The following is a 57,671-nucleotide window of genomic DNA, read 5'->3' as shown; positions in this document are numbered from 1 at the left end:
TGGTAAAGCCGTTGATGGACAAGCCAGGGAAGGCAACTGCGCTTTCCACACCCGGTTCTTTCAAGGCAATAGCCGACATGTCGCGTATGACTTTTTCAGTACGGTCAAGCGTCGCACCGTTTGGCAATTGCGTGAAGCTGATCAGGTATTGCTTGTCTTGCCCAGGCACAAAACCACCCGGCACGATATAGGAAATACCCACGGCCGCTGCCAGCAATACTACATACACCACCATGCTGGATGCCTTGCGCGAGATAACACCAGCCACACCCTTGGAATACTTTTCTGAACCGCGATTAAACATGCGGTTGAATGCATCGAAAAAGCGGCCAAACAGGCGGTTCATGACTTTGGTCAGCCAGTCCGGTTTTTCATCATGGCCTTTGAGCAAAATCGCAGCCAGTGCTGGTGACAGGGTCAACGAGTTGAAAGCCGAGATCACAGTCGAAATCGCAATCGTCATCGCAAACTGTTTGTAGAACTGCCCGGTCAGACCTGTCATGAAGGCCAGTGGTACGAATACCGCAACCAGCGTCAGGGCAATCGCAATGATAGGGCCGCTGACTTCACGCATGGCGCGGTAAGTCGCTTCTTTCGGTGACAGGCCAGCCGAGATATTTCTTTCGACATTCTCTACCACTACAATCGCATCATCGACGACGATACCGATGGCCAGCACCATGCCAAACAGTGACAAGGCATTGATGGAATAGCCAAAGCCCAGCATCAGCGAAAAAGTACCAACGATGGAGACCGGCACGGCCAACAGCGGGATCAGCGAAGCACGCCAGGTTTGCAAAAACACGATGACCACCAGCACCACCAGCGCAATCGCTTCCAGCAAAGTCTCGACGACTGCATGGATGCTTGAACGCACGAATTGCGTTGGGTCATACACGATCTTGTATTGGACTGAGCTAGGGAAGTCTGCCGACAATTCTTTCATCGCTGCACGCACCTGGTCAGACACGTCCAGCGCATTCGCGCCAGGTGCCTGGAAGATAGGTATCGCGACGGCTGGTTTATTGTCGAGCAGGGAACGCAAGCCATATTCAGAAGCATCCAGTTCTATGCGCGCCACGTCCGCCAGGCGGGTGACTGCACCATCGGCAGAAGTCTTGAGTATGATCTCGGCAAATTCTGCTTCTGATTTCAAACGGCCTTGCGCATTCACATTGAATTGCAAAGGCGTGCCCGGCACATTCGGTGATGCACCGATGACACCCGCTGCCACCTGCACGTTTTGCTCGCGTATGGAGTTCACGACATCAGATGCAGTCAAGCCACGCTGTGCGACTTTTTGCGGGTCCAGCCAGACTCGCATGGCGTAATTGCCCGAGCCAAACAAGCCCACTTCACCGACACCCTTGATACGCGCCAGGCGGTCTTTGACATTCAACACTGCATAGTTGCGCAGGTAAGTCATGTCATAGCGGTCATCTGGTGAAATCAAATGCACGACCATGGTCAGCGCAGGTGAACTCTTGATCGTCGTCACACCCAGGCGTTGCACATCAGCAGGCAGGCGTGGCAAGGCTTGCGAGACACGGTTTTGCACCAGTTGCTGCGCCTTGTCGGGATCGACACCCAGCTTGAAGTTGACGGTCACCGTCAGGTTGCCGTCACTGTTTGCCTGTGACTGCATGTACAGCATGTTTTCCACGCCATTGATGGATTCTTCCAGAGGAGAAGCCACGGTTTCCGCAATCACCTTGGGGTTGGCACCGGGATATTGCGCCCGCACCACGACGGAAGGTGGAACTACCTCGGGATATTCCGAGATAGGTAACTGGAACATGGATAGCGCACCGGCCAGCAAGATAATTACCGACAGCACCCCGGCGAAGATGGGGCGGTCGATAAAGAATTTTGAGATATTCATGATATTTTTCTATCTGAGTCTATATTTGTGTACGCGATGATCAAGACTTGTTAGCAGCAGTTTTTTCTGCGGCAGCACTAGTATCAGGAGTTGCGGGAACAGCCGCGACTTTACTCATGGGCACCATGTTTGGTGTGATGGCATCACCTGGGCGTGTACGTTGCAGGCCATTGACGACGATGCGTTCACCGGCTTTCAAGCCAGATTCCACGATCAGCAAATCTTCCTGCCTGTTACCGAGGCGTACTTCGCGGTAAGCAGTGTGATTGTCCTTGTCGACTGCCAGCACGAAACGCTTGCTTTGATCGGTGCCTACGGCTTTTTCATCTATCATCAATGCCGCATGCGGTGCACCGCCACCGAGGCGTACACGGGCATACAGGCCGGGCAAGAGCAAGCCATCCTGGTTTTCAAACACGGCGCGTACACGTACGGTTCCTGAAGAAGTATCCACACGGTTATCGATGGAAACCACCTTGCCCTGACGCGAATAACCATCTTCATTCGCCAGACCCAGGAAGACTGGTACCTGGGTATTTTTGGCCTGCGCCGGGTTCACGTATTTCAGGAAACTTTGTTCATCCACATCAAACGATGCATACACTTGCGAGACGGATACCAGCGTACTCAAAGGCGGCGAGCTGGCACCGACTGCAATGACGTTGCCTACAGTGACCTCGGCACGCGAGATGCGGCCAGCAACCGGTGCGGTGATCTGGGTATATTCAAGATTGAGCCTGGCTGTTTTCAATGCTGCCTGCGCCGCCAGTACATTGGCCGCTGCTTCACGCGATGCATTTTGTTTTTCTTCAAAGTCACGGCGGGCAATGGCGTTTTCACCCAACAGTCTTTCACCGCGTGCCACGTCAGAACCGGTATAGGCTGCGCGTGCTTCGGCTGCTGCCAGTTGCGCCTGGAAGCGTGCTACTTCAGCCGCATACGGGCGCGGGTCTATGGTGAACAGCAAATCACCCTTTTTGACCAGGCTGCCATCCTTGAAATGCACTGCAGTCAGCGTGCCGCCAACCAGCGGGCGTATCTCAACTCTATCGACGGCTTCGAGCTTGCCTGAATAATTTTGCCAATCGACGATATTGCGGCTGACGACTTCTGCCACGTCGACACTAGTTGCCGGTGGAGCACCTTTGGGTGCAGCGTCACTGGCTTCGACTTTGATGGCGCCTATGGTGCCTGCAGCAGCGATCAACAGGACAATGGCAGTGCTGATGGCGATGGATTTACGGCTTGGTGTAGTGGATGTAGTGGATGTAGTGGAGCTAGTAGATTCAGACATGATATTCCTCGTGGATGTAGTATGTAAATTACTGAGTTCTTGAGAGTCTTTTGTTTTGTCAGACATTTTGTTTTTCCTCCAGGGATACGAAAGCAGATGTGTTCAAATCAGTAGGTGCACTCAAACGGCGGCGCAGGAAATCTGCCACTTCCACCAGCACGGGCTGATGCTCAGGCAGTGATGCATGCTTGATCCCGGCAAAGCGGGCGACCTGTACTGGCACGCCAACGGTGATCAGGGCTGCAGCATATTTTTCTGCTTCCACATGCAGGACATCATGTTCAGCAGTGGCGATAAAGGCGGGTGACAAACCACCGAGGCGGCTGGATTCCAGCGGCGCAGCATAGGGGTGCAGGCGCTGCAATGAGCGTGGCAAGTATTGGCCATAACAATGCGCACATTCTTGCGGAGTCAGGTCAGACTCCAATTTCTTGGCGTCACCCAGACGTGTCATGCTGGGGTCCAGCATCGGGCCTATCAATGCTTGCGCCAGTATCGGCGGGGCATTGCGGTCGCGTGCTATCAGCGTCAGGCAAGTTGCCAGATTGCCACCGGCATCGTCACCTGCTACTGCCAGACGGCTGGCGTCCGCCTTGATACTGACAGCGTTTTTGATGGCCCACAGCATGGCGGTGTAAGCATCTTCCGGCGCTGCCGGGAAAGGCTTGGCCGGTGCCAGTGAATAACCCACGGACAAGACAATGACATTGCTGTTGCGCGCAATGAAGCGTGCCGGTACATCGGCGTCATTCAAAGAGCCGCTGATGAAACCGCCACCGTGGAAATACAGCACCACCGGCAAAACCGCATTGCCCTGAGGACGATACAGGCGCACAGGAATGACGCCCAGCGGGCCAGGGATAAGGAAATTATCTATCTGCAAAGATAGCTCAGCCGTCTTTGTGGTCTTTTTTCTTTTCTTGACGGTGTTGCTGGGGTCGCCAGAAATATCGGAAATTGTTGCTGTTTCGTCCATCATATTGTCGCCAATCGCGCCAGAGCTTAGTGAATGGAGCGAATAGTAGGCGCGATGCGCTTCCGGATAAACGCCTATAATCGAACATGACTATTCCGCCAGGCCGACTAATCGAGCATCAAATTAGGTTTATACTTCGTTCAGACGAATAGTCCTTGACTATGCCAACCAGTTATTCAGGAGTACCGCGATGGACCGTTTCCAGGCAATGCAAGTCTTTACCCGCGTGGTAGACAGCAATAGTTTTACCCGCGCCGCCGACAACCTCGGCTTGCCGCGTACCACCGTCACGACCATCATCCAGAACCTGGAAAGCCTGTTACAGGTGCGCTTGCTGAACCGCACCACCCGCCGCCTGAGCCTGACGCCAGACGGCGCGGCCTACTATGAGCGCTGTGTGCGTATCCTGGCTGACGTGGACGAAACTGAATCCTCATTCCAGAACGTGGCGCGCGGCCCCAAGGGGCAACTTCGCATAGACGTGCCAACCTCGATAGGCAGGCTGATCCTGTTGCCGCAGGTCTGTGAGTTTTATTCGCGCTACCCTGACATCAAACTGGTCATGGGCATGGGTGACCGCATGGTCGACATGGTGCAGGAAGCGGTTGACTGCGTGATACGGGTTGGCGAGTTGCAGGATTCCAGCATGGTGGCCCGCCGCATAGGCACTTTCCAGAGCATCACTTGCGCTGCGCCAGATTATCTCGACACCCATGGTGAACCACAGACACTGGAAGACTTGCAGCACCACCAGGCTGTGCATTATTTTTCCAGCCGCACGGGCCGCAACCTTGACTGGGATTTTGTTGTCGATGGCAAGACCGTGGATGTCACGGTCAATGGCAAGATATCTGTCAATGATTCTGAAGCTTATATCGATTGCGCCGTCAAGGGTTTTGGTCTGATACAGGCGCCGCGCTTCATGCTGATGCCGCATCTGCAATCCGGCGCATTGCGTGAAGTATTGCCGCAATGGACACCGGCCCCCATGCCCATCTCGGTTGTCTACCTGGCCAACCGGCATTTGTCACCCAAGGTGCGCGCCTTTGTTGACTGGGTGGCAGAGCTGTTCCCGCGCTGCCCCTTGTTCAGCGGGCGCGATGCAGAATTACTCAACGGTATGGGTGAATGTATTTTCGCAGGCAAGCCAGACCAGCGCCCTGTCCACAATACGCTGCGCTCTGTCATCGAGCAAAAGAATATTGCTGAAAGTGTGTTTTAAACGCCAGCTTGCCTACACTAGTTGATTTCAAGCAATAGCAATTTAACAAAATTAAATTTACAACAAATAGTGTATTTCAATTAAATCATTTTCCGTTTGCCCGCTAAAGTCGTTAATAATTCATTACTAGCGAGCGTGCAAGATGATAGGCAACATTAAAGCTGATAATTATTCCCTCAGAAGCTTTGAGAATAATGAGCCTGCTTCTTCACCTACTACAGCGCCCGCAGACACGGTGAATATGAATGTCTCACGCTTAAGCGGCACGACCTACTCGCAACGTAATCATTACCTGCATATGAAGTTGCAAAACGATTTGAAAAAATCGGGTGCACCAGAATTGCAACTGAACTTGCCCAAAGGCTCATTGATCGCCTCTTGGAATGGCTACCTGAAAGAGCAGGCGGCGGGAAATCCTGTCAAAGCAACTGAGGCAGCAGCGTCTCCGCAGCGCAGTTCAGAGTCACTGAACGATATATTCAAGCAAGGCATGAAGGCAGGACGCAGTCATTCTCCTGTTGGTTCGATCCACAACTCGCTACACAAAGCGGATACAGACAAGCTGACACCCAGCCTAGAGCAAAAAACCCGTTCTGAAAGCAAGCGACCTGCAAGCAGCAATTCCATGCAACAGCAATTGCTCTCGCAGCTCAAGAGCAAAGAGCATGACTCTGTCTCAAGCACACAAAAAGCCCAGGCTGTTCCGGGACCTGTAATTGATCCGGTGACAGGTGCAATCAACCGGGAGAACCTGGCAAAAACAGTGCGCGCCCTGATACAGGAATTACCGCCGGTGCCCACCAGCCCGCTAGACTTGCGCGAAAAAAGAAGAACAAAGATAGTTGAGCAGCTTCATGCCGTCCTGGCTTTGGCCACCAGCAAAAATGGCTTGCCTGAAGATGAGCTGGGTTTAAAAATCCGCGAGAGCTTTTCGCAGGCAGCAAGCGACTCAAGAAAACTGGCGCGCAATCTGGCAGGCTCGACCATACAGCGCGCCCTGTTCAAACCTGAGCCTGAACTGGCATTGACTTATAGCTGCATGGGTGCCCTGCTCACCGAATTGAAGCGCATACACCTGACTGCAGCAGCCCCGGCAATTTTGGACAAGTATGCAGCGGTTGAAGCTAAAAACATGGAAAGCGCAGCACCGACGATAGATAAAGGCATTCCCGGTGCCAGCCTGGTAGTATCAAAAAGCATAGGAACCAAACATTCCTTCTTTGGCCTTGGTAATCTTGGTGGCAGCCTGCAAAAAACCAATGTCCTGAGCATTGATGAAGATGGTGATGCCAATTACTGGGAAATGCTGGGTGGGCATATCAAAGGTGGCTACGGTAATAAAATAAATGGCTGGGGTTACGATGCTAGCGGCAAAGTAAAAGCAGAATTTGGTACAAAATTCTTTGAAACAGCAAGCGCCGCCGAGATGGCAAAATTGATCGCGAACATGCACGCGAATCAATTGCTGAGCCAGCGCTCAGCTGGGCAAAGCGCTGAAGTACTGACCAAGGTCAAAGAAACCTACAATAAAATTGCCAAATTCGTGGTTGGCAGACGTTATGAAAGTGACGCCACAGAACCAACTTATCTGAATGATGCCAAGCTCGCCAAAGGTTACAACACCGCAAAATTGATGCACATTGCCGACGCGGCAGACTCTATGCTGGGACAAAAAAAGATAGCTGCATTGCTTGCAGCAGCCTATCCAAGTGCGACTCAACTGCTGAATAAAAGCCAGGCTGCCGGGGCTGTCGGGACTACTGATAAATTGCGCTCCCCCATCAACGCGTCTATCCCTGATTCAGTTGGGTATGCCAACAATAAAACCATGAGACCGGCAATCAATAGTGTGACTGCCACCCTGGCCGCAGGAATTGGAAAAAATCACAATGATGGCAAGTGGTCTGCAGTTGGTGGCAAGGCAGGGGGCGAGCTGACGGTCAAAAATCTGGCAATGCACATCAAGACAGCTGAGCCAGCGCACCGCTTGCTCGATCCAGTGCATCTGCATGATATGGCACAGACCATGGAAGTGCATCAGCGGCTTGAGAAACTGAACAGTCCACGACTGCATTTATATCATTCCCTGCGCGACATCATGGAACAGGGTGCGCCGGGTGCTACGAATAAATTACCAACGGAAGCCCAGCATTTTTATGGCAACACTGGCCAGGTTCCCAAACAATTCAAAACCACCATTACCACTCCTGATATTGAGAAATTGGCGGGATTGACGTCTGCACTTGAAGAAATGCACAAGATGTATGGCAACTACCTTGAAAATGCCAATCTTGTTTTAGCCAAGCCAGACCGTTTCCTGCCGCCTGAGCTAAGAAATGAATTCCAGGCAAAGAGAGAAAAAGCGTACAACGCAATAAATACGGAAATCTGGCAAAGTAAAAATCCGCAAGGCGTGCAAGGGGCGTTGAAAGATCCAGAGAAATTTGTCGCCGAGAGCTATGATGGGATTTCCCTGGCACTGGCATCTGCCGGTACACACCTGAGCTTGCTCAAGAGAGAAATCGCCAGGGAAGAGGCAAGCAATCCAAGCGCAGATCCGGCTGCAAGAGAGCGGAAAATTGCCGTGATCAGAGCTGCTGATCATGAGTACACAAAAATACGTGAACTCATGGATACCACCTTGCTACCTATCAAGCATGAGACCTTGTCAGAGCACATGCTGCTGAAAGAGCGTGCGCTTTGGCAAAGGCAGGACTACTCGGCAAAACTGACGGGATCTGGTGGTTCGAATTTCAATGTTTCAGATACCCTGCCCGCGCAAACCGACCAGACAAAAGAAGACGGCGCACATAATCCCAGTTTCACGACACAGGTAGGGAATATGTCCGTCTCGGTTGAAGCGAGAGTACAAAATGCTTCTTCGCAAATCAATTCCGGGCGACTGGGGCAATTCATCGTCCTGACGATCAGCGCCAATGCAGGCCAGCCTGTCACAGGCAAGCTGGCAGAAAAGGGCTTGATGCTGGCGCTGGAGAAGATGTATCCCGGCACATCATCCCAGGATTTAAGGTCCATGACAGACGAAGCCTGCCAACAATTGCGTGGCGTGCAAGGGGTAGTCGCAGATCAGGGGGCCGGTGCATCCATAGAATTGAAGCTGCACAGAATGCCAGAGGTAGGGTCCAGGGCGCGCTTTGAAATGCAGCGTATCCGTGGTCTGTCAAATACAGATAGCGGCATGAGCATTTCCGTTCCATTGATTGTGAGCAAGGCGGGTGTGACTTCTTTAAGCCTGAGCAATAAAGATTCAACTACCTCGGTAGTGAATGAAATTATTGGCCCGGACCTGAGTTACCTGATGCTGCGTTTTTCTGACTTGAAACAAATGCTGGACCTGGGGAAGAAGGACGATGCATCGCTGTCAGAGATGTTTGGTGCTAACCCACGGATCAAGAACCAGTATTTCGGCAACCCGGATTTATTCATCAAACTGATAGACAAACATCAGGAATATCAGTCTATCAGCAAGGCTGGGTATGATATTTCCACCATGGCCATGCCGAATGAATTCTTTTGGTATTTTGAACAGGAACCCTATAAGCGTGCGGCGACCATGGCAAACGAAGTGGCGCATTTTGCACCAGGGTCAAGCAAGAACAATAGCGACCCCTTTGCCAAGGCCCCTGAAAATCTGTTGACCCAGATACGCAACATGAACCTGCCTGACGGCGTCGATTGGGAAAAGGAAAAAGCTGTAATCAGCAAATTGTCTTCTGTAGAACAACGCCTGGCTTATTTTGAGAGCCCCAATGGACGCCATGTATTCAATCATTTCGTCAACATCATTGATGTCACCAAGCAAGTTAATAGCGCAGCAATGGTACATGCAGAACATCGCAAGGACGGCTTCAGTATCAAGATACCTCACGCTGAAATAGCAAAAGAAGTGACCGACACAATCACGCGCATGGATGCCAGGCGCTCAAGCGAGACAGGCCTGTTTGGCACGTTAAAGTCAACTGTCGCAGATATCAAACGGCCCGAGAGAAAGACCCTGCGCGAACTCAAGCCCGTCGAACTTGAAATCATTTCAAAGTACATGACAGTCTCTGACCGCGTCAGGGTTGAGGCATTCAAGGAACTGGCTAAACGCTCTGCCCTGATCAAAGCCGCTCCTTTGCAGAAAAAATCGGAAGTGCCAGGCTCATTTAAAACCATTGAAACCAGCAAGAACATTTCCAGTTTGCAGAAAAGCTTTATCAACGGCACACAGCAGGCGGAAACTGAAAAAGGTGCCAGCACTAGCGAAGCTTTGAAATCCCCATTTGATGCAAAAGGGGCGACGATAGCAGCGAAGAAAATCACTGCGATGCAGGGAACTGCTTTTGGCAATCCGGGTAATGACGCCAATAAACTGGTCGCTGGCAGTATTTTACCGACACCCAGATCACAGGCAGGTACAACATCAGACAACAGAGCCACGCAGGCAATCGCTGAAGAACGTGAGCGCATGGCAAAACTGATGCCCAAAGTCGAAAGCTGGATGAAGGCCAGGAATATAGCGATAGTGCCAAATAATGGTGATAGCCTGAATTGCCTGATCATTTCTTTACTGCAGCATGCCACCAGGGACTACACCTCACAACATACAGAGATGGCGACAAAATTACGCACTGCGTTACAGCAAAAATTCCCTGAAGTAGGTAGCCAGATGCTGTATTCAGACGACGTGCCTTTCCGGGCGCTGGTGAACCATATCAATAAAAAATTTGATGTCAGTATGAATGTCTTGATAGTCCAACCGCATGAAAGTGGCACACCGGTTGTATTACCCACTAATAAGACAGGGACAAACGATGTCGTTATCATCCAAAAAGCCGCACATTATGAAGCAATCACCATGGCATCTGGTGCAAACCTGCAAAGCAAATCTGATCTTTTGAATATTCCCAATGTGCCTAGTTCGAGGTTGAGCCAGATTTCTGACAGATTGACGGCAAAGACTGATTTGTCTCGCAAACTTTAGCAAAACGGGTTTCATTTACCCCCCCCAAAATCACTTGCTTTAGTACGCAACGCTAATCCGTCCATATTTTTGGCAGGATTAGCGTTGCGGGTATTTGCATTTTATCGATTCCCAATCAAATTTTTGCGCAAATCAGCTGGCGTCCCTTCTTCGGGCGCTACGCTCGCTTTCTTACCGCTACAATCTTTTACCATCTGCAAAACATCTTTCCTGAAAAAATACCTGGCCTATCATGTTCAAGCTTTGTCAGTTCATCGTTATGGTATTGACTGCATCCTTCAGTGGCCTGGCAGTGGCTGGTGTGGGAGCCCCCGTATCGATAGAAGCGATAGACAGTGTCTGGTCGGGGCACACTGTGCCGTTTGCTATCAGCACTGGCAAAGACAAGCTGTATCTGGCCTACTACGATGCCAACCGCCAATTGACAGTTGCGCAGCGCCCGCTGAATGCGCCCAGTCACTGGGTGTATCACAAGCTTGATACCTGGCTGGGTTGGGATAGCCATAATCTGATTGCGATGGCATTGGATTCCTCAGGTGCGCTGCATATTGCAGCCAATATGCATGTTGATCCTTTGACGATGTTTCGCTCGGATGCTGGTGGCGATGTCCGTAACTTGCGGCGGGTGCCGCTGATGGTCAACGCTGCACGTGAAAAAGCGATGACTTATCCTGTCTTCCTGAAGAACCAGCAGGGGCAATTGATATTCAAATACCGTGACGGCAGCAGTGGCCGGGGTAATGAGATTTATACGGTGTATGATGAAAAGTCACAAACCTGGGCAGCCTTGACGGACAGCCCGCTGGTCGATGGTGAAGGAAAACGTAATGCCTATTTCATGGGGCCAGTCAAAGGACAGGACGGCTATTTTCATATAGCCTGGGTATGGCGTGACTCACCAAGCGCAGAGAGCAACCATGATCTGTCGTATGCAAAAAGCCGTGACCTTGTGCATTGGGAACGTGCCGATGGCAGCGCCCTGAGCTTGCCTATACGCCTGAAACAGGCTGAGATTGTTGACCCTGTTCCCGCAGGTGGTGGCATGATCAATAATAATACTGTCATAGGTTTTGATGAAGATGGCCGGGTTATCATCACTTATCATAAATATGATGCTGCAGGAAATACGCAAATCTGGCTGGCGCGCTATGAAGACAAGCGCTGGAAGCTGCGGCAAATCAGTGCCTGGAGTAACTACCGCTGGGACTTCAAGGGTACGGGTTCACTGAATTCAGAAATCTTTGTGGAAGGAGCGCGACCTGGCAAACCCGGGCAATTGCAAGTTGCAGTGACACGTCTTGGACAAAGACTGGAATTAAGTGTGGATGCCAGCACACTGGAAGGCGTGACAGAAAAGCCTGTACCTGGCGTGGCAGACATGTTTTCCAGCTATCTGAAGCTCGCCCCTGGAATGCAGATCAATACAGTTGAAGCCAGCGATAGCAAAGGAAAGATATACAGGCTGGCATGGACAGCGCAGGCACCACACCGTGACCTGCCATTGACAGAGATACTACCGGCCACAGATTTAAAATTATTCGTTTTCAACCCTGAAAAACCCTGATGCAGAGAAAGCAAGCGATGAGAAAAAACATGGCGATGGCATTATTGATGCTGGCATATCTGATACCTCTGAATTTAGCCAGGGCACAAACCACTACGGCAACTGCAGCAATACCGGCCAGAACTGGCGCTATCGCCAGATCAGAAGTGCTGGCGCTGGCTGAGAAGGTGGCGGACTATCAACTGGTCACCATGGCAGCCGGATATTATCCAGCCAACGCCTCATCCGATACTCCAGATCCCAGGGGCTGGGTGCAGGCCGCGCTATTCATAGGTCTGTCTGACCTGGCAGAACGTAGTGACAAGCCTCGTTACCAGCAAGTCATATTCAGCAGGGCAGAAGCCAATAAATGGGAACTGGGCAAACGGCTCTATCATGCCGACGACCATGCGATAGGACAAGCTTATCTGTGGGCTGCGCGCCATGGCGCAGGTGACGCAGCATTGAAAAACATGCGCAGCAGCTTCGATAAAATACTGGCGAACCAGTCGGAAGTGAGCTTGCAATTTCAAAAAGACCCGGGTATCAATTGCCAGGTGCGCTGGTGCTGGTGTGACGCCCTGTTCATGGCACCTGCAGCCTGGCTGGAAATGTCTAAAGTAACAGGTGATGAACGTTATGCGACATTTGCAAAAAAAGAGTTTTGGGCAACGACTGAGTATTTGTATGACCAAAGCGAACACCTGTATTTTCGTGATTCGCGTTTCTTTGATCAGCGTGGCCCCAAAGGCGAAAAGATATTCTGGAGCCGTGGTAATGGCTGGGTATTTGGCGGGCTGGCACGCATAATACCTTTACTGTCACCGGCAGATCCAGATCGCCCAAAATTGGTGGCATTATTCAAAGACATGGCCGCCAGGCTAAAAGCCATACAAAAACCAGACGGCTACTGGGCACCTTCGCTACTGTCTGATCCGGCTACGGCCCTGCCTGAATCCAGTGGCACAGGCTTTTATGTGTATGGCCTGGCCTGGGGCGTCAAGGCTGGCATACTGGATCGTGCCAGCTATGAGCCTGCCATACGACGTGGCTGGAATGCGCTGACACAGGCTGTGCACCCCAGTGGCAAGCTGGGCTGGGTACAGCCAGTATCCGACAGACCAGACACTGGCAATTTTGAAGATACCCAGTTTTATGGCGTAGGTGCTTTCTTGCTGGCTGCAACGGCGGTTGCAGACTTGAATCTCAAGCCTGCACCTTGATTTTTGAAACTACCGTTTTGAAACTACCTTCTCGAAGCTACCTCTTCGGCTCCGCAATAATATTTCCTTCAAGCCCGGCTTTTTTGCCGGGTCCGCCTTCCACCAACACCGTCACTTGCGCTAGCCCTTCGAAGGCAGGCAAATCCACGCTAAGATCACTTGTGCTCACAGAGGTTTTTGATCCCAGCAATTTGCCATTCAACCATATCTCTGCCTTGCCGTTGATGCGTGAGAAAAGCAGGCGGGCTTTGCCGTTGCCGAGTTTTTTATCCAGCGTAAAATTGCTGCGGAACAGGTGAAAGTGATTGCCCTTGCCATCGCCACTTTTAGCTTCTACTTCTAGCATGGGTGGCTGGCCCCAGCTCCAGGTATTCATGTCATTGTCGGCCAATATCTGATTGGGATCAGGTCGAGTAGTAAATGCTGGTGAGATACGCCAGTTTTGCAGATATAGCATGGGCGCTTCACTAACTGCAGCGAAGGGAGTGCCCGCAGTTTTATGTACCGGTATGCGCACACTGGCTGCTGTCAAACCAGGTGCTGTAGCGGTAACCAGCAGTTCACCACTGCTGTCAAAGTGACTTTGTACGATGAGTTGTGCCAGGCCATTAAACAGCTTGCGTGTCTTGCCTTTTTCATCTTCGTGAGAATTCGGGTCACCATTGCCATGGCCTATGGACCGCCCTGCACCGGACACTTCAAAGCTGATCTGGCTGTTATCGACAGGGACGGCACGGCCCTGCGCATCCAGCGCACGCACGGTAATGGGCATGGCATCACGGCCATCACCTGCCAGTGATGCACGGTCAGGCAAGAGTTCCAATGCGACGGCCTTGCCTGTGGTTTCTACGCTGGTGCGTACGACTTCCTTGCCGCCTTTGTAGCCCAATGCTTCCAGCTTGCCAGCTTCATACGCGACCTGGAAAGTATTCATGCGGTAAGGATCAACTTGCTGTTCGCCCAGCTCACGGCCATTCAGTGTGAGTTTGACGCGCTCTACATTGGCCATGACCATGACGCGAATTTCCTTGCCTTCCTGGCCTTGCCAGTTCCAGTGGGGTGCGATGTGGATCAACGGTCTGTCCTTGATCCACTGTACCTGGTGCATGTAGTAAGCAGTTTTTGGGAAACCATTCATATCCATGATACCGAATACTGAACTCACCGATGGCCATTCATGTGGTGTCGGTTCACCACGATAATCAAAACCTGTCCAGACAAAGCCACCTGCCACATAGGGACGGCTGTCTATGGCTTGCCAGGCATCGCGGTGACTATTACCCCATTTGGCAAAGTCGTCGTCATAACTGGCGACGATATTCCTGCTTTTATCGGTCGTGAATTCACCACGTGTCATGAAGGCCGAGGTATCTTCTGCACTAGTGAATGGCTTGCCGGGATTAGCCTTGTGATAGCGGTCATAATCAGGCACCTGGTAATTGGCACCCAGTACGTCGACGGCATGTGAGACATTCAAGGCGGTAAAAAAGCCGCCATTCATCGCGGCAGTGACAGGGCGGGTATCATCCAGCGCCTTGACTGCCGCCGTCATGCGGCGTGCCATTTCATAACCGACTTCTGTGCCCTGTACCGGTTCTTCATTAAACACTGACCACAGGATGACACCAGGGTGATGTCGGTCACGCCGCACCATCCATTCCAGTTGCTTCATATAATCTGGTGAAGGATTGAAATTGCGGTTTTCATCCATCACCAGGAAGCCCATGCGGTCTACCATATCCAGCACTTCAGGTGCCGGTGCATTGTGGGAAAAACGTATGGCATTCACACCCAGTTCTTTCAGACGGCGCAGGCGGTATTCCCAGATGGAATCAGGCACGGCCACGCCGACACCGGCATGATCCTGATGCAGGCATACCCCCTGCAATTTCACATGCTGATCATTGAGGAAAAAACCTTGTCGGGCATCAAAGCGTATGCTGCGAAAGCCGGTTTTGAGGTTCACCTCATCGATTGCCTTGCCATCTTGCAGTATGGCCGTTTTAACACGGTACAGTGCTGGTTTATCCAGCGTCCAGCGTTGTGGCTGATTGATAGTTATGGGCAATTTGGCGATAGCCTGGCCAAGCACAGGCACACTGACAGACTGGGTCTTGCTGGCAACCACTTTGTCATCGGGACTAAAGACCGTGACTTCGACTTTGACATTAGCTGTCTGCTTGCCGCTGTTGTCCAGCGTCACCGCTACCGGTATTTGCCATTGCCTGTCATTGATTTGCTTTGGTGTAGCGTGCACACCGTCAGTCATGATGTGGACGGAATCGGATTTAAGTAACCATGCGTGGCGGTAGATGCCTGCGCCTTCATACCACCAGCCTTCCATCTGCTCTGCATCGACACGAATGGCAATGGTATTGCTGGCATCGCCATAACGCAGATAGGGAGTGATATCGATATTGCTGGCATTGTAGCCAGACCAGTTACGATGCACGATATTGCCATTCACCCAGATGCTGGCATGGGTGGCAATGCCATCAAACTGTAATTCAAAATAGCGGCCACGCTCACTTTCATCCACCCGCAGATAACGACGATACCAGGAAATGCCACGTGGCCTGTAGCCTTGCGAGATATTCGCCTTGGGATCGAATGGGCCTTCCACTGCCCAGTCATGCGGCAAGTTCAACTTGCGCCAGTCGTTGTCATTGTATTTTGTAGCCGCCGCACCCTGGGCATTGCCAGCCTTGGCATTACCATAGCTTGCGCTATGACCGATGATGTCTGGCATGGGAATATCACCCAGATGGAATAACCAGCCTCTGTCCAGTGACAGGCGTTCACGCCCTGATTCAGCAAAGGCTGAAGTCGTCGATAAAAGTGAGATCAGGACCAGGCAGTTGATGACACACACCCGCCATCCCTGCCTGAGTGATTTGATGATAGTTAGCATATGCCCGCACCCTTGATTAGTGCAGGATATTTTATGAGAGTATGCTCACCGCCAACGCCAGGCGGAGAAAGAATCAAGACATTGACTGATCTTCAATGAAAGTTGGGGCTGGCAGGCTTACAAATCACCTCCACGCTGTGCGGCTGCTGGCAAGGTGAACCAGAACACGGTACGCACGCCGGGTTCAGACTCAAAGCCTATGCTGCCACCCATGGTTTCCACCAGGTTCTTGGTGATATTCAAGCCCAGGCCAGCGCCACCAAGATTCTTTTCGCCATGCTCTTCTGCCTGGGCGAATTTGCCAAAAATGCGGGGACGGAATTCTTCAGGTATGCCGGCACCATGGTCTTCTACTTCTATCTTGAAAATGTCATCGCGGTACTTGAGACGAATTTCTATTTGTTCATGTTCGGGTGAATATTTAGCGGCATTCGACAAGAGGTTGGCAAACACTTGCATGATGCGGTCAGTGTCGCCCATGACCCAGGCCGACTTGGGGTATTCCGTCAAGATATAGGAAGTCTGGCGCTCTTGCGCATAGCCAGTATTTGCCTCGATAGCCTGTAGTGCCAGGGCAGTAAGATCAACGCGCTGGATTTCGAAACGCATATGGCCGGAAGTAATTTTCTCCATATCGAGAATATCATTGACCAGGCCAGTCAGGCGCTTGCTATTGTTGTGGGCTATGCGCACCAGTTGCAGAGCCTTGGGTGAGAGTTCGGTCAGCGCGCCAGATTCCAGCAAACCCAGCGCCCCTCTGATGGACGTAATTGGCGTGCGCAATTCATGGCTGACAGTGGAAATGAAAGCGGCCTTCATGTTATCCATTTGCTTGCGCTCCGTAATATCACGCGCAATAGTTGATGCTGCAATGACATTTTGGTCGCCATCATGTACTGGCGACATGGCAACCGAGAGCTGAATTTTCTCACCATTTTTGCGCAAGCCCGTGACTTCAAAATGGTTGACACGTTCGCCTTTGACGATGCTGCTTAAACGTGCAGAGCTGGCGATAACATCACCGTCAGCATATAGCCGCTTGGAAGACCGGTCCAGTACTTCGTCTGCACGATACCCAAACAGTTTTTCTGCACCGGCATTCCAGCTGGTGATGATGCCATCCAGCGATTCACCTATGATGGCATCTTCAGAACTGTCTATGATCGCTGATAACTGTGAGAGTTTTGCTGCCGCTTGCAGTTGCCTCTCAAACTGCCTGACGATGACGCCACCAAAGATCAGCAAAATGATGATTAACACGGCATTACCGATAATTTGCACGATGACACTGGAGCGCCATCCTTCCAGTACCTCTTCCCTGGACAAGGCGGCAACGGCAATCAGCGGAAATTGTTCCAGACGGCTATAGCCGACAATACGTTCGATGCGGTCTATCTTGGACACCGTTGTGAACGTGCCTGAACTGGTGGCCGCAATTTGCTCGCGGAAGATGGGGCTGTTAATGTACTTCTTGCCCAGCGCACCAACGATCAGCGGCCTGCGTAATACCAGGGTGCCATCATCTGCCAGCATGGCGATGGAACCCTTTTTACCCAGATTGATACTGTTGAAATATTTGAGTAAATAATCGACATCGATATGCGCCAGGACGATGCCAGCGTAATCGCCATTTTTTTGATTCAGGCGGCGTGACATCAAAAAAACCCAACTGCCATCCTGTATCACCTTGGCTGATTTGCTGATATACCATTTGCCCTCTGTATGAGTCTGATGGTAGGTGAAATTATCGCGTTCCAGTTCACTGATCTGCGTAAAGTCCGGGCTGCTTGATGCCATGACCTTGCCATCACCGTCTATGGCAGTCATGAATTTTAACTGAGGCAGGTTATCCATTTCGCGCTTCAGGGATAGCGTGAGTTTTTCGCGCTGCTGCATGTAGCTGGCATCCTGCTCCAGCCTGTCCATGACAGAAATGATGGCTGCGTCAACTGCCTTGAGCGTATCTCCAGAATGCTGCGCCATCGCCTGCGCCAGATTACCGGCAGCAACATCGCCAGCGCGCATCGCCATGTCATGGGTTTTCCACATTTGCCAGATGCTATTCCCTATCAATACTGTGCAAACCAGCGCAATGAACATATACATGGCTAACTTGATAGAAGTTCGCTTTACTGGCATTAGGGTATTCATTCAAGATTGATAAGAAAGGACATCTGGCTTGCAGGCAATATCATGACGCACGCGTATTGTAAGTTGTCTGACCTGAATAGGCGAATGTATCACCCACCGCACTTGCTACCCGGAAATAAAGTGTTGGCTCGTGTGACAGAAATTGTTTCCTTAATAAAACCAATTAAGAATATCTGCTGAAACCTCTTTGCCAAACAAAACATTTCCATTATTATCGAAATATGGAATCAATTAAAATAACTGAAGAGAAATGATGGAAACCAAAAAAGTACTATTAGCCCTGGCGGCCCTGGCACAAGAATCACGTCTGGCCCTGTTTCGTCTGCTGGTGCAGGTGGGGCCTGCGGGGCTAGCGGCTAGCAAGATCAGTGAACAACTGAACATCCCTCCTTCGTCCCTGTCTTTCCATTTGAAAGAGTTATTGCATGCTGATCTGGTGCTATCCCGCCAGGCAGGGCGTTTTATTTTTTATTCGGCAAACATGGCTACCATGAACCAAATGCTGGGCTTTTTGACGGAGAACTGTTGCGGTGGTAACCCTTGCTCGCCAGTAAGCGTGCAGGCATGTGTGGCGACTGAATAACTTATCTGCGCTCTGCATCAGAAATTTTATGAACTCAGTACCAATTCCGGACAAAATGAATCTCGCATGCGCATATCTGAAGGTGAACTTGTCATGACTATGGCACGACGCCTGGTTTCTGAAGGCCTGGGTACTGCGCTCTTGCTGGCGGTGGTGGTGGGTTCTGGCATCATGGCTGAGCGACTGGCGGGTGGCAATGTCGCTATCGCCTTGCTGGCGAATGCGCTTGCCACTGGCGCTGGCCTGATCGCCCTGATCCTGATGTTTGGCACGATATCGGGTGCGCATTTTAATCCCGTCGTGACGCTGTCTGAAGCTTTCCAGAGGAATATGCCCGGCAAGGAAGTGCTGCCGTATATTGTGGTGCAAGTGCTGGGTGCATTTGCCGGTGTCGCTGCTGCGCATGGCATGTTTGAACACCCGCTGTTCTTTGCATCCGAGCATGTGCGTACTGGCATGGCGCAATGGTGGAGTGAGTTCCTTGCGACCTTTGGCTTGATCGCCGTCATCATATCTTGCACCCGCAGTCGCCCTGCAGTCACGCCGTTTGCGGTGGCTGCGTATATCACTGCTGCGTACTGGTTCACTGCATCGACTTCATTTGCCAACCCCGCAGTCACTTTGGCGCGGGCCGCCAGTAATACTTTTGCGGGTATACGTCTGGCAGATGCGCCGGGTTTTATTATTGCCCAGCTACTGGGCGCTGCGGTAGCGACGGCGGTATTTTGCTGGCTATATCCGTTGAAACAAAAAGACTCTGCAAGCGATTAATTTTTTCTGGATAACACTATGACGATTACCATCTACCATAACCCTGATTGCGGCACATCACGCAATACCCTGGCCCTGATACGCAATAGCGGCACCGAGCCGGAAGTGATTGAATACCTGAAGCAGCCGCCAGATAAAACAAAACTGCAAGAACTGATCGCCGCGATGAACATGCCGGTACGCGAACTCTTGCGCAAAAAAGGCACACCTTATGAAGAACTGGGGCTGGACGATGACAAATGGACTGATGATGAACTCATCAACTTCATGGTCGCACATCCGATATTGATGAACCGTCCAGTAGTAGTCACGCCTCTTGCTACCAGATTATGCCGTCCTTCAGAAGCAGTGCTAGACATTTTACCTTCCCCACAGCAAAGCGAATTCATCAAGGAAGATGGCGAGAAAGTGATAGACGTGGAGGGCAATCGTGTTCACAACAAATGACTTGCCCAGCCTGCGCCAGGATTTATTCCGGCTGCCGGAAGCTGAACAATTATTTGCACCAGCACGTGCCAGCCATGCGCCGCGCATCCTGCTGCTTTACGGCTCTTTGCGCGAACGTTCGTATAGCAAATTGCTGACGCTGGAAGCAGCTCGTCTGTTACAAGCCATGGGTGCTGAAACACGCATCTTTGATCCGCATGGCTTGCCCTTGCCAGATGAAGTACCGGACAGTCATCACAAGGTACAGGAATTGCGTGAACTGGCACTATGGGCAGAGGGCATGGTATGGACTTCTCCTGAACGCCACGGTGCGATGACGGGCATCATGAAAGCGCAGATAGACTGGATACCCTTGTCTGCTGGTGCCGTGCGCCCAACTCAGGGCAAGACACTGGCTGTGATGGAAGTTTCTGGTGGATCGCAATCATTTAATGCAGTCAATCAAATGCGGATACTGGGTCGCTGGATGCGCATGATCACGATACCGAATCAATCATCAGTAGCGAAAGCTTTTCTGGAATTTGATGAAGCTGGGCGCATGAAACCATCTTCCTATTACGACCGCGTGGTTGATGTGATGGAAGAGTTGATGAAGTTCACCCTGCTGACACGCGATGTTGCCCCGTATCTGGTGGACAGATATAGCGAACGCAAGGAATCCGCAGAGGAATTGGCCAGACGGGTGAACCAGAGAGCCATTTAATCGTTAAGCACCATTTGCATTGATGCGGGGAAAACCAGATTGACGGCGCTACCCTGCGAAGTAAATTCCAGGCCCAGCTTACCACCCAGTTGCCTGGCTCTGGTCTGCATGGAAAGCACGCCATGGCCAGCTCCTTTCCTGTCCGCAGGCAAATACATGTCATCCACTTTGCCATTGTCGATAATGCGCAATTGCATGTGTTTATCAGCATGGTCACGGGCACTCCAGAAGAAATGCTGCCCCCCATGCGTCGTTCAATTCCAGGCCCAGCTTCTTTGAATTTCATGATGGCAGATGCGAGCCTGCCCCACGCCAATATTTCCCAATTTCTCGCAATTGCTCAGGACGAAAGCCCCTGCGCACGATGCTCTCCTTGCTGGTCAATGTGAAAGTTAATTTTCATATTTATAATATTTCAAATAAGCAACATTAAACCTCATGACTGCTATAGCTCATTGCTTTGACAGTGTGGCCATCAATAGCGAATTGTTTGGGCTTAGCGTTAAATCAGGCTTCAGGTGAGAGCACAAATAGAATGACATAGATGGGAAAGCAATAAGTCAAAAAGGCTTTTTCATGCTTGGTCCATCCAAGTATTAAGTTTCCATAAAAATAAGATAGTAATAAATTGTTACGTATTTCACCCTTGACAAATATTAATAATAAATTAACCTTAAGCGCTTGACATGCAAATAAAGTAATAAGTATATGCAATAAATTCTTTCCTCTGCAAATCCCCTTTCTTAAGCATCTTTTGAGTTTTTGAGCCAGCGTCCAGCAAGCTCAGGGTGGATTGTTGTCACCGTTTTTTTGCACACTTATTTTTGCACGCTGGTTCAGGTTTGCTTTATCACCTCGGTTTTGTTTTATCTGCGTCATCTTGCTGTAACAGAGGCGCATGTTGTGGCTGCAAGGCAGGGGCCTGGCTTCTGTCTGTTGAGTTTGTATTGTTATCCAAAATTTTCTGAATCCACCATCAGGTATCTGAAAAAGCCCGATACCTGACCTGCGTTTCAGCTTCAACCGAATGGAGAACTGTGATGGCGAAAGACAAGTATTTTGTAGAAGTATTAGCTGCTGATCCGGCAAATATTCCCGAGGTGGTGTTGCTCAATGGCTTTGTGGGTAATTCTGCACTGGAGGGCTATACGCGCCTGTATCTGAATGCGGTACTGAATGAGTATTATGAAATCCCCAGTGAGGCGATTTTGCACACGGCAGCGGCATCTGCCAACAGCAATAATCCACTGGAAACAGCCTATGTCTGGGTCAAGGCCGATGCCGAACTGATACGCAAAGGCAAGAGCATTGCTGATACCAAGATCAGCTTCTTCAGCGGTCCCATACAAAGTGGGCAAGCGGCCGACGCTGCTGCTGCCAATGCGGCCCAAGCCGCAGTTGCCGGTGGCCCTACCGGTGTCCAGAACTGCACGCAAGCCCCGGCCCTATGCGGTAACACTGCATGGCCAGGTTGCCCGGCTACGCCCAATAAATCAAATTGAGAATACCGGATTGAAATATTCGTGATGTGAAGGGTCGCTGACTGACCTTTTTCTCATGCGAATGTGTGAAGAATGGCGCATTACACCACCTCACTGTCTCATCGCAGGCTTGCAGTGTTGCCATTAATTTGTTGCTTGGTTTTCCCTTGGTGTTTCTTTTTCGTTCATGAAATGTAGTGCCACTCTTAGGAGAGTTTGCTATGACTACTCAATTACCGATTTGTCACATAAACACATTGCTCCCCCAATGTCTGCCAGTGACTATTCCAGCTGCATGTCACCATCTGACACAACCACCACTATGCATCCCCCCAACCTCACCTGTCATCTGCCACGTGACGCAACCGCCTCAATGCATCCCTCACACCTCGCCCGTCATCTGCCATCTGACACAACCGCCGCAATGCTTCCCGCAGACGCTGGCTGGGCCGATTTGCCAGCATGTCACCAGTCCAGTGATATGCCAGATCACCCATAATCAACCTCAATGTGGCTTGCAATGCCAGGGCAATACACACGTCCCGTTCGATCCGACCATATTCCAAAACCAGACACCAGTACTTCATGGTGGCGTGGGCGGCGTAGGTGGTGGCCTGGCCGCACCAGCGCAAGCACAAAATTTTGCAGGTGCAGCAGCTCCAGCCCAGCAATTTGCGGCACAGGCCAATGTGGGTCCGACTGGTGTACAGCATTGCACAGCCGCGCCACAATTTTGCGGCAATACTGCGTGGCAGGGTTGCCCACCTGTCATTGGCCCAACTGGCGTCCAGCATTGCACCGCTGCACCTCAATTTTGCGGCAATACGGCATGGCAGGGTTGTCAGCCACCACAAGCACAACAGGCACAATTCCCTTTCCATCCAACCACGAATCCTACAGCCAATACCCATTGCTTCATTTGCCCACCGTTCACCATTGAGGCGCAGCAGGCTGCACCGCAACAAGCTCAGGCAATGAATCCAACCGCTGCTACGCATTGCTTTGTTTGCCCTCCACATACTTTAGAGGCACAACAGCAACCGCAACAACAAGTTGGCCCGACCGGCGTTCACTTTTGCACAGCCGCGCCGCAATTTTGTGGTCATACCGCGTGGCATGGTTGCCAGCCACCGCTGTCGGCACCACCACATTGCCCAACCGTGGTTGCCGCTGTTTGCCATACTGCCGTACCGGTGTGCCACACCGCTGCCACAGTTTGCACACAAACGGTAGCACCTACACATCTGCTGGGTTGCACTTGCCTGCCAATGACGGTAGGGCCTGTGATTCCTACGCATAACATGCCAATTTGCGGCAATGTCACTGCACCTGGCTTTTGCTAAGCAAGGAGCAAGTAAAGTAAAGCAGTACAAAGCAGTTTGATCAGTCTTGGTAAAAACGGTCGGGATACATTCCCGACCGCGGGCTGACTCATTCTTTGCAAACCCCAGGTGCAATTATTTGCACCTGGGGTTTCGGCATAAAAGCTGGCAAGCCATCTTGCTTGCACAATCGAAGGAGTATCAGGGATGTTTTTAACCGCTTCCAATATGGCCCACTATCTGCTGGCGCGAGGCACGATCCCACCGGCTGTGGTCGTCGATGGTGATTTCATGGTGGTAGAGGCTGGCCGCCGCAATCGCAATTACAAAATTATCAGGCGAGATGGATCTGGCTTGTTCGTCAAGCAGATCAAGGAAATCGAGCCAATGGCGATCTCAACCATGCAACGCGAAGCCGCTTGCTATCGCATGGCGCAAAAAAGTGGTTATGAAGCATTGGCAGGGCTCATGCCCAGCTTTGTTGATCATGATACAGCCCGTCATTGCCTCACCATCAGCCTCTTGCCCGGCGGTGAAAACCTGACAGAATTTCATGCCCGCAAAAAAACCTTCCCTGCCGAAGTTGGCAAGTTGCTCGGTGCTGCACTGGGAAGCTATCACCAGACCCTGCGTGGCAAAAATTTGCAGGCCGAAGACCTGAGCAGCTTCCCGCGGATGGCACCGTGGATTTTAAGTTTTCATCAAAACAGCATGCAGGCAGGTAATACCCTGAGTGGCGGTGTGCAACAGCTTGGCGCACTGATCAGGCAATACCCTGACCTGCAACAAAACCTGGCACGGCTGGCACAGGGCTGGCGTTACGACAGCATTATTCATGGTGATATGAAATGGGATAATTGCGTCGTGTATCCTAGCCCCAATGGTGAAATGGCATTGCGTATCATAGACTGGGAACTGGTTGATTATGGTGATGCCAGCTGGGATATAGGTGCAGTACTGCAAGCCTATCTGACCTCGTGGATTTATTCCATGCCGCTATATCATGATCTCAATCCCACCAGCTTTGTTGATAAAGCAGTCTACCCGCTGGAAGGCATGTATCCGTCCATCCATGCTTTCTGGCGCAGCTATGTGCAAACGGCGGGCATAGATAAATCGCAGGCTTATGCCTACCTGCTGCGCTGCATAGAATATGGTGCTGCACGCATGGTGCAGACTGCCTTTGAGTCACTCTACTACGCACCCACCATGAGCAATCATGCGGCGACCTTGTTGCAAGTCAGTCAGAATATTTTACGCAATCCACGCCAGGCAGCATCTGCCCTGTATGGATTTGGCGGGGAGTTGCAATCATGAGCGATGAATCCATGAAAAATACAGCCATGAAAAATACGGCCATGAACGAAGAATTAAAAAGCATCTATGCTGCCTTGCAAATCCACAACCAGAATAGCTATGCATTAGGTAGTAGCACGCCAATTCCGGTAGTCATGACGAATGGCCAGGCCAATCCTGCGCAAGCCCTGATTGCCGCAATCAATACCAGCCTGTATGGCATGTACTATGTGCGCGATACTGCAGGCGAACCTGTACTGCCATCACAAAGCCTGGTACCCAATCTGAGCCAGGCCAACCAGACGCCGGATCGCTGGGACCCTGGCTGGAAAATTTATCAGCAAAGCCCGGATGGCCGCGTCATGATACAAAAAGGTGAGCGTAGCCGCACCGCTGTCGTTGGCGAATATGCTGCCAACAAATGGCCGGGCATGGCACCGGTGGCGGGCGAACTGGTGAACTTGCGCGTCTATCCCGGCAGTGCCGATATGCAGCAGGGCTTTTACTATGCCTTCGGCAGCAATCTGTCTGACCAGTTTGATGACTATGAACTCATCCGTTTTTACTTCAATGTCCCAGCCCATGCTGCGGCAGAATTGCTATACGGCCTGACTACGCAACTGAACCGTTATGCCCTGCCCTTCCGCTATAAAACCCTGGTTGACGCCAGCGCCTACCGTCGTGCTGATGCGGCAGTACTGTATATCGCCAAGCGCCATTACTCCATGGTGGCAGCACTGATACAGGATTTGCATGCCAGCCTGGGCAGCAAACTACGCCCAGTCACACCGATGTTTTGCAAAACCCTGGTCGATGGCATAGGCGTGGCAGAAGAACCAGGTACTGGTGAGAGCTTTGGCATGCACAGATGCAGACTGGTAGCAGAAGGCATGGTCGATGCCTGGCTGGCGGGTTCACAAAGCATGGATGCGCGCGCCGATGCCGTACAAAAACGTTTTGCTTCCAATGGCATCGATATGCGTACTCCCTACCTGAATCGCAATTCAGTCAATTTATTTGAAACACCAGTATTTAACGGAGGCTTGCAGCTATGAATGCACCAATGAACGCACCTATAAATGCCGCGATGAATTCGTACAAAGAAGTTTATCTAGATGTTGCCGACCGCATAGGCCGCAATTTATGTCGCGATGCCGTCTGGGATGGCGCACGTTGCAACTGGCTGGGCTGGTCGATGGAAGCAGTGAATCAAGCCTGGGTACCAGCTTACCGCTCCTTTGCCGGTGACTTGTATGGCGGTACCAGCGGCATCGCATTGTTCCTGGCAGAGCTGCATCAGTTCAGCGCCGACAAACAACAAAAGCGTGTACTGGAAGGAGCATTGAACCAGGCTTTATCACTATCAGACAAAATGCAGGGTGCAGCGCGCAGCGGTTTTTATGCAGGCAGCAGCGGCTTTGCCTATGTGCTGGTACGCATAGGTACATTACTGAAAAACGAGGCCTTGATAGCGCGCGGCTTGCGTGAGATGGCCAGCCTTGCAGAACAGGCACCAGATGCCATGTTCGTCGATGTCATCGGCGGCAGTGCCGGTGCCATACCTGCCATGTTGAAACTGGGGCTGGAACATCAGCGCCCTGACTTCATCAGCCTGGCACAAACCCATGGTGATTATTTGCTGGCACATGCGAGCAAGAGCGACGCTGGCTGGTCATGGGAAACCATGCATGTGCCAGGACAAAAACATCTGACCGGGCATTCACATGGTGTGGCGGGTATCGTCACCGCTTTGCTGGAACTGTATCGCGCCACGGGCGAAACGCGCTACCTGGATGGTGCAAACGAAGGCCTGCGCTATGAGCGCGGCCTGTTCAGCGCCCAGCATAATAACTGGCCAGATTTGCGCATCATGGATGCCAGCCAGACTGACGCAGCACCAGTCTACAATATGGCCTGGTGTCACGGTGCACCTGGCATAGGTTTATCGCGTTTGCGCAATGTTGCCCTGATGCCGGATGATGCCATGCTGGTGCAGGAATTGAATGCCGCCATACAAACCACCGCCAGTTCGCTGATGCCAGCCTGGGTACATGGGGTTGGTAATTTTTCGCTATGCCATGGCGCATGTGGCAATGCAGAGTTGATGATCATGGCGGGCCAATATCTGAAGCGCCCTGACCTGACACAGATCGCTGAAAAAATAGGACAGGAAGGCTGGCAGCATTACGGGCAGTCCGACATGCCCTGGCCCTGCGGTGTGGCGGGTACAGGTGAGACGCCGAACCTGATGCTGGGGACAGCGGGGATAGGGCATTTTTATTTGCGTCTATATAATCCCGAGGCTGTGCCTTCGGTGTTGATTGTGACGCCGCCGGAGAAGGTGGTGGGTTGAGGTGTCACAAATCATGCTAATTTTGTAGGTTGGGCTACGGGGTATCAGCCCAACACTCGGCGTTTAAATAACGTATACGTTTGTTTAGGCCAAGTGTTGGGCTGATGAAGCGTAGCCTAGCGAGGCCCGGCCCAACCTACGAGATAAACTGACGTTTGTCTTTTTAAACCTTAAAACAAGCGACTGTAATAAGCCACTTGTGCTTTCAAACGCGCAATTTCAGCCTGGTCACCGCGAGTCACTGCATCTTGTATGGATACACCATACAAGGCTTGCGGTGGCAAGCCCTTGGCTTTCATGGCAGCTTCCAGGGATGGCAAGAGGCGTTCTATTTCTGATGCTGCAGCCAGATAATCAAGTGCCTGATCACGGATGGCAACGATCTTGCTGAGATCACCACCTGCGATAGCTTCATGGATGGGTACGCCGTACAAGGCGGCCATGGGTGCTGCGTGAGTTGGGGAAACCATATCTACTCCTTCAAGAAATGCAGGCAATTAATGGACAATTAATGGGCAATGAGTGAGCAATGAATGCGGACCGTTAACTGCCTTGCGGATTAAGTAAAATATACTTCAACACCAAAACTATCCCGGCGCAAAGACCATTGCCGGGCTTTGATCATCAGGCAGTGCTGGTCAGCACTTGCAGACGATCAAGTACGCTCTTGAGTTCTGTCATGACGGCTTGCCGTCTGGCTTCTTCAATGGCATATTTTTTTGCTGCTGCAGCGACATCGGCATGGCAATGCGGGCACTCGGTTTCATCTGGCCAGATGTATTCATTGCAGCCACGGCACAGATCCAGTTCAGGCAAAGGATTGCTGCTAGTACGTTCTGCCACCCTTGGTGCTGGCGCAGGTTCTTCTGGCAGCACTTGCCTTCCTGGAATCGCTTCTTCATACAATTCAAACCTGCCTATAGCAAAAGGCTTGTCAGGCGCTGGTGCCACTTTGCGGATTTTTTCATGTATGCCGCGTTTTTCCAGCTTCAATGCGCGGTAGTGGCAATAGGGATTATTGCCAGGCTTGCCGAACAAGGAATCTGAAGTCCAGGTACAACCACCACGACAGACATCGGCGTAGTAGCAGGTGCGGCAGTGCCCCCACAATGAATCGATATTACGCATGCGGCCAAAGTGCAGGGCTTCCGACGTGTTCCACAATTCTGCCACTGCAGTGTCACGGACATTGCCGCCGCCATAGGTTTCCGTTGCCAATGATGGGCAACCCTTGATGGTGCCATCGGCTTCGAGGCCGATGACATTCTGACCGGCAGCACAACCTGTCCAGTGCAGGGTTTCATCACCCAGGCCACGCCAGTGATGCTCGAAGGGGCCGAAGTAACCAAGATTGTTGCCAAAGGTCAGCAACAGGCCGCGTTGCTGGCCTTCATGGTACAGACGGTTTAACAAGGGCATGAGTTCCAGCACGCGGTGCGGTTGCAGCAACAAGTGATCATTCTCTACCGCATTGCCCATGGCCACGGTGATCTGCAATTGCCAGTGGCTGGCACCTGCTTCGATGATGCGGTTGAACAGCGGCTCCAGTTGGTCTATGGTTTCTGCACCTATCTGGGTATTGCAACTGACACCCAGACCCAGGGATTTGGCGGTTTCCATGGCACGCAGGGCATCATTCCAGGAGCCTACGACACCACGCACCCTGTCGTGATAATCCTTCATGCCATCGATGGACACACCTATGCCAAACAAACCAGCCTGCTTGCCTGCTTCCAGCCTCGCCGTATTGAGGTTGCGCGCACCGGTTTGCATGCCTACCCGTATGCCGTGACCGGCGATACGTTCCACCATTTGCAGCCAGTCCTTGCGCAAGAAGGCTTCGCCACCTATCAGGGTGATTTCACGCGTGCCGAGGGCGGCCAGTTGATCAATCACGGAGAAGGCTTCTTCGGTGGAGAGTTCACCCACCCTGCGCTTGCCTGCACGAGAACCGCAGTGGCTGCATTTCAAATTACAGGCCAGGGTAATTTCCCACACTACATGCACAGGAGTATGGCCGTTGAGGTCGGACAAGGTGCGCGCCCTGGCAGGTTGAGATACGAGAGTTTGTTCCATACTTGGCTCCGGTGGCAAATGCCAGCAAGCTGGCATCCTGGATAATGAGACGGCTGCTTATTTACCGGCGTTGAGTTGTGCCAGCAAGCTTTGGGCGAGTTCTTTCAGTCTATCCACTTCGGCCTGATCACCGCGCGCCTGCGCGTCCTGAATCGCGACGCCATAAGGTGTGACAGGGTGAAATGCGGCGGCAGTATTGCTGACTCCTCCTAGCAGATTGCCGTAGGAAGCCAGCTCGGATTTGATACGGGCAATTTCAACCTGATCGCCACGGGCGACGGCATCTTGTATGGTCACGGCATACAAGGGGCGGATAATACCGCCCTTGCTTTTGATCGCGCTTTCCAGCTCAGGCAAAAGACGGGCAACGTCGGCTGCTGCAGCCAGATGGCTGAAGGCTGCATCACGTGCAGCGCTCATTTTGGCTGCATCGCCGCTGGCAATTGCATCGCTCATTGCCACTGCATACAGGGGAATAAAACCGCCATAAGATTCTTTACTGGTAGTCATAAAATTACTCCTTGAGGTGAGTACGGGTTATGAAACTGGGGTGGGTATCTATGAAATTCTGGAAACCTGCCTGCTATCAATATGGCAAGCTTACTTAGTATATTTTCAATTATCGAAAAGTCAATGTCATTATTCTTTTTTTAATTAAACCAGCCGAATAAGGAATAGTTGATGCCGTGCTTTACAATCTTCATTCCCGGCAAAACACACTAGCCAGAACATGCATATTGATAAAATTAGCGGCACCGAAGGTTATGCGGAAATAGCCGATTACCTGGTGCAGCAGTGGCAGGAAATTTCTTTTGAAGAACACCACGCCATGGTCTTGCACTTGTTACCGGCAGCGCCCAGTCACGTACTTGATATAGGCTCGGGCATAGGCAAGGATGCAGCGGCGTTTGCTGCCATGGGACATAGCGTAGTCGCGGTAGAGCCAACGCAGGAGTTGCGCTTGCCGGGCATAGCTCTGCATGATGCGCCCAACATCTGCTGGCTGGATGACAGCCTGCCAGACTTGTCCGTAGTCCTCGCCAAGAATGAGACTTTTGACCTCATCATGCTGAGCGCCGTATGGATGCATCTTGACGCGACACAACGCCAGCGCGCCATGCCCAGACTGGCAAGCTTGATGAAAGCATCTGCGACCCTGATACTGTCGCTGCGCCATGGCCCTGTCCCTGCGGGGCGACGGATGTTTGATGTCAGCGCAGAAGAAACCATGGAACTAGCCGCCACGCAGAACCTGTTACCCGTCTTGAATGTACAGACCGCATCCATACAAAAACTGAACCGGCAAAGCGGGGTGACATGGACACGCCTGGCTTTTCGCCACTCCTTGCCATAGTACGCAAGGCACATATCACATTGACCACAATTATCTTTTGTGAAACACTGTCCTGCATTGATAAGCACCATTCAAATTCATTCCATGGCAAACCCGCCCCCCATCGTTCTACCGCAGCTCATGATCCAGCAACGCTGCGTATCCCGCGTGATCTTGCGCGGCCTGGATAATCCTCGCGGCATCAAGCTGAAACAGGATGGCAGCCTGCTGCTGGTGGAAGCAGGCAGCGGCAATGCTGAGCAAGTCTATTCTGGTCGTCTATTGCAGTTCAAACAGGATGGAGAAGCTGAGTATGTAAAACGGGAAATACTCGCTGATGGTTTTCGCTCCATGAATATGCAGGCACGCATGTGCAGGGATGAAATATTTGGACTGGCGGATATAGCTTATGGTGGTGGTCGCTGGTTGCTGAGTCAAACTGACTATGTAGCCGGTTCACGCATCCTTGATTTGACTACCCTGCCACCGCGAGTTGCATTCCAAAGTCGCGGTAATTTGAATGCACTGTGCTATCACCCGCAAAGACAAAGCTGGCTGACAGTGAAGCCTGATACCAATCAGGCCATCGAGTTTATTGAAGGCCAGCCAGAAGCTGTAGTCGGTGTGTTGCCGGATTTGTCTGGCGGCCAGCATGCGGTGCCGGTGACCGTGATTCTTGATCACAGTTGGCAACCAAAGAGTGGCAGCCAGCCAGTATTGATTTCCCTGTTCTCTGGCGAGTTGCAGGACGAGGCTGGCAAGATGGGCATCAACTTTGAGAAGGGCGTCAGTAAAATCGTCAGGCTGGATCTTGATACAGGTGAAGTCAGCACGGTAATAACAGGCCTGACACTGGCCACTGGCATGGCTTTTACTGAACAAGGGCAATTGCTGGTTCTGGAATTATGCGATGATTTTTTAGAACCCATGCCAGTCTATGAAGTACCGCAAACCGCCTGGCATGGCGGCTTCAAACGTTATTCTGGCCGCCTGCTCAGTTTTGACTTGAGCAAGCGGACTGTGACTTGTCTGGCCAGATATCTGGACACTCCATCCAACTTGTGCGTGGCAGGCAATACCGTCTTCATCAGCGAAGGCATGGGCCTGCCCGGTCGCCCCATCGCCAATGCAGATGGAGAAACCGTGGCACTGGAAGGCTATGTGCGTAAATTAATCCTGCCCGAGAACTGAGCCAAGCTCAGGCTGCTTGCAGGCGCGCAGTCAGTTCAGCCAGCTTGGCCGGGAAAGGTGCTTGCGCCACCCACTCAGCCGGGTCACCTTCTTTTTGCCAGGCAAAACCAACCACCGCCATCACATCGCCTGCCTTGCTGAGCAAGGGAATGGCAATCGCCGCCTGGGCACCGACGGCCTTGGCACCTGGGCGTATATTGCCGCTTTTATCGTCTTGCAGATTACAGGTCTGCACAGGTGCCTTGCTCAACTGCGCTGCACCCGCCATGCCCTTGCCATGACTGACATGGGCGACGATGGCGAGCACTGGCTCTGGTATGCGCAAGGCAGCACTCAGGTATAAATCTTCACCTCGTTGTATATGGATAGTGCCTGCAGCCGCATCCAGATTGGCGATGCTGTCTTCCAGCCATTGCTGGTGTTCGGTATTTTTTTCATACATGGTGATACTCCTGTCCTTGGTTGATCGTTATCTTTAATGAGGCTCTTGCAGCAATTGCTGCCAACTCATATTTGCCGCTGCTGCTATCAAATCCTGTTGCTGGCACAGGCTGTGAATTTTGCTGTCATGGACAGGCAGGCTTTTGGCAATAGCCAGTTTTTCTGCCATGCTGCCTTGCTCCAGCACGCGCAATAATTCAGCCTCACCGACAGCATCAAGTTGCGGTGTCACGCAACGCCACAGCTCTGGACTAATGGCGCGCCCTGCGGCCCAGCGCTCATGCGCCAGGTCGATCAGGATGCGTGCCAGGGCAGGATTATTTCTTTGCTCCAGACCTTGCACTGGCCACAAGGGACTATCGAGAAAAAAGCATTTGACGACCATCTGGTTCCAGGCTGCTTCATCAAATGCCTGCATGGGATAAGGATTGCGGTGCGCCATCGCTTCAAAGATGGGGCGCATGCTGGAACGTATCGCTTCACGGGCACGGTGCTCTATCACACTGGCTGCGGGATATAAGGGAAAGCCGGAATACAGGGCAATCAGTTCATTGATTTCAGCACTGTCGGCGATACTGTCAAGCTGGCTGGCAAATTGTGTTTCGTCACCGGCATAGCTGGCGAGTATGAAGGCTACCCTGGCGGCAATATCGACACTCCAGCCTGAGGGATCAAAACCGGGACGTAGCGAATTCGCAGTTGCCAGTTCATCGCTGCTCAAATTCAAATCCAGCTTGCCCAGTTTGCGCGAAGCCATGCCCATGGCACGATAAACATCACGCTCCTGTTTAGCCGTACTGATTTGCTGGCATTGCAAACGGAACCACAGCAAGGCTTCAGGTGTGCTGCGCGCCGCTATCCAGATATCAAGTTGCGACAGGGCTGAGGCGGTTGGAGTAAGTGCCTGCATTTCTTCTAACGATGGATGTCTCATGATAACTATCCTATGCTTCCACACAGCTGTCCGGAATACTATGCTTGTCAAAATTGACGGTATATTCCCTCCCATTCAAGGGGAGGGCCAGGGTGGGGATGGGTTTCGGCCGATCAACAGAAAATAGATTTTCGCCAGAAACCCATCCCCATCCCAACCTTCCCCTTGAAGGGGAAGGAGCTTCAATTGCAGTACTCAAAAATTATTGTATTAAGCTCACAATTATCTCGCCTTGCTATCTAAAAAAAACCAGAATACTTAATCCAGACAACAGTTTCAGGTACCTGCTCAGGTTCCTGGAATTACACGCTGCAAGACCCTGGTCATGACAAAAGCACACAGGCAAAACGCCACGGCGGCTATACCACCACCAGCGATGGCAATCACCAGTGCATCCAGCAGCGAAGTTGCAGCAATCAATTGCGCCACGGCCTTGGGTACTGCACCTGCGATATGGCGGGTGATCAATAAGCGCACAGCGATAACGTCAGCCACGATCAGGGCCAGCAACATCAATAAAGCCAAACCACCATCGGCCCAACTGGTGATAGAGCTGCTGCCATATAAAAGCACAGGCAAAGCCAGGATCAGCAAGGGCCACAGGCTGCCCAGGCGATTCAGGCTCTCTTGTTTTGCCGCATAAGTCAGCCCTACCACATGCGCCCAGATAGCCAGTGCTGCCAGCACCACCGTGGTATTCACCAGCACGGTATTTGTCAAAGGCAGGCTGGCGCCAGCATTAAGCAGATTGTCATCGGCCACATTGCCGGTAATGACCATGGCACTGGCCGCAGCTGCAAAGTAAACGAGAGCACGGCACAGACCCATGATCAGCGGACTCAGCGGATTACCCTTGTGCCAGACGTTGTACAGCAAGATGGTGGCTGCCAGCGCGCAACCGCAAACGATCGCCCAGGTGCCGTAATAACTGAGTATGGCAATGCCAGCAACTTGCAAGACAAAGCCGATGGCAAACACCGCCCTTGCACTGATCTGGCCCGAGGGAATGGGTCGCCCCGGTCTTTCACGGGCATCGATTTCGCGGTCAAAGGCATCATTCAGATACATGCCCGCGCAGTAAAAAAGAGAAATCGCCAGCATGACCAGCAGCGTATGCATCAGAGACAAGGGGCGGCCAGTAATACTGCCAGCAACAATGGCCCCTGCCAGCACATTGGTCCATACCGTAGGCAGGTTGGACACCCTGCCCAGTCGCAAATAAATACCCATGCGGCTGTTATTCATCACTAAAGTATTCATGTCAGCAGTTCTTTCATGATAAAGCTCAACTCACGCGCAATTGCGTGGGCTTTGGAATCAGTCTTCAAATGTGCGGGCAAGACATCCCAGGTGTAGGTTTCCACTTCCAGATGGCTGGACAGCCCCTGCTTGCGCAAGGCTTGCAGGGTCGCCAGCAAATCTGCCCTGGTTGAACCCAGTTTTGAACTCGATTGCTCTTCAATGTCCCAGAAGATCGGTACATGGCAATGCACGCGCCATTCGCCATCAGCCTGACCAAGCTGATAAGCAGCCAGCGCGGCAGGCAGGTCGATATAGCGCTGCAAGCTATCCTGATTCTGGACCACGACCTGGTGCAGATATACGCCGTCATCAAAGCGCCGCAGTTCATTCAACATGCCAGCATGCATGACAGGGATGCGCAAAGCACAGGACAACTGTATCTTGGGTATGCGTATACCCAGATCGGTCAAAGTTTGCATGGCACTGACAGGGTCTTCAAATTCAACAGCGGCATGGCAAACGTCATAGCAGACACCCAGATGACGGCGCATCAGGCGAGTAGCTTGTGCTTCTGTGCAGTCACACAATTCTGCCAACCTGCTTATGCTGCCTTGCGCCCACAACTGGCCGCAAAAAAAGGCTGTGGTCTCAGCCATGGTTTCCAGAAAACAGCAGGGTTCTGGTTCCAGTGCCAGAGCGATACATTTTTCACTTTGTTGTTCCAGTTGAGCCAGCATGGCAACAGCCTCTATGAGCTGACTGACAATTTGCTGCTGCGCATACTCTGTTTGCGTTTCAGATTTGAATGCACCGGGGACAGTGGAAATACTGCCCTCAATACCCTCAGGCAAGAGCTGGCTCAAAATCAACGCGCATTGCCTGGTATAGCGCAAGCGTTCTTCATCGCGCCAGTCAGGCAGATAGACTTGTTCTTTCACCCTGACTGTATGAAATGGTCCATAAGGAAAGGCATTGATGGTGAATACATAGGCATCCAGTCTTTGCAATTGCGCCTTGAATTCTTGCAGGACTGCGGGTTGCGCCAGACTGTCTGCAGCGACTGCAGACAGGCGCAAACCTATGCCAAAGGCCTGGCCATCAACAAGCTCCAATTTTTTCCTGAGCACTGGAATAGTTTCATCCAGGCTGGCGACTACTTCATCCCAGCTTTCACCCGCATGTATATTCGTGCAGTAAGTCAAATGCACGTTTTGCGGTGGCAGGGATAATTGCATGTCAGCCTCTTCTTCAACTCAGCATGCCAGCCATGGCAGGCTGTAAATTTGCGGGCGCATTTACATGCAGATTTTGTAGCCAGTCTATCGCTGCACGTACCAGTTCGGCATCCATTTCATGCACTTCTACGCCACTGCCTATGGCGGCCAGCAGCGTGATGGTTAACTCCCCCCCAAGATGTTCACGGAATTCTTTCAAACCCTGTAGCACCAGCAATTCACTTTGCGCGTCTTGCGCCAATAATTGCGGATGCCATAAATCAAAACCCAGTTGCGTCAGCAAGTGATGGATGCGCGCATCTTCACCGGCAGGCAACAAGCCTGCCAGACAGGAATAACGGGCATCCAGCGCCAGGCCTATGGCAACCGCCTCGCCATGCGATAAAGCATGTGCAGTCAGGCGTTCGAGTTTGTGGGCGACCCAGTGGCCATAATCGAGTGGCCGCGCCGAGCCGCTTTCAAAGGGATCGCCACCATGCGCAATCTGGTGCATGTGCAGACTGGCGGATCGGGTGATGACGGTATTCAAAATCGTGCTATCAAATGCCGCCAGCGCGGGTAACTGTTTTTCCATCATGAGGAAGAAGGCATGGTCACGTATCAGGGCCACCTTGACGGCTTCTGCCAGCCCTGCCCGTTTTTCACGGACAGGCAAGATATCAATGAAGCGTGCATCATTGACGACGGCCCAGGGTGGAGCAAAAGTGCCGATGAGGTTTTTTTGCCCTTGCCAGTTGACAGCATTTTTAACACCGACCCCGCTATCATCTTGCGCCAGCACAGTGGTGGGAAAGCGTATATGCCGCACCCCGCGATGGAAGATGGCCGAGGCATAGCCCACCGCATCCAGCACTGCCCCGCCACCGATGGCGATGGAGTAGGAATGCCGGTCTATAGATCTGTCTGACAGCGCCTGTAACAATTTTTCTACCAGGGCAGGATCATTCTTGCAGGCTTCGCCACCAGGCATCATGAAGATATCGTCTATCAATTCCATGGATTCATGATGGAAGCGTATGTAAGTCCTGATCTGTTCGGCAAGACCAGGCATGGCCCTGGCGACACCTTCATCCAGGAAAATGGCAATACGATGGCGGCGCTGCGGTTCACGCAAAGTGACAACTGCACGAAAATCAGGATTGGCAATATCAAAGGCATCGCGGGTGGATACCACTGGGAAAGAATAATCGACGCGCACCTGTTGCTGTTGCCAGGTGCCACGCAAGGCTGCTGGTGCTGTCACCTCCAGATCGGGCAAGCTGTTGAGTTCAGCCAATTTCACGATAAGTCCTCTCCGTGGGTATCCATGTCCAGTTTGCTGCCGTGCCTGCATGTGTCACGGCGGTCTTGCTGGAAATGATTATAAAACTGATATGCATTTATTTGCAAATTTACAAATCCTCCAAACAACAAACCTGGTTTGGGGGCAGCCTGTATTACCCTACTAGCCCGGGAAAGGTAACTGGAAGCTGGGGCCAGCCGTCGTGCCATCATTCAGACCTGAGGGTGTTTCCATCAATTGCTGTGCTGCCAGACCCAGTGAAAACATCAGACCAACTGCCTGCCCCAGTTTTTCAGGTTCTCCATTGAAGGCGATGTGCAAGCCATTCAACAGGGCTTGGTAAGTGCTGGCAAATTGCTCCTGCAAAATGCGAGCGCGCGAACCTTTGGGATAAACCGCCAGATTAGGATCATCCATCATCGGCCAGACACCCTCAGGGTCGAAGGGGATTTTTTCACCGCTATAGGCAAAGCCATGTTCGCTCTTCACAAGACGATGACCGTTGACGATTTCAGCGTATTTGTAATAGTGCGACAATTCACCATCGCCATCACCTGGATGACGTGCGCTTGCACCCTCGCCCTGACGTTTGATTTCGTCAATCGCCCGGCAAGCATCGGCCAGTGAAGTAATCGCAAATAATTTGCCGGTGCCATGCCATTCCGTGACCTGCTTCCCGGCATTGCCAAAACTGATTTGTCCGGCATTGCTCAAGTCCGTCAGGGCTTGTTTGATTTCATCATAGAACCAGCCTATGGTGTACTTGGAGGTATCGACAGGATCCCCTTTCTTGGCACGGTAATGCACAGGCTCTATGGTTTTTTCAGGCTGCTCTATCGACATGAAGGCACGTAACTGATCGATAGAACATTTGCGCAAACGCACATTCAAGTCGGCACGCAAACCACCAGGCAAAGAACCAGGATAGACAGGCACAAACTTGGGACGATTGAAGCAAGGCTGACCACCGATGGAGATGAAGAGATTCGCTACCAGCGCCATGTGCAGCATTTCTTCCATGACGACACTGCGTATCAGTTGTGCCACTTCCATATTGGCATTCGGTTTGATACTGTACAGCGCGGTCAGGTAAGGCGGTATCGTCGCATGTTCCAGCTCTATCGCCTGTTGCAGGGCGCGGTGCAAGTCAGGGACTGAATCCAGTTCCATGTACAGTGGATTATCCAGCCACTTTTGCAGCATCTCACGCTTTTTGGTGGAAAGGTCACGTGTCACCGGCATGTAATTGGGATCAGATACCGGGGCTCTGAAGACATTTTTTAGCGCGAATATCTTGCCCGTCAGGCTGGCGTAATTCGACAGATCAACGATCTTGTGCATGATGGGATACAGGTCAGCATATTGCTGGAAAATGGGCCGTACATCACACATCCAGTCTGGCTTGTCAGGTATGGTGTACCCACTGAAGACCAGTGCATTCAGACTCAATGCGCCATTACCCACACTGCCTATGGCGGGTTGGGCGCTACCTATCTGGTAAGTGATGCCATATACCTGGCCATCGATATAGCCGCGTGGGTTGCCAGGGTCAGAAGCCTTCAATATTAACTCCGCGATACCAGCACTATCGGTAGTGATGCTGGTATCGAAAGTCAACGCTTCTGTCGGCGTGCCGACTTTTTGCGGGCCGGACACTGGCCCCTGCTTGACCTGCCCCTCCATCGCGCTGGCGTCATAGCCCAGGCTGATTTGGGTATTCGCCAGCGGCTGCCCAAAGCTGGTGGCATAAAATTTTACGCCAGTGTTTTCTGGTGGATTAAACCTGAACACGAAATTGTCGGCTCTTACCCATTGTCCATTGGGTGCTTCTGCCAGCAAGGGCTGGGTAGCATTGGCGACCAGGCCCAGCGGTGTATTGGCCGCTGCCGCCAGTTGCGTACTATTGAGCGGAATAGTGACTATGCCCGCCGTGTTTTCATACCAGTGCGGTCCCTGGTAATTGACTTCAGCCAGCAATTGCGGCGCGCCTTCATTTGGTAGCAGAGCCACCGTCAGGCTGCCAGAATCTGCGCGGGCACCACCAAGTTCCTTAATAGGCAAGCTATTACCCAAATCCAGGGTCAACACATTGCCGACGATTTGTCCGATGGCATCATTGGCAGTTTGCCCCGGCACTGCCCACAGGCGACGGCCGGGAACGAAGTGTTTGGGCTCACCATCCTGATACAAGCCTATGCTGCCCACCACCCGGCCAAACGTGAAATTGGGCGAAGACATGGTGTCATCGAAACTATCGACATTGAACTTGATACTGAAATTATCAGGATTTTTATTCTCTGCCAGCAACTCTTGCAAGAAACGCGAAGGCCCGGCACCCGTGACCTTGATTTGCTCCAGTACTGATTGATAGTAAGCGCAGAAAAAAGAATCGGGCTCACCTGGCGGATAATTGACCCAGATGTCAGCAAAAGGAGCAACCGCAAAACGACTCTGAAAGCCCATGCCCGAAGCTTCACTCCCCAGGTTGACCGAAAAGCCCCAGATTTCTGACACCATTTGCTGCTCAGTATCGAGATCAACCAGCTTGCCTTCTACCCTGTTGTCCGAGCCATTCACGGCAAGCCCTATGATGGGGTCCAGACTAGGATCGCTACAAGTGCTGCCATCCCGGTACACCACACTGGTCACCGCGCAATTACGGAAACGCCATGAACCTGTGCCATTCGGATTCCACCAGCCATTTGTGGCACCTGGCCCCGGCATCTGGTAATTGGAACGAAAACGCGCCGTATCGAAATGTTCAGGATCATTATTGATCGTCGATACGTCGGCTTGAAACTGTCCGGCAAATACTAAACGGGGAAGGCTGAGGTAACTCATCGTGTCTCCTGGGTGTATGGACCAATTGAATTGATCGGGGGATACCTGGGCTTGCATCGTGAAATTGAAAGCAGGCTGTAGCCATTTCCCAATAGCAGATGTCACAGATTTAATTGCAGAATACGCAAACAAATATTGAAACATTATTGCAAATTAATCAATGCTTATTTTGAAACAAATGTTTAAATACTCATGTCCAGTGAAATTAATTAAAAAGAAACATTTATTCATTAAACTGTGGTTGCAATTAACTGCCGGTTAAGATGATAATCAGGCAACAAGCTATTCTGGCTCCCACGGCTTCACGTATGCGCATTTGCGCAAATCATGTTTTTCACTTTAGCAAATGACAAAAGACAGCTCCATGCAAGCCTTGCTGATATTGAATATAGTTGGACTGACACCGCGTCTGATAGGGGCATACACCCCCAGGCTTAAAGCCTTTGTTGAGCAGGGCAAACTGCTGCCTTTGCAAACCGTGACACCGGCTGTCACCTGCACCGTACAAGCCACCATCATGACGGGACTGGCACCACAGCAACATGGCATAGTCGGCAATGGCTGGTTATTCCGCGACCTGGCAGAAATCTGGTTCTGGCGGCAATCCAACAAGCTCGTGGCTGGAGAAAAAATCTGGGAGGCAGGCAAGGCGCGGGACCCCAAGTTCACTTGCGCAAATTTGTGCTGGTGGTACAACATGGCATCCAGTCATGATTACGGCATCACTCCCCGCCCCATCTACAAGGCCGATGGCCGCAAGCTGCCGGACTGTTATACGACACCGCCAGACTGGCGGGCAGAGCTGACACAAAAACTAGGCGCTTTCCCTTTATTCCAGTTCTGGGGGCCTGCCACCACGATCAAGTCAAGCCGCTGGATAGCCGATGCCGCCAAACTGGCGATCACAGAAAAAAATCCTACCCTTACCATGGTCTACCTGCCGCATCTGGACTATGACTTGCAAAGACATGGGCCAGACCTGACTAACCAGTTAGTACAACAGTCCCTGCGTGAAATTGATGAAGTGGCTGGCGATCTCATCGCCCATGCGCAGCAGGCTGGCCGCCGTGTCATGGTCTTGTCCGAATATGGCATTACTGCCGTTGACCAGCCAGTGCACCTTAACCGCATCTTGCGTGAAGCAGGCTACCTGGTGGTGCGTGAAGAAGATGGCGCTGAACTGCTGGACCCCATCGCTTCGAGCGCTTATGCCGTGGCTGATCATCAATTTGCCCATGTGTATATTTCCAGACCGGAACTGATCGCCCCGGTACGCAGATTGCTCAGCAATGTCGCTGGCGTAGAAACGATCTGGGCTGGCAGTGAGCGCGCAGAGATAGGGCTGGATCATCCGCGCGCTGGTGAACTGTTGGTCATGGCAGACAAGCGCTCCTGGTTCACTTACTATTACTGGCAAGATGATGCGCTCGCGCCCGATTTTGCCCGCACGGTAGAAATCCACCGCAAACCCGGTTATGACCCGGCGGAGTTGTTTGTCGATAAAAATATCCGCTTCCCCAAACTGGCAGTAGCATGGCGGCTGGGCAAGCGCCTGCTTGGTTTCCGCAGCCTCATGAATGTCATTGGCCTTGATGCCAGCCTGGTCAAGGGTTCGCATGGCAGGCCAGTGGATGATGTGGCTGATGGCCCTTTGCTTATTCTTGACCGCGCACTGGCAAATGTGGCCGATGGCAGGGATGAAGTCCACGCGGCAGACATCAAGGATATCGCTTTGAAAATCATGTTTGAAGATCATGTTTGAAAATACGACTCAGGAGCAGACAAATGAACGAGAATGGAACGAACCCAGGTAATTACCCAGGCAACTTCGTCGCCGACAGCACGATAGTCGATGAAATGTTTTCCGACCGTGCCGTCACCTGCCCCTGCTGCAATGGCACGATCACACCGCAGATGCTGCAAAACCTGCTTGCCCAGGCCGGTCAATTGCAACAGGGCCAGGCAGCATTCCGGCAATTGCCCAGCGGCGGCAATGGCATGATGATAGACCCGCATGCGCACATGATCGCCCGCACTACCGATGATTATGAAGCCATGGCCAAGGCCGGTATTGTCGCCGTGATAGAGCCGGCATTCTGGCTGGGGCAGTTGCGCACCAATGTAGGCAGTTTCATCGATTATTTTTCCACCATCACGGGCTTTGAGCGCTTCCGCGCCGGGCAGTTTGGCATACGTCATTACTGCGCCATCGGCCTCAATCCCAAGGAAGCAAATAACCCGGCACTGGCAGAAGCGGTGCTGGATATCATGCCGCGTTATCTGGGCAAGGAAGGTGTGGTGGCCCTCGGCGAGATTGGCTACGATGAACAAACCGATCTTGAAGACAAGGCCCTGCGTGCGCAAATCGCCATGGCGATAGAATTTGAACTGCCCATCATGATACACACGCCGCACCGTGACAAGAAACGCGGCACCACCCGCACCATGGATGTTCTGGAAGAATGTGGCTTTGATCCGGCACGCTGTGTCATTGATCACAATAATGAAGAAACTGTACAAGAGGTGCTGGACCGTGGTTACTGGTGTGCCTTTACAATTTACCCATCCACCAAGATGGGTAATGAAAGACTGGCTGACATCGTCAAGCAGTATGGCCCTGAGCGCATCATCGTCAATTCTGCCTGTGACTGGGGCGTATCTGATCCATTGGCCGTGCCCAAATCTGCCCGCCTGATGGCCAGCCGCGGTATCTCTGCTGAAGTCATCCACAAAGTGGTGTATGCCAATGCCTTGTCTGTCTATGGCCTGAACCAGGAAATGCAAGAAGCCCACTGGTGCCAGCCAGCCAAGATAGACCAGCGCACCTTATATAGCGGCAATTCTGTACTACGTGGACAAACGCCGAGGGTAGATGAAGAGGTCTTGAATCCAGATATTATTCGCTGAGCTATTCGGGAGCTGTCATCTGGCGTATCGATATCATCGATTTGCAGCCAGCAAAGCTGATTACTGGGTAAAATACCTGGAATTGAGACCAACCAGATGACCAGCTCCCATGTTGAAATGGCTTAAAAACACTTTTTCAAAGTCAGCAGACACTCCCCAACAAGATCATGACAGCAAGGCTGCTGACCAGCATAGTCCGGCAGCGGTGTCTGTACCAGTGCCAACGCCTGCCCCGGAACAAACAAGCCCTGCTGCATCAACAACTACCGTAATGGTAGAAGGCGACCAGAATGCCCTGGCCATTGCCTATCAAAAGCTGGAGCTGGACCCATCAGAAAATCTGCCCGCCAATATCCTGGCTGACAAATTGTATGAAAAAATGTTATTGCCAGAAGCCGAAGCGATTTACCGTCTGGTTTTACAGGCCAGGCCAGAATCGCTGGAAACCTGGATCAACCTGGGTCTGACTCTGGATGGTCAGTCGCGCTCTGCAGAAGCCATACAATGCTACCAGCACGTCATCACATTAGAGCCTGCCAATACCATTGCCCACTTCAATCTTGCAGTGAGTCTGTCACTGCTGGGAAAAAATCCAGAGGCCGAGCAGGCTTATCTGCGGGCGCTGGAAATCAACCCGCAGATGACGCATGCGCATTTCAATCTCGGCATACTTTTCCAGCAGCGCGACCATTTTAGTGGGGCTATCCATCACTACGAAGAACTGCTAAAACTTGAGCCACAGCATTACTATGCCTATTGCAATCTGGGCATGATACTCGCCAGCCAGGGCCGCATGGCTGAGGCAGAATCCTGCTTCCTGAAAGCAATAGCCGCGCAACCTGAATTAGTGAATGCCGACTTTTTCCTGATCAATCTGTATCAACAGCAAGGCAGGCAAGCAGATGCAGAAGTCTTGCTACAGAATCTCTACCAGCGCCAACCAGATAATGTCACCGCGCGTGACAGCTTGCTGAATCTGTATATGCAGCAAAGGCGTTTTGCTGATGCGGCAAACATCTACAGGCAAATGATCAGCCAGGCACCGGCAGAACCGGTTCATCATTACAATCTGGCGGTAGTACTCAAGGAGCAAGGCCTGGTTGAGGATGCGCTACGACATTATCAGCAGGCAGTGCAACTCAAATCTGATTTCACAGAAGCCCATGCCAATCTTGGTGTGATCTTGCAGGAGCAAGGTAAATTGAAAGAGGCGCAAGCCAGCTATCAGCGCAGCCTCGAATGCAATCCTTGCTTTAGTATCGCCTTGAGCAATCTTGCCCATATCTACAGTAGTACTGGACAGATCGCGCAGGCAGAAGCATATTACCGTAAAGCGCTCACGCGTGAACCTGGCAATGCCGATCATCATGGTAATCTGGGGCGTTTGCTATCTGAGCAAAAACGTTATGCGGAAGCTGAGGCCAGTTATCAGCAGGCACTCAAACTCAATCCCGATTCCTTCACTGCGCTGCATGACTATGGCAAGCTGCATATGTTGTTTAGCCGATTCACAGCGGCACATCAGTGCTTTCAACAGGCCATCAAGCTCAAGCCTGATTTTGCCGATGTATACAACAGCCTGGGTGCTCTGTTTGACGATCAGGGCATGATCACCGAAGCAGTGGATGCTTATCGCCTTGCACTGGAATATCGCCCGAATTTTTCTGAAGCCTATGGCAATTTGCTGTTCGCCCTGAACTATCACCCTGACCTGAGTGCAGAAGAAATTTTTGCTGCCTACCGCGAATATGAACAGCGTTTCGCTGCACAACTGTATCAATTACAGCGCCCTCATACGAATAGCAAGGTAGCTGAACGTCGGCTGAAAATAGGCTATGTATCACCTGATTTGCGCCAGCATCCAGTACAGTATTTTCTTGAGCCGCTACTCGCCCATCACGACAAGAGCACATTCGAGATTTACGCCTATTCTGAACTCCTGACCGAAGATGCCGTCTCTGCACGCTATCGTGGCTATGCCGATCATTGGGTACCGACTTCACATCTGAGCGATGATGCACTGGCCGACAAAATCCGTGCCGACGGCATAGATATCCTGATAGACCTGGCCGGGCACACTGGCAATAACCGCCTGCGCGTATTTGCCCGCAAACCGGCGCCGGTATCCTTGTCCTGGCTGGGTTATGGCTACACTACAGGTTTGCAGGCGATTGATTACTTTCTGGCAGATTCATCCACCGCACCGCACCGCACAGAAGCCCTGTTTGCTGAAAAAGTCTGGCGCGTGGATAGTCCCGTATTTGCCTACCGGCCCAAGGATGGCATGGGTGCAGTCTCTACCCTGCCTGCCCTGAAAAATGGCTATATCACGCTGGGCACACTAAGTCGCGCGGTGCGCATCAATCACAAAGTGATACGGACCTGGGCAAAGATATTGCAGCGACTCGACAATGCCAGGCTGGTGATAGACAGCAGCAATTTCAGTGATGCTGCAATGCGCGCAGCCTTTGAAGACAAATTTGCGGCGCTGGGCATCAGCAAAAACCGACTGCAGATAGGTGTGCATAGCCCGCCATGGGATGTACTCAGAGGCCTGGATATAGGCCTGGATTGCTTCCCACATAATTCTGGCACGACCTTGTTTGAAACCCTGTATATGGGCGTGCCCTTTGTGACCCTGCTGGGCCGCCCCGGCGTTGGTGGCATAGGCAGTAGCATACTCGAAGGTTTGGGACGACCAGAATGGATAGCCCGCAGCGAAGATGAATATATAGAAAAAGTCGTCAGCCTGGCATCCAATCCAGACCACCTCAACACCCTGCGCCTGAGCCAGCGCAGCCAGATGCAAAACAGCAAGCTCATGGATGAAACCGGTTTTTGCCGCAAGCTGGAAGCAGCTTACCGCGCCATGTGGCAAACCTGGTGTGAAAAATAAGGACAAGCGTCAAGCTTTGATGATGAAATCCATCGCAATATCGTGCGGCTCTGAGGCAAATTCAGCCTCAGTGCGGGCGTAAGCGATACCTATCGCTGCAGGACGCGGGCTGGCAGCCAGGGTACGGTCATAAAAGCCGCCACCATAACCCAGCCGATAGCCTGCTTTATTCCAGCCCAGGCAAGGGATGATCAACACCTCAGGCTGGCTTACCAGCCTGCCATGTGCAGGGATGGCAATGCCATAGCTATCGACCGCCATGACATCCCCCATCTGCCAGTCCAGAAAACTTAAAGCCTGGTCCCTGGCTACCACCAGTGGCAAGGCCAGATGGACACCGTTCTCCTGCAATTGCTGATAGTGGGGACGCAAATCCGGTTCGGCCTGTATTGGCCAATATACCCCCAGGCTGGCTGGCTTGTTTTGCCTGCACCATGCAAGTAATTGTCTTCCGATCTCAGTATCCAGCGCCAGTTTTTGATCTGCCGTCATATCAAGGCGTTTTTTGCGCAAAAGCTTGCGCAATTCAGGGCGACTTTGCACTGTTTCAATGCTGAGTTTGTGTTCGCTATTCTTGGGCTGTGTCATACTGTCAGAAATGTAATCTCAAACTGTCAAAAGATGTCTGTGAAAAAAAGTTTAGCTGGTCTTAGCCTGATGATCTTAGCAGGTTTCGCAACAAGTCCTTTCGCCTATGCAGCGCCAGCGAAAAGGAGCCTGATTGCCAATGACGATGACCGTTTCATGGCGCTGCGCGATGCCGCCATGCATGACGATGCCGCCAATGTCGAGCAATATGCTGCGACGCTGAAGAATTATGACATTCCTTCCTACATCGATTATTACCGCATACGTTCGCGCCTGGTAAAAACCAGCAATAGTGAATTCCGTGAATTTATTAGCAAGTATGAAGGCAGCGCCATCGCGGACCGCCTCCGTAATGACTGGTTGTTACTGCTGGGCAGGCGCGGTGAATGGGACTTATTCGATCAGCAATATCCGCAATTTGTCGTTGCTGACGACAATCAGTTGCGCTGCTATTCCCTGCTATCGAAAGCCATGAAGCAACAGAAAGTCGCGACCGAAGCACGCAACTTGCTCAATAGCCCACGCGATTATGGCGAAGGCTGTTATGCCCTGGTGACTTATCTGGCCACGACCGGGCAATTCAACCAGTATGATTTGTGGGCACAAATGCGCATGGCGGCAGAAAACGGTGCCACGCCATTGGCGCAACGTCTGGGCAAGCTGTTGAACGTGCCAGAAAAACAAATTGCAGAAGTCATCGACAAACCTGCTGGCCTGTTGAAAAAAGCACCGGATGCCGGACATGCTGCGCATGAACTCTACCTGATCGCCCTTGGTCGCCTGGCAAAAACTGACCATGAGCAGGCTGCTGCCACACTGAGTCGTCATGCAAGTTTATTCACTGATAATGAACGCGCTTTAGGCTGGGCCCAGATCGCCATGCAGGCGGCCTTGAAGCTGGAGCCAGAAGCTTTAGGCTACTGGCAAAAAAGCGAAGGCGCGCCACTAACGCTGGAAGGCTACCAATGGCGAACCCGCACTGCCTTGCGTGAACTCGACTGGAAACTGGTGAAATCCAGCATTACTGCCATGCCTGCCAGCCTGAAAAGCGAGCCAACCTGGGTCTACTGGTATGGCCGCGCTCTGAAGGCAGAAGGCAAGAACGAAGAAGCGCGTCAGCAGTTTGCCAGCATCGCCGATCAACTGCATTTCTATGGACAACTCGCACTTGAAGAGCAGGGTCAAAAAATAGGCCTGCCAGCAACAGTCAAGCCATTGACGCCAGAAGAACTGGCACCGATGGAAAAAAATCCCAACCTGCAAAGAGCGCTGAAGTTCTATGCCATGAATTTGCGCTTTGAAGGCACGCGTGAATGGAATTGGGAATTGCGCAAGATGAGCGAGCGCCAGCATCTGGCAGCGGCTGAGCTGGCAAGACAAAACAATTTGCTCGACCGCATGGTCAATACTTCTGACCGCACCAAGGGTGAACTGGATTTCAGCCAGCGCTACCCTACCCCATTCAATGACAGCATGTACAAGACTACCCAGGCACTGGGCATGGACATGGCCTGGGTATATGGCTTGATACGCCAGGAATCACGCTTCATCATGAATGCCAAGTCGCATGTGGGGGCATCTGGTCTCATGCAATTGATGCCAGCAACAGCGCGTTATGTGGCCAAGAAAATTGGCCTGGGTAACTTTGTTCCCAACCAGGTCAATGATGTGGAAACCAATATCGCCCTGGGCACAAATTACCTCAACATGGTCTTGACTGACCTGGGTGGCTCGCAAGCACTGGCGTCAGCTGCTTATAATGCTGGCCCTGGTCGCCCGCGCGCATGGCGTTCCAAGCTCAGCAAACCGGTGGAAGGGGCAATTTTTGCCGAGACTATTCCCTTCAATGAAACCCGTGGCTATGTCAAAAACGTCTTGTCGAATGCGACTTACTACGCCGCCCTGTTCGAGAAAAAACCGCAGTCACTGAAGACACGTCTCGGTATCGTCGTGCCCAAGGGCATGACTGCTGGCGACCCTGATCTTCCTTAATTTTCAAGTGTAGACATCATGCAAGATACAGAAATGCAACCCGCCCTGGCCGCCATGCTGGACCAGCACCGTGCCGGTTTGCGCCTGGTGATAGGCAATAAAAATTATTCGTCCTGGTCCATGCGCCCATGGGTGTTGATGAAGGCATTTGGCATCCCGTTTGAAGAAATTCGCATACTGCTGCACCAGCCAGATACCACCAACCGCATCGCCGAATATTCAGCCGCTGGCCGCGTACCTGTCTTGCTGGCGGGTGAAATCACGATCTGGGATTCACTGGCAATTTGCGAATACCTGGCCGAGCAATTCTCCATCCTCAATCTGTGGCCGGAAGATGTCGCAGCAAGAGCGACGGCACGCAGCATTTGCGCCGAAATGCATTCCGGTTTTTCTTCCCTGCGCTTTGACATGCCCATGAACATCCGCGCCGATCTGTTTGGCAAGGGCCGTACCATAGGCTCGCAGGCAGACATAGGCCGTATCAGTGAAATCTGGGAAGATTGCCTGTCATCTTACGGTGCACATGAATTTCTGTTCGGTGCATTCTCTATTGCTGATGCATTTTATGCGCCGGTGGTCATGCGTTTCCGCACTTATGGGGTCTCTCTGGCACCAGCCCTGCAAGCCTATGCCGACCGTGTCATCGCTCACCCAGCGGTAGCCCTGTGGATCAGGGAGGCCTTGCTGGAAACCGAAAACATGCCCGGCCATGACAACCGCCACGGCGATTGAGCCATAGCTGCATGAAGACATAGATGAAAACATACATCGTAGGCGGTGCCGTGCGCGATGCCTTGCTGGGCTTCCCGGTACAAGACCGTGATTTTGTCGTGGTTGGTGCCACACCGGAAGACATGCTGGCAAAAGGCTTTTTGCCAGTGGGCAAGGACTTTCCGGTATTCCTGCATCCCAAGACCCATGAAGAATATGCCCTGGCCCGCACCGAACGCAAGACCGCTGCCGGTTACAAGGGTTTTGTATTTCATACCGATGCGGAAGTCACGCTGGAACAGGACTTGATACGACGTGACCTCAGCATCAATGCCATGGCCCAGGATGATGACGGCAATATCATTGACCCTTATGGCGGATTGCAAGACCTGGAAAACCGCATCTTCCGCCATGTATCAATGGCATTTTGCGAAGACCCGGTACGCATACTGCGCCTGGCCCGCTTTGCAGCACGCTTCGCCACACCTCCCAAGGATTTCAGCGTGGCAGCAGAAACCACGGCGCTGATGCAATCCATGGTGACTGCCGGTGAAGTCGATGCACTGGTGGCAGAACGGGTATGGCAAGAAATTTCACGTGGTTTGATGGAAGCACGTCCTTCACGCATGTTTGAGGTCTTGCGCAGTTGTGGCGCACTGCAACGCTTGTTGCCTGAGCTTGATATCTTATGGACTATCCCCGCAGCAAATCACGCCAGCAAGGCGGAACAATTGATGTCCTTGCTGGATGCCGCCGCACAGACAGGCCAGCCCTTGACGACACGTTATGCCGTGTTACTGCATGATCTTGTTGCTGTTAAAACTGATGGACAAGTTGCAGCAGCCCAGGAAAAACAGCGCATGCCCCTGGCAGATGCCATCAGCCAGCGTTTGAAAGTGCCTGCAGAATGCCGCGACCTCGCTGTCATGCTGGCACGTGAGCATTTGCGCATCAAAGATGCCGGTTCGCTGTCTGCCGCTGAAGTGATAGATTTACTGGGGCGCTGCGACGCTTACCGCAAACCCCAGCGCTTCCATGAATTATTAAATGCTACAGCTTGCCTGTATGCGCAGGCGGACACTGCATATGCGCCACAAACCCGGCTCAGCAAGGCGCTGGAAGTGGCGCTGCAAGTCAATGGTGGCGAGATAGCCAGTCTGCATGTCGATAGTCCTGCACAAATTCCTGTCGCAATACGGGCAGCCAGGATTGCGGCGCTAGAAGCCAAAAACAGTTAAATTCAGTTAAATTTAGTTAAAATGAAGAGAATAGAAGTTTTATTCTCAAAATCCGGGCTTTTCTGGAATAATCCGGACAGATCATCTACAATGCATTGTGCACTGCACAAAAGGCTACCCATAAGGAGCTGCTATGAATGCGTCAGATATTTTTCCAGAAGATCCCAAGCACTTGTTAGATTCCCAAAAAAAACCCTCCAAATCCACAGTTTTCGTCAAGGAATTGTCAGAGAAGGATAGGCACCGCATCATGAAACACTTCCTCGGCCTTGAGGAAAGTGACCGCCTGCTGCGCTTTGGCACCTATCTGCCCGATGCCATGGTAGAAAAATATGTAGAAGGCATCGACTTCTCCCGCGACAAGGTATTCGGCGTCATCAGCCACCATTTCCGCATCGTCGGCGTCGGCCACCTGGCCTATGCCCCGCGCGCAGAAGATGATGAAGCTACAGACAAAGACAAAGTCGCCGAATTTGGCGTCTCCGTCTCCAGCTCCGCCCGCGGCAAAGGCATAGGTTCAAAACTGTTTGAACGTGGAGCCATCCACTGCCGAAATGACGATGTCGATACCCTGTACATGCATTGCCTGTCATCGAATCAAACCATGATACATATCGCCAAAAAAGCTGGCATGGAAATTCACCGCGCCTACGGCGAAGCCGACGCCTACCTCAAACTCATGCCAGCCGACGCCGCCAGCATGCTCAAGGAAGCCATGCAGGAACAGGTCGCAGCGATTGACTACAGCATCAAGGCAAATACCCGGGCTGCTGCCAAATGGCTGAGTAATTTGCCGGGGATGAAGGATAGTTCGAAGTAATTACTGTACAGTTCAGACGTTTCGACTTAGAGACACGATACGGGAGAGAAGGTAAAACCTTGGTTTCCTCTGCATCTCAATCGTTGATTAACTGAATATTAAGAGATCTTAGTACAAGTCGTATTGACGTTGATTTTGACTTTGGGTGTTGTTGTTGAATTTTGCAGTTCCCATGTGTCGACGCCGTTTGTGCGGTACAGAAAATGGATTAAGAAATGCCCGTGTTTGAGGTGTAGCTGGGGTTTCGAGATGCATGCATCTCGCCAGCGTAACGGCAATCGCTTGCAAGCGATTGTGCGCCCTGCAAGGGAAGCGAGTTTCGGGCATTTCCCATTTTTTGTACTGCACAAACGGGAACCCCGCAGGGGCGACGACGCCTGGGTCGCCTTTCTTTGAATACTTACTTTGGCGACGCAAAGAAAGTATTTCGGCTGCCGGGCCGAGACCCGGCTTGCATCCACGAAGGGTAATCGTTTTACATACGACAAAAGTATGCAACGAACGCCGCTAGACTCCTGCCTTCGCAGGAGCGACGATGTAAAGGCCAGCCATATTAAAACGACCGGCTAAAACGGCCCAGTCAGCAAACTCTCCCCAAACACACTACCTTTACACCCCCACCACAACCGGCAAGGCCGTCGTATCCTTAATCTGCTGCAAGGCAAAACTAGACTTCACATCCAGCACCGCCGGATGCCGCAACAGCGTCTCCATCATGAAACGCGAAAAGTGGTTCATGTCTTCCACATGCACACGCAAGAGATAATCCATTTCCCCCGTCATCGCATAACAGGCCACCACCTCTGGCCACTGCCCCACCGAGGCAGAGAAGTCATCACGTGGTGAGCGTGAAGCCCCCTTGCCGGGATTATCGCTATGTTTTTCCAGCCGCACGTTGACGTAGGCCAGCAAGCCCAGGCCTATCTTGGCCGGTTCCAGCAAGGCCACGTATTTACGGATGACACCGCTGTCTTCCAGCCGCTTGATGCGACGCAGGCAGGGCGAGGGCGAGAGATTGACGCGCTCAGCCACTTCCTGATTGGTCAGCCTGCCATCTGCCTGCAAAATCGCCAGTATTTTGCGGTCTATCTTGTCCAGTTCAACTTCAAGCATAATCTGCCCCATACCAAATAAATTAAGCAATATTATTGCTCAAATCGATGAATCATTGGGTTATTTTGCAATTATATGGCGCGTTTTGCGGACTATACTGAGAGCTTGAGCTACATCAAAGCCAGCCTTGAAAGCGGTAGATGCAGCAAACACTGATGATCACACTGAGGAGACAGGCATGACTTTCCAAACTTGGGAAAACCCAATGGGTACCGATGGTTTTGAGTTTATCGAGTATGCAGCACCCGATCCAAAAGCACTCGGCGAATTATTCGTCACCATGGGTTTTACCGCGATAGCCAAACATCGCACCAAGGATGTGACCCTGTTCCGTCAAGGCGGTGTGAACTTCATCATCAATGCCGAACCAGATTCTTTCGCACAAAAATTTGCCCGCAAACATGGCCAGTCCGTTTGCGCTTTCGCTTTCCGCGTCAAGGATGCCAACGCCGCCTACAAGCGCGCACTGGAACTGGGTGCCTGGGGTTTCGACAATAAAACCGGCCCTATGGAACTGAACATACCTGCCATCAAAGGCATCGGTGATTCCCTGATTTATTTTGTTGACCGCTGGCATGGTAAAGATGGTGCAGATGCAGGCGCCATCGGCAATATCAGCATCTATGATGCTGACTTCGTGGCACTGCCAGGCGTGGATTCCAATCCTGTCGGCAAGGGCCTGACCTATATCGACCATCTGACCCACAATGTACATCGTGGTCGTATGAAGGAATGGGCAGATTTCTATGAAACCCTGTTCAACTTCCGCGAAATCCGTTATTTCGATATCGCTGGTAAGCACACAGGTCTGAAGTCAAAAGCCATGACTTCACCTTGCGGCAAAATCCGTATTCCTATCAATGAATCTTCTGATGATAAATCCCAGATCGCTGAATACCTGGACCTGTACCACGGTGAAGGCGTGCAGCATATAGCCATGGGCACAGACAATATCTATGACACCGTTGGCGGCATGAAAGCCAATGGCGTGGTGTTCCAGGACACGATAGAAACTTACTACGACCTGGTCGATCGTCGCCTGCCTGGCCATGGTGAAAACCTGGAAGAATTGCGCAAGCTGCGCATCCTGGTGGATGGCAAGAGCACAGAAACATCGCGTGAATTGCTGTTGCAGATTTTCACGACGACAGTCATCGGCCCTATCTTCTTTGAAATCATCCAGCGCAAGGGCGACCAGGGTTTTGGTGAAGGTAATTTCCGTGCCCTGTTTGAATCTATTGAGCTTGATCAGATCCGTCGTGGCGTCATCAAAGACGAAACAACTGCCTGATGCATTAAAACTTTGTTTCGCCAATAGCTAATGGAGATATGAAAGAGGCTGGTCATCATCTTGATGCCGGCCTTTTTCACTGAAAAATATGGATACTATCGCTACTTCCGCTACTGCTGACACGATTGTCAGCAACGACGATTTTCTGGCCACTGTTGCCGAAAAATCCAATGGTGCAGCCCTGCGCGGCAATTATGAAAAAGCCGACGCGCAATATGTCGTCGAGCAAGACTGGGATGCCTATACCGAAGCAGAGCATGAACTGTGGCGCAAGCTGTATCAGCGCCAGATGGAACTCTTGCCTGGCCGTGCCTGCGACGAGTTCATAGAAGCACTGCAAAAGATGAATGCCGCCGATGGCATACCCAGGTTTGAACGCACTTCTGCCGAACTATTTGCCGCAACCGGCTGGCGCATTGTCGCCGTCCCTGGCCTGATCCCGGAACTGACTTTCTTCGAGCACCTGGCAAACCGCCGCTTCCCGATCACGGTCTGGTTGCGCACGCCTGAGGAATTCAACTACATCGTCGAACCCGATGTATTCCACGATTATTTTGGCCATGTGCCCATGCTGTTCAATCCGATTTTTGCCGACTATATGCAGTTGTATGGCAAGGGTGGTTTGAAGGCGATGAAGCTGGGCGGCCTGGATTATCTGGCACGCCTGTACTGGTACACGGTGGAGTTTGGCCTGATCAAGACGGACAAGGGTTTGCGCATCTATGGCGCGGGCATCTTGTCATCGGGTGGCGAAGTCGAATATTGCCTGAAGCCGGGTACTCCTTCACGCCATATCCATCTTGACATAGAACGTTGCCTGCAAACCCTGTACAAGATAGACAGCTTCCAGGAAACCTATTTTGTCATCGACAATTTCCAGCAATTGTTTGATGGCACGGCACCGGATTTCACGCCTTATTATGAGCGCCTGAAACAACTCGATGCCTTGCCAGCCAATACTTTATTGCCGGGTGAAGTTGAATTGCTGCCGTAAGTCTGGATTGATATTGAAAAATGAAATGGGAGCATCAAGCGATGCTCCCATTTTTATTTTTGCGCAGTAACGGTATTTGAGACGCGCGTCCACACCTGTGTCCGGCCATTTTCTGGCTTGTCCTTGTATGCCGTAACTTCCAGTTCGGTCGGACTCAGCATGCGCATCTGGCAAGCATAGGTCTGGCCATCGGCACGATTGAAAATCTTGCCAGACCAGGTGTCGGCCTTGCCTGGAGTAAAACCTTCCATGATAGTCTTGCCCAGCACAGGTATTGCAGACACTGGAGCAGCAGTGCTACCCATGGCACTCATATTACTCATATTGGCCGCATCGTTGACCTTGCTGACTTTGCCGCACAAGGCCTGACCACAATTACTGATTTGTACTTCCAGACTGCCACTTTGCGTGAGCCAGGTACCGGCGACTGCGCCAGCCTTGCTGCTGGCAAGATTGTTCGCCTGGATTTGAGCTTCCACAGGTGCCAGGTAGTAATCAGACAAACCAGCCTGCTGCGCCTGAGCAGACCAGGCACTCATCAATAGTGTGGCGAAAGTGGTGATAACGATCATTTGCTTTTTCATGTCAGTTCTCCTTGAAGTTGTCGAGGTGATGAAGTCATCACGGCAAACTCATTAGACAGGTGCAAGGTATCTGGCAGATGTCAGGAAATGCCATATTTGCATCTGACTATGTGTCAACGGCACTCAGATACACTGGGATACAAAAGATTTTGTCTCTGCCGCGATTTAAGCTATAAAGCACTATGGAATGAATCATCAAAAATGCGCATCAAAAATGTGCATCAAGAATGCGCAACTAGTACACAACCAGCTCAGCACATGGAAAACACAGAATCCCCGGATCACATCCTCATCGTTGATGATGATGCAGAAATACGCGAACTGACTGCCCTGTACCTGCGCAAGAATGGCAACAAGGTCAGTACGGCGGCAGGCGGCAAGCAAATGCGCGCCTTGCTGGAAGGCAATGCCATTGACCTCATCGTGCTCGATATAATGATGCCGGGTGAAGATGGTCTGAGCCTGTGCCGTGAATTGCGCTCAGGCCCGCACAAAGTCATTCCCCTGTTTTTTCTGACTGCACGAGCAGAAGAAACTGACCGCATAGTAGGTCTGGAAATGGGTGCCGACGATTACCTGACCAAGCCTTTCGCTGCACGGGAATTGTTGGCCCGTATCAAAGCCGTCTTGCGCCGTACGCGCATGCTGCCGCCCAAGCTGCGCGAACAAAAACCGCCCGCCATGCTGCAGTTTGGTGACTGGCAACTCGATACCCTGGCGCGCCATCTGCTCGATAAAGACGGTGTCATGGTCGCACTCAGCGGGGCTGAATACCGCTTGTTGCAAGTCTTTGTCGAGCATCCGCAAAGAGTGCTGAATCGCGACCAGTTACTGAACCTGACCCAGGGTCGCGATGCCGACTTGTTCGAGCGCTCCATAGACTTGCTGGTCAGCCGCCTGCGCCAGCATTTGCGTGACGATGCCCGCGAGCCACGCTATATCAAAACCGTGCGCAGCGAAGGCTATGTATTTTGTGCACCGGTCACGGCACCTGAGGAGGCTTGATGCATATCACAGAAAGCCCGCACTGGCCGCATACCCTGTTTGGCCGCCTGTGCCTGATTTTGCTCAGTGCCCTGCTGATGGCCTATGCACTCTCGTTTGCCTCGTCGCAATGGGACAAGATGCAGGTCAGGAAAAATCATATGGTCTATTCGGTAGGCAAGGATGTCGCCAATGCCATCTCATTTCTCGACCGCCTGCCAGTCAGTGAACGTCAGGCCTGGCTGGACAAACTGGCCCGCAACAATTATGAATATACTTTGCAGGCAGCCCCCGCTGATGCCAAGGACAGCATAGACCTGGACATTGCCAACGAGGCGATAGAGGCCATCAAAAACAATCTGGAGCATCCGGCAAAAATCAGGATCAGTGTGCGCATGGAAGGTGATAAAAAAATCCTGCAATTGCATCTGACTTTGAGTGATGGCGCGCCGATCACCGTCCGCCTGACTGCAACACCTTACACCATACAATGGAGCATGTTCTCGCTGCTCTGCGTACAGCTTGCCATCGTCATGCTGGCAGCCTGGCTGGCAGTCAGGACAGCGACACGCCCGCTGGCGATGCTGGCTGAAGCAGCCGACGCCATGGTAAAACCAGGTGCCAGGCCGCAGTTCCCTGCCCGCGCCCCGCGCGAAGTATTTCGTGCCGCAACCGCCTTCCAGAACATGCAGGAACGCATAGATACGTATCTCGCAGAACGCATGCAAATCCTGGCATCCATCACCCACGACCTGCAAACCCCCATCACCCGCCTGCGCCTGCGCACCGAACTCATGGACGACGACAGCCAACGCGACAAAATGCAGGCCGACCTGCACGCCATGCAAAAACTGGTAGAGCAAGGTCTGGCCTATGCCAAAGTACAAAATCAACTACAAGCCGACCAGGAAGCCAGCAGCAAGATCAATCTCGACGCCCTCGCAGGCAGCCTGGTACAGGACTATTGCGACACCGGCCAGCAAGTCAGCCTGCATGGCAATAGCAACCAGATCATACAAACCCGGCCCTTGGCCCTGTCTCGCCTGCTTGGCAACCTGATTGACAATGCCCTGAAGTTTGGCAGTGAAGTAGAAGCCATCCTGGGCAGTGATCAGCAGTGTGCAGTCATCACGGTACAAGACAGAGGTCCAGGTATCCCCCAGGACCAGTGGGACGCCGTCATGCAACCCTTCGTACGACTTGAATCATCCCGCAACCGTGATACTGGCGGTGCTGGCCTGGGCCTGGCGATCGTGGCGCAACTGGCGTTGCAACTGCATGCCGAGATACGGTTTGCCAATCGTGAGGGTGGAGGTTTGGCGGTGATTGTCAGGTTGCCTTTGCAGGCTGGGGTGGAGTAGGTTTAATCGGTGAGCAATTGATCGCGAAGAATGTGAGTGGCGGTTGCAGTTGCAGTTGCAGTTGCAGTTGATTTTGACTTTGCCGTTCCCATGTGTAGACGCCGTTTGTGCTGTACAGAAAATGGATTAAGAAGGACCGCTGTTTGAGCCAAAGGCGAGTTTCGGGCCTTCCCATTTTTTGTACTGCACAAACGGGAACCCCGCAGGGGCGGCTACGCCTGGGTCGCCTTTCTTTGAATACTGTAGTGGTCAAGTAAATCAGGACAAAGAAATAGGAGAATTTACAGCGTAGTGACGTTCGAAGACAGAGGGAGATAAATATCCCAATGTGGAATGCAAACGTGCGGTGTTGTAGAAATTCGTTATATAAGCAACGATGTCCTGTCTTGCTTCCATTTTATTAGCATAGCTGCCTTGCCAGACGCGTTCCATCTTCAAATTAAGGAAGAAACGCTCTGCAACAGCATTGTCC

General features: G+C 52.0%; 45 protein-coding genes (1 of these 45 running past the window's edge). 26 read left to right on the top strand and 19 right to left on the bottom strand.

Annotation, left to right across the window (positions count from 1 at the left end; translation table 11 throughout):
* The 3 genes in view from ACO0LD_RS20300 to ACO0LD_RS20290 are tightly spaced (at most 58 nt apart) and all read right to left on the bottom strand, a layout consistent with a single transcriptional unit that may run on beyond the window.
* Positions 1 to 1,882, bottom strand: partial view of an efflux RND transporter permease subunit gene (locus ACO0LD_RS20300; protein WP_423009996.1) — the 5' portion only. It extends 1,328 nt beyond the left edge of the window; only the first 1,882 of its 3,210 coding nucleotides appear in the window; the start codon lies at positions 1,880 to 1,882; the stop codon falls past the left edge of the window.
* Between the two features lie 40 nt (positions 1,883 to 1,922).
* Positions 1,923 to 3,176, bottom strand: coding sequence for an efflux RND transporter periplasmic adaptor subunit (locus ACO0LD_RS20295; RefSeq protein WP_423009995.1), 1,254 nt, complete (start codon positions 3,174 to 3,176; stop codon positions 1,923 to 1,925).
* A gap of 58 nt (positions 3,177 to 3,234) precedes the next feature.
* The gene (locus ACO0LD_RS20290; RefSeq protein WP_423009994.1) at positions 3,235 to 4,155 is read right to left on the bottom strand and encodes an alpha/beta hydrolase; all 921 of its coding nucleotides are present in this window, start codon (positions 4,153 to 4,155) and stop codon (positions 3,235 to 3,237) included.
* 187 nt (positions 4,156 to 4,342) lie between these two features.
* On the opposite strand from ACO0LD_RS20290, the gene ACO0LD_RS20285 reads away from it, so the two are divergent.
* From ACO0LD_RS20285 to ACO0LD_RS20270, 4 genes are all read left to right on the top strand, one after another.
* Positions 4,343 to 5,374 carry a LysR family transcriptional regulator gene (locus ACO0LD_RS20285; protein ID WP_423009993.1) on the top strand — a complete coding sequence of 344 codons (1,032 nt, stop codon included), beginning with the start codon at positions 4,343 to 4,345 and terminating at the stop codon, positions 5,372 to 5,374.
* 235 nt (positions 5,375 to 5,609) lie between these two features.
* Positions 5,610 to 10,361, top strand: coding sequence for a hypothetical protein (locus tag ACO0LD_RS20280; RefSeq protein ID WP_423009992.1), 4,752 nt, complete (start codon positions 5,610 to 5,612; stop codon positions 10,359 to 10,361).
* Positions 10,362 to 10,593: 232 nt separating this feature from the next.
* Complete coding sequence (locus ACO0LD_RS20275) at positions 10,594 to 11,925, top strand: BNR repeat-containing protein (protein ID WP_423009991.1); 1,332 nt, start codon at positions 10,594 to 10,596, stop codon at positions 11,923 to 11,925.
* 29 nt (positions 11,926 to 11,954) lie between these two features.
* Positions 11,955 to 13,127: a glycoside hydrolase family 88/105 protein gene (locus tag ACO0LD_RS20270; protein ID WP_423009990.1), complete on the top strand. Its 1,173-nt coding sequence runs from the start codon at positions 11,955 to 11,957 to the stop codon at positions 13,125 to 13,127.
* A gap of 37 nt (positions 13,128 to 13,164) precedes the next feature.
* Here the strand turns inward: ACO0LD_RS20270 and galA are convergent, their stop codons facing one another.
* Both galA and ACO0LD_RS20260 read right to left on the bottom strand, forming a co-directional pair.
* On the bottom strand, positions 13,165 to 16,038 hold the full coding sequence (gene galA / locus ACO0LD_RS20265) for a beta-galactosidase GalA (RefSeq protein WP_423009989.1): 2,874 nt from the start codon (positions 16,036 to 16,038) through the stop codon (positions 13,165 to 13,167).
* Between the two features lie 117 nt (positions 16,039 to 16,155).
* Positions 16,156 to 18,189, bottom strand: coding sequence for an ATP-binding protein (locus ACO0LD_RS20260; RefSeq protein ID WP_423009988.1), 2,034 nt, complete (start codon positions 18,187 to 18,189; stop codon positions 16,156 to 16,158).
* Between the two features lie 253 nt (positions 18,190 to 18,442).
* Here ACO0LD_RS20260 and ACO0LD_RS20255 point away from each other — a divergent pair, with 253 nt between their 5' ends.
* The 4 genes from ACO0LD_RS20255 to arsH all read left to right on the top strand — a co-directional run bounded on the left by ACO0LD_RS20255 (position 18,443) and on the right by arsH (position 20,693).
* Entirely contained in the window at positions 18,443 to 18,772 is a 330-nt protein-coding gene (locus ACO0LD_RS20255; RefSeq protein ID WP_423010089.1) for an ArsR/SmtB family transcription factor, read from the top strand.
* A gap of 66 nt (positions 18,773 to 18,838) precedes the next feature.
* A complete protein-coding gene (locus ACO0LD_RS20250) occupies positions 18,839 to 19,543 on the top strand; it encodes an MIP/aquaporin family protein (RefSeq protein WP_423009987.1) in 705 nt (234 codons plus the stop codon).
* Positions 19,544 to 19,561: 18 nt separating this feature from the next.
* On the top strand, positions 19,562 to 19,990 hold the full coding sequence (gene arsC / locus ACO0LD_RS20245; RefSeq protein ID WP_423009986.1) for an arsenate reductase (glutaredoxin): 429 nt from the start codon (positions 19,562 to 19,564) through the stop codon (positions 19,988 to 19,990).
* Positions 19,974 to 20,693 (top strand): arsenical resistance protein ArsH, encoded by a 720-nt coding sequence (arsH, locus tag ACO0LD_RS20240; RefSeq protein ID WP_423009985.1) that lies wholly within the window; start codon positions 19,974 to 19,976, stop codon positions 20,691 to 20,693. Before arsC ends, arsH begins: the two co-directional genes overlap by 17 nt.
* Here arsH and ACO0LD_RS20235 read toward each other — a convergent pair.
* Positions 20,690 to 20,890: a hypothetical protein gene (locus ACO0LD_RS20235; RefSeq protein WP_423009984.1), complete on the bottom strand. Its 201-nt coding sequence runs from the start codon at positions 20,888 to 20,890 to the stop codon at positions 20,690 to 20,692. The genes arsH and ACO0LD_RS20235 overlap by 4 nt on opposite strands.
* Positions 20,891 to 21,733: 843 nt before the next feature.
* Here ACO0LD_RS20235 and ACO0LD_RS20230 point away from each other — a divergent pair.
* The 5 genes from ACO0LD_RS20230 to ACO0LD_RS20210 all read left to right on the top strand — a co-directional run bounded on the left by ACO0LD_RS20230 (position 21,734) and on the right by ACO0LD_RS20210 (position 27,145).
* Positions 21,734 to 22,195 (top strand): hypothetical protein, encoded by a 462-nt coding sequence (locus ACO0LD_RS20230; RefSeq protein WP_423009983.1) that lies wholly within the window; start codon positions 21,734 to 21,736, stop codon positions 22,193 to 22,195.
* 335 nt (positions 22,196 to 22,530) lie between these two features.
* A complete protein-coding gene (locus ACO0LD_RS20225; protein WP_423009982.1) occupies positions 22,531 to 23,517 on the top strand; it encodes a hypothetical protein in 987 nt (328 codons plus the stop codon).
* Positions 23,518 to 23,703: 186 nt separating this feature from the next.
* The gene (locus tag ACO0LD_RS20220) at positions 23,704 to 24,813 is read left to right on the top strand and encodes a phosphotransferase family protein (protein WP_423009981.1); all 1,110 of its coding nucleotides are present in this window, start codon (positions 23,704 to 23,706) and stop codon (positions 24,811 to 24,813) included.
* Complete coding sequence (locus ACO0LD_RS20215; protein WP_423009980.1) at positions 24,810 to 25,847, top strand: T3SS effector HopA1 family protein; 1,038 nt, start codon at positions 24,810 to 24,812, stop codon at positions 25,845 to 25,847. Before ACO0LD_RS20220 ends, ACO0LD_RS20215 begins: the two co-directional genes overlap by 4 nt.
* 8 nt (positions 25,848 to 25,855) lie before the next feature.
* The gene (locus tag ACO0LD_RS20210; RefSeq protein ID WP_423009979.1) at positions 25,856 to 27,145 is read left to right on the top strand and encodes a lanthionine synthetase LanC family protein; all 1,290 of its coding nucleotides are present in this window, start codon (positions 25,856 to 25,858) and stop codon (positions 27,143 to 27,145) included.
* A gap of 170 nt (positions 27,146 to 27,315) precedes the next feature.
* Here the strand turns inward: ACO0LD_RS20210 and ACO0LD_RS20205 are convergent, their stop codons facing one another.
* The 3 genes from ACO0LD_RS20205 to ACO0LD_RS20195 all read right to left on the bottom strand — a co-directional run bounded on the left by ACO0LD_RS20205 (position 27,316) and on the right by ACO0LD_RS20195 (position 29,731).
* A complete protein-coding gene (locus ACO0LD_RS20205; protein ID WP_423009978.1) occupies positions 27,316 to 27,615 on the bottom strand; it encodes a DUF1843 domain-containing protein in 300 nt (99 codons plus the stop codon).
* A gap of 154 nt (positions 27,616 to 27,769) precedes the next feature.
* Positions 27,770 to 29,221 (bottom strand): GDL motif peptide-associated radical SAM/SPASM maturase, encoded by a 1,452-nt coding sequence (locus ACO0LD_RS20200; RefSeq protein ID WP_423009977.1) that lies wholly within the window; start codon positions 29,219 to 29,221, stop codon positions 27,770 to 27,772.
* 57 nt (positions 29,222 to 29,278) lie between these two features.
* Positions 29,279 to 29,731: a DUF1843 domain-containing protein gene (locus ACO0LD_RS20195; RefSeq protein ID WP_423009976.1), complete on the bottom strand. Its 453-nt coding sequence runs from the start codon at positions 29,729 to 29,731 to the stop codon at positions 29,279 to 29,281.
* Between the two features lie 220 nt (positions 29,732 to 29,951).
* Between ACO0LD_RS20195 and ACO0LD_RS20190 the strand changes: the two genes are divergently transcribed.
* Positions 29,952 to 30,575 carry a class I SAM-dependent methyltransferase gene (locus ACO0LD_RS20190; RefSeq protein WP_423009975.1) on the top strand — a complete coding sequence of 208 codons (624 nt, stop codon included), beginning with the start codon at positions 29,952 to 29,954 and terminating at the stop codon, positions 30,573 to 30,575.
* 84 nt (positions 30,576 to 30,659) lie between these two features.
* The gene (locus ACO0LD_RS20185) at positions 30,660 to 31,745 is read left to right on the top strand and encodes a hypothetical protein (protein WP_423009974.1); all 1,086 of its coding nucleotides are present in this window, start codon (positions 30,660 to 30,662) and stop codon (positions 31,743 to 31,745) included.
* A 7-nt stretch (positions 31,746 to 31,752) separates the two neighbouring features.
* On the opposite strand, the gene ACO0LD_RS20180 is transcribed toward ACO0LD_RS20185, so the two are convergent.
* The 6 genes from ACO0LD_RS20180 to ACO0LD_RS20155 all read right to left on the bottom strand — a co-directional run bounded on the left by ACO0LD_RS20180 (position 31,753) and on the right by ACO0LD_RS20155 (position 39,720).
* Positions 31,753 to 32,187 (bottom strand): GAF domain-containing protein, encoded by a 435-nt coding sequence (locus tag ACO0LD_RS20180; protein ID WP_423009973.1) that lies wholly within the window; start codon positions 32,185 to 32,187, stop codon positions 31,753 to 31,755.
* A 33-nt stretch (positions 32,188 to 32,220) separates the two neighbouring features.
* A complete protein-coding gene (locus ACO0LD_RS20175) occupies positions 32,221 to 33,120 on the bottom strand; it encodes an EboA domain-containing protein (RefSeq protein ID WP_423009972.1) in 900 nt (299 codons plus the stop codon).
* 288 nt (positions 33,121 to 33,408) lie between these two features.
* Entirely contained in the window at positions 33,409 to 34,380 is a 972-nt protein-coding gene (locus tag ACO0LD_RS20170; protein WP_423009971.1) for a UbiA family prenyltransferase, read from the bottom strand.
* Complete coding sequence (gene eboE / locus ACO0LD_RS20165) at positions 34,377 to 35,597, bottom strand: metabolite traffic protein EboE (protein WP_423009970.1); 1,221 nt, start codon at positions 35,595 to 35,597, stop codon at positions 34,377 to 34,379. The genes ACO0LD_RS20170 and eboE overlap by 4 nt, the downstream gene beginning before the upstream one ends.
* 13 nt (positions 35,598 to 35,610) lie before the next feature.
* A complete protein-coding gene (locus ACO0LD_RS20160; RefSeq protein WP_423009969.1) occupies positions 35,611 to 36,879 on the bottom strand; it encodes a 3-dehydroquinate synthase in 1,269 nt (422 codons plus the stop codon).
* Between the two features lie 162 nt (positions 36,880 to 37,041).
* Positions 37,042 to 39,720: a ferritin-like domain-containing protein gene (locus tag ACO0LD_RS20155; protein WP_423009968.1), complete on the bottom strand. Its 2,679-nt coding sequence runs from the start codon at positions 39,718 to 39,720 to the stop codon at positions 37,042 to 37,044.
* 346 nt (positions 39,721 to 40,066) lie between these two features.
* Here ACO0LD_RS20155 and ACO0LD_RS20150 point away from each other — a divergent pair, with 346 nt between their 5' ends.
* From ACO0LD_RS20150 to ACO0LD_RS20140, 3 genes are all read left to right on the top strand, one after another.
* On the top strand, positions 40,067 to 41,482 hold the full coding sequence (locus ACO0LD_RS20150) for an alkaline phosphatase family protein (RefSeq protein ID WP_423009967.1): 1,416 nt from the start codon (positions 40,067 to 40,069) through the stop codon (positions 41,480 to 41,482).
* A 23-nt stretch (positions 41,483 to 41,505) separates the two neighbouring features.
* A complete protein-coding gene (locus ACO0LD_RS20145; RefSeq protein WP_423009966.1) occupies positions 41,506 to 42,627 on the top strand; it encodes a TatD family hydrolase in 1,122 nt (373 codons plus the stop codon).
* A gap of 109 nt (positions 42,628 to 42,736) precedes the next feature.
* A complete protein-coding gene (locus tag ACO0LD_RS20140; protein ID WP_423009965.1) occupies positions 42,737 to 45,523 on the top strand; it encodes a tetratricopeptide repeat protein in 2,787 nt (928 codons plus the stop codon).
* Positions 45,524 to 45,532: 9 nt separating this feature from the next.
* On the opposite strand, the gene ACO0LD_RS20135 is transcribed toward ACO0LD_RS20140, so the two are convergent.
* Positions 45,533 to 46,111, bottom strand: a complete 579-nt coding sequence (locus ACO0LD_RS20135) for a 5-formyltetrahydrofolate cyclo-ligase (protein WP_423009964.1) — start codon at positions 46,109 to 46,111, stop codon at positions 45,533 to 45,535.
* A gap of 33 nt (positions 46,112 to 46,144) precedes the next feature.
* On the opposite strand from ACO0LD_RS20135, the gene ACO0LD_RS20130 reads away from it, so the two are divergent.
* From ACO0LD_RS20130 to ACO0LD_RS20115, 4 genes are all read left to right on the top strand, one after another.
* A complete protein-coding gene (locus tag ACO0LD_RS20130; protein WP_423009963.1) occupies positions 46,145 to 48,103 on the top strand; it encodes a transglycosylase SLT domain-containing protein in 1,959 nt (652 codons plus the stop codon).
* A gap of 18 nt (positions 48,104 to 48,121) precedes the next feature.
* Positions 48,122 to 48,835, top strand: a complete 714-nt coding sequence (locus ACO0LD_RS20125) for a glutathione S-transferase family protein (protein ID WP_423009962.1) — start codon at positions 48,122 to 48,124, stop codon at positions 48,833 to 48,835.
* Between the two features lie 23 nt (positions 48,836 to 48,858).
* Positions 48,859 to 50,052 (top strand): multifunctional CCA addition/repair protein, encoded by a 1,194-nt coding sequence (locus tag ACO0LD_RS20120; RefSeq protein ID WP_423009961.1) that lies wholly within the window; start codon positions 48,859 to 48,861, stop codon positions 50,050 to 50,052.
* A gap of 133 nt (positions 50,053 to 50,185) precedes the next feature.
* Positions 50,186 to 50,872: a GNAT family N-acetyltransferase gene (locus ACO0LD_RS20115; protein ID WP_423009960.1), complete on the top strand. Its 687-nt coding sequence runs from the start codon at positions 50,186 to 50,188 to the stop codon at positions 50,870 to 50,872.
* Positions 50,873 to 51,481: 609 nt separating this feature from the next.
* Here the strand turns inward: ACO0LD_RS20115 and ACO0LD_RS20110 are convergent.
* Positions 51,482 to 51,985, bottom strand: a complete 504-nt coding sequence (locus ACO0LD_RS20110) for an Lrp/AsnC family transcriptional regulator (protein ID WP_186953207.1) — start codon at positions 51,983 to 51,985, stop codon at positions 51,482 to 51,484.
* Between the two features lie 178 nt (positions 51,986 to 52,163).
* Between ACO0LD_RS20110 and hppD the strand changes: the two genes are divergently transcribed.
* Both hppD and phhA read left to right on the top strand, forming a co-directional pair.
* The gene (gene hppD, locus ACO0LD_RS20105; protein WP_422950750.1) at positions 52,164 to 53,276 is read left to right on the top strand and encodes a 4-hydroxyphenylpyruvate dioxygenase; all 1,113 of its coding nucleotides are present in this window, start codon (positions 52,164 to 52,166) and stop codon (positions 53,274 to 53,276) included.
* Positions 53,277 to 53,364: 88 nt separating this feature from the next.
* Positions 53,365 to 54,270 carry a phenylalanine 4-monooxygenase gene (phhA, locus tag ACO0LD_RS20100; protein WP_423009959.1) on the top strand — a complete coding sequence of 302 codons (906 nt, stop codon included), beginning with the start codon at positions 53,365 to 53,367 and terminating at the stop codon, positions 54,268 to 54,270.
* A 53-nt stretch (positions 54,271 to 54,323) separates the two neighbouring features.
* Here phhA and ACO0LD_RS20095 read toward each other — a convergent pair whose 3' ends face one another.
* Positions 54,324 to 54,854 (bottom strand): DUF2147 domain-containing protein, encoded by a 531-nt coding sequence (locus ACO0LD_RS20095; RefSeq protein WP_423009958.1) that lies wholly within the window; start codon positions 54,852 to 54,854, stop codon positions 54,324 to 54,326.
* A gap of 258 nt (positions 54,855 to 55,112) precedes the next feature.
* Here ACO0LD_RS20095 and ACO0LD_RS20090 point away from each other — a divergent pair, with 258 nt between their 5' ends.
* Positions 55,113 to 55,859, top strand: a complete 747-nt coding sequence (locus ACO0LD_RS20090) for a response regulator (protein WP_423009957.1) — start codon at positions 55,113 to 55,115, stop codon at positions 55,857 to 55,859.
* Positions 55,859 to 57,199: an ATP-binding protein gene (locus ACO0LD_RS20085; protein ID WP_423009956.1), complete on the top strand. Its 1,341-nt coding sequence runs from the start codon at positions 55,859 to 55,861 to the stop codon at positions 57,197 to 57,199. The genes ACO0LD_RS20090 and ACO0LD_RS20085 overlap by 1 nt, the downstream gene beginning before the upstream one ends.
* Before the next feature lie 258 nt (positions 57,200 to 57,457).
* Here the strand turns inward: ACO0LD_RS20085 and ACO0LD_RS20080 are convergent.
* Positions 57,458 to 57,671, bottom strand: a 214-nt coding sequence (locus tag ACO0LD_RS20080) for an IS3 family transposase (RefSeq protein WP_423009955.1), incomplete at its 5' end; no start/stop codon positions are given.

Source organism: Undibacterium sp. Ji83W (assembly GCF_049340385.1).
Classification (GTDB): domain Bacteria; phylum Pseudomonadota; class Gammaproteobacteria; order Burkholderiales; family Burkholderiaceae_D; genus Undibacterium.
This window is presented reverse-complemented; position numbering and strand designations above follow the sequence as displayed.

Coding starts and splice junctions, on each gene's coding strand:
- ACO0LD_RS20190 (WP_423009975.1), top strand. CDS start 29,952: ATGCATATTGATAAAATTAGCGGCACCGAAGGTTATGCGGAAATAGCC.
- ACO0LD_RS20135 (WP_423009964.1), bottom strand. CDS start 46,111: ATGACACAGCCCAAGAATAGCGAACACAAACTCAGCATTGAAACAGTG.
- ACO0LD_RS20255 (WP_423010089.1), top strand. CDS start 18,443: ATGGAAACCAAAAAAGTACTATTAGCCCTGGCGGCCCTGGCACAAGAA.
- ACO0LD_RS20285 (WP_423009993.1), top strand. CDS start 4,343: ATGGACCGTTTCCAGGCAATGCAAGTCTTTACCCGCGTGGTAGACAGC.
- arsC (WP_423009986.1), top strand. CDS start 19,562: ATGACGATTACCATCTACCATAACCCTGATTGCGGCACATCACGCAAT.
- ACO0LD_RS20090 (WP_423009957.1), top strand. CDS start 55,113: ATGGAAAACACAGAATCCCCGGATCACATCCTCATCGTTGATGATGAT.
- eboE (WP_423009970.1), bottom strand. CDS start 35,597: ATGCAATTATCCCTGCCACCGCAAAACGTGCATTTGACTTACTGCACG.
- ACO0LD_RS20210 (WP_423009979.1), top strand. CDS start 25,856: ATGAACGCACCTATAAATGCCGCGATGAATTCGTACAAAGAAGTTTAT.
- hppD (WP_422950750.1), top strand. CDS start 52,164: ATGACTTTCCAAACTTGGGAAAACCCAATGGGTACCGATGGTTTTGAG.
- ACO0LD_RS20085 (WP_423009956.1), top strand. CDS start 55,859: ATGCATATCACAGAAAGCCCGCACTGGCCGCATACCCTGTTTGGCCGC.
- ACO0LD_RS20130 (WP_423009963.1), top strand. CDS start 46,145: ATGTCTGTGAAAAAAAGTTTAGCTGGTCTTAGCCTGATGATCTTAGCA.
- ACO0LD_RS20175 (WP_423009972.1), bottom strand. CDS start 33,120: ATGAGACATCCATCGTTAGAAGAAATGCAGGCACTTACTCCAACCGCC.
- ACO0LD_RS20220 (WP_423009981.1), top strand. CDS start 23,704: ATGTTTTTAACCGCTTCCAATATGGCCCACTATCTGCTGGCGCGAGGC.
- ACO0LD_RS20170 (WP_423009971.1), bottom strand. CDS start 34,380: ATGAATACTTTAGTGATGAATAACAGCCGCATGGGTATTTATTTGCGA.
- ACO0LD_RS20270 (WP_423009990.1), top strand. CDS start 11,955: ATGGCGATGGCATTATTGATGCTGGCATATCTGATACCTCTGAATTTA.
- ACO0LD_RS20215 (WP_423009980.1), top strand. CDS start 24,810: ATGAGCGATGAATCCATGAAAAATACAGCCATGAAAAATACGGCCATG.
- ACO0LD_RS20235 (WP_423009984.1), bottom strand. CDS start 20,890: ATGCAATTGCGCATTATCGACAATGGCAAAGTGGATGACATGTATTTG.
- ACO0LD_RS20125 (WP_423009962.1), top strand. CDS start 48,122: ATGCAAGATACAGAAATGCAACCCGCCCTGGCCGCCATGCTGGACCAG.
- ACO0LD_RS20110 (WP_186953207.1), bottom strand. CDS start 51,985: ATGCTTGAAGTTGAACTGGACAAGATAGACCGCAAAATACTGGCGATT.
- ACO0LD_RS20290 (WP_423009994.1), bottom strand. CDS start 4,155: ATGATGGACGAAACAGCAACAATTTCCGATATTTCTGGCGACCCCAGC.
- ACO0LD_RS20185 (WP_423009974.1), top strand. CDS start 30,660: ATGGCAAACCCGCCCCCCATCGTTCTACCGCAGCTCATGATCCAGCAA.
- ACO0LD_RS20150 (WP_423009967.1), top strand. CDS start 40,067: ATGACAAAAGACAGCTCCATGCAAGCCTTGCTGATATTGAATATAGTT.
- galA (WP_423009989.1), bottom strand. CDS start 16,038: ATGCTAACTATCATCAAATCACTCAGGCAGGGATGGCGGGTGTGTGTC.
- ACO0LD_RS20120 (WP_423009961.1), top strand. CDS start 48,859: ATGAAAACATACATCGTAGGCGGTGCCGTGCGCGATGCCTTGCTGGGC.
- ACO0LD_RS20260 (WP_423009988.1), bottom strand. CDS start 18,189: ATGAATACCCTAATGCCAGTAAAGCGAACTTCTATCAAGTTAGCCATG.
- ACO0LD_RS20180 (WP_423009973.1), bottom strand. CDS start 32,187: ATGTATGAAAAAAATACCGAACACCAGCAATGGCTGGAAGACAGCATC.
- ACO0LD_RS20230 (WP_423009983.1), top strand. CDS start 21,734: ATGGCGAAAGACAAGTATTTTGTAGAAGTATTAGCTGCTGATCCGGCA.
- ACO0LD_RS20275 (WP_423009991.1), top strand. CDS start 10,594: ATGTTCAAGCTTTGTCAGTTCATCGTTATGGTATTGACTGCATCCTTC.
- ACO0LD_RS20200 (WP_423009977.1), bottom strand. CDS start 29,221: ATGGAACAAACTCTCGTATCTCAACCTGCCAGGGCGCGCACCTTGTCC.
- ACO0LD_RS20115 (WP_423009960.1), top strand. CDS start 50,186: ATGAATGCGTCAGATATTTTTCCAGAAGATCCCAAGCACTTGTTAGAT.
- ACO0LD_RS20195 (WP_423009976.1), bottom strand. CDS start 29,731: ATGACTACCAGTAAAGAATCTTATGGCGGTTTTATTCCCCTGTATGCA.
- ACO0LD_RS20155 (WP_423009968.1), bottom strand. CDS start 39,720: ATGAGTTACCTCAGCCTTCCCCGTTTAGTATTTGCCGGACAGTTTCAA.
- ACO0LD_RS20250 (WP_423009987.1), top strand. CDS start 18,839: ATGCGCATATCTGAAGGTGAACTTGTCATGACTATGGCACGACGCCTG.
- ACO0LD_RS20140 (WP_423009965.1), top strand. CDS start 42,737: ATGTTGAAATGGCTTAAAAACACTTTTTCAAAGTCAGCAGACACTCCC.
- phhA (WP_423009959.1), top strand. CDS start 53,365: ATGGATACTATCGCTACTTCCGCTACTGCTGACACGATTGTCAGCAAC.
- ACO0LD_RS20295 (WP_423009995.1), bottom strand. CDS start 3,176: ATGTCTGAATCTACTAGCTCCACTACATCCACTACATCCACTACACCA.
- ACO0LD_RS20145 (WP_423009966.1), top strand. CDS start 41,506: ATGAACGAGAATGGAACGAACCCAGGTAATTACCCAGGCAACTTCGTC.
- ACO0LD_RS20095 (WP_423009958.1), bottom strand. CDS start 54,854: ATGAAAAAGCAAATGATCGTTATCACCACTTTCGCCACACTATTGATG.
- ACO0LD_RS20205 (WP_423009978.1), bottom strand. CDS start 27,615: ATGGTTTCCCCAACTCACGCAGCACCCATGGCCGCCTTGTACGGCGTA.